The organism is Bordetella sputigena, from assembly GCF_965137885.1.
GTDB classification, from domain to species: domain Bacteria; phylum Pseudomonadota; class Gammaproteobacteria; order Burkholderiales; family Burkholderiaceae_B; genus Bordetella_C; species Bordetella_C sputigena.
In genome coordinates this window covers 57,672-114,017 of sequence record NZ_CBCSCA010000006.1, presented here as the reverse complement: position 1 = coordinate 114,017, position 56,346 = coordinate 57,672, and the positions used below count along the sequence as shown (strand labels likewise).

The window sequence follows — 56,346 nt, the reverse complement described above, 5'->3', positions numbered from 1 at the left end:
TGAAAGCCTGACCGCCTGGCAGGCGCTGAACGTGCGCGGCGTCGACGCGCTGCCCCTGGAGCGGCGCGTTCGTATAGGCGAGGTGGAACTGGTCGAGCCGCGTATCCAGACGCGGCGCTATGCCGACCAGCGGATCAATTGGCTGGATGTCGTCGATAAGCTGCAGCGGCTGGGCGCGGGCGCCAAGACGGAAGGACCGGCCCCGGTCAGCACCGTAAAGACGGCGTCCGTGCCGCCAGTCACGACGGATAAGCCGGCGCCTGGATCCGCGCCGGCCACTGCGCCGGCGACGCCGTCGACGTCAGCGTCGGCATCGCCTCCTCCATCGCCATCGGCAGCGCCGTCGGCATCAGGTGCGCCGCCGGCCTCACCATCGCCATCGGCAGCGCCTTCGCCACCGGTGTCCTCGCCGGCACCGACCACCGCGCCGGCAACGGGACCGGCGGGTAATCCGCCCCCGGCGGCCGCCGTCGAGCCCGATCCGTGGCGGGTGGAAGTCGGCAAGGTAACCGTGAGCAACGGCCAGTTGCGCCTGCGCGATGCGCCCACCAACGTCGACTACACGTTCGACAAGCTCTCGCTGGCCGTCACCAACATCCAGTTGCCGCAGCCCAAGGACCAGCCCATCGCGATCGAGCTGGGCGCGGAGAACCCCGACGGCGCGACGCTGCAGGCCAGCGGCGGCGTGATCCTGCAGCCGCTGGCGCTGACCCTGGACGCGAAGGCCGCGCGCCTGCCCTTGCCACCCTTCGCGAACGCCGTACGGCGCGCGGCCCCCGTCACGCTGCTGGCCGGGACCGTGGGCGCCGCCGCCAAGGTCGACGTCAAGGACCACAACGGCACCTACGCCATCCAGGCTTCCGACATCAAGCTGGACCTGGCCAACGTATCCGCGCGCGACGAAACGCTGAAACCGCCGGTCACCGTCGGCCTCAAAACCCTCTCGCTGGGCGTCGACAAATTCGTTCTTGGGTCCGGCTCGTCCCGTTTCGACCTGCGCGTCGCGGGCCTGCTGGGCGAAGGGAGCCTGGCTTCGCAAGGCAGCATTACGCTGCAGCCCCTGGCCGTGAAGGCCAGCGTCGACCTCTCCAACCTTAACGTGGCGGAACTCGCCCCCTATGCGGCGTCGCGCCTGAACGCCACGGTGCGTTCCATCCGGCTGGGCGCCAAGGGCGACGTCGAATTCACTGCCGCCTCCGCGCCTGCTTCGGGGCGCGCGGACCCCATGAAGGTCTCGTGGAAGGGCGGGGTGGACGTCAGCGACCTCAATCTGCAGGATCGCGTGAACCGCGCGGACTTCCTCGCGTGGAAGCTGCTGAGCCTGCGCAATATGGCGGTCTCCATGGCCGGGGACAAACCCAGGATCGACCTGGGCGATGTGACGCTGGATAACTTCTACGGCAATGTGCTGCTGAACTCCCAGGGCCAGCTCAACGTGATGAACCTGGTGGCCGAACCGGGCCAGGCCGGCGGCTCGATTACGCAGGATACGGCGGCCCCCGGCCCCCGGGAGGCGGCGCCACGGCCGGCGGCGGACAGCGCCAGACCGGGCAGGAGCCCCGCCGGCGCGGAACAATCCGGCAAGGCGGCGTCGTCCGGGAAGGGCGCCGGCGGCAACAGCGCCATGCCCGACATCGCCGTGCGCAGCATCACCTTGAAAAACGGCCGGGCCACCTTCAACGACCGCTTCGTGCGGCCCAACTACACCGCCGAACTGTCGGCCATCGAGGGTTCGGTATCGGCGGTATCGTCCACCGACCCCAAGCCCGCAAGGGTCAGCGTCAAGGGCCGCGTCTATCGGACGGCGCCGCTGACGATCAGCGGGATCGTGCAGCCGTTCGCCAAGTTCCTGACGCTGGACATCCAGGCCTCCGCGCGCGGGGTCGATCTGCCGCGCTTCACGACCTACTCCGCGAAGTATGTCGGCTATCCCATCGAACGCGGCAAGCTGTCGATGAATGTGGAATACAGCATCAAGAACCGCCAGCTGCAGGCCAGCAACCATGTACGCCTGGATCAGCTGACCTTCGGCGCCAAGACGGATAGTCCGCAGGCCACCACGCTGCCCGTCATGCTGGCCGTCGCATTGCTGAAAGACAGTTCGGGCAATATCGATATCAACCTGCCCATATCCGGCTCGCTGGACGATCCCAATTTCTCCGTGGGCGGCATCATCCTGCGGGTCATCGGCAATCTGGTCGTCAAGGCGGTCACCTCGCCCTTCAGCCTGCTGGCGTCGGCCTTCGGCGGCGGCGGCGACGAACTTTCCTATATCGCCTTCGAGCCCGGCAGCGCGACACTGTCGGACGACGGCAAGGAAAAGCTGAAGAAGCTGGCCACCGCGCTGGCCGACCGGCCCTCCCTGAAGATGGATATCGCCGGCCGGGCCGATCCGGTGTCCGATGAAGCCGGGCTGCGCCAGAGCTGGGTGGAGACGCGCATCCGCATCGCCCGCTCGCGCGCGACAGGGAAGAGCGGCCGCCTGGACGGCACGGCGCCCTTGTCCGCCGCGGAACGCGCCAAGTATCTGGAGGCCGCCTACGATAATGCCAAGATCGACAACAAGCCGCGCAACTTCATCGGTATTGCGAAATCCCTGCCGCCGGACCAGATGGAAGAATTGCTGCGGCAGGCGGCGCCGGCCGGAGAGGACCAGTTGCGCAAGCTGGCCGACGACCGCGCGCAGGCCGCGTATGAACAGCTGCAGCAGGACGGCGCCCCCATGGACCGCATATTCATGGTGGCGCCCAACCTGTCGGCGGAAGGCGTCAAGGACGGGCCGCCCAATCGTGTGGAGTTCGCCTTGAAGCGTTGACGTGCGCCTGCCGGGGCGTTCCCGGCATCCTATCGAGAACGGAGTCACCAGCATGGACGACAAGCACCTGGATAGCCTTTTGCCGCCGCTGCGCCTGGACCGTCGCGGGTTTCTCGCGACCGCCGCGGCAGCCACGGGCTACTGCCTGGCCGCCGGCCCGGTGATGGCGCAGACGGCCATCAAGACCGACGCCAAGGGTTTGACCGCGGGATGGGTCGAGGTGCCGGCGGCCGGCGGCAACATGCGCGCCTACCGCGCGCAGCCGGAAAAGAGCGCCCCCGCCGGTCTGCCCACGGTGCTGGTCGTGGCGGAAATCTTCGGCATCCACGAATACATCCAGGACATCTGCCGGCGCCTGGCGCATCAAGGCTATCTGGCCATCGCGCCCGACCTGTTCGCGCGGCAGGGCGATCCCACCAAATACACTGAAATCGCCAAGCTGCAGGCCGACATCATCAGCAAGATACCGGATGCCCAGGTCATCGGCGACCTGGACGCCACCGCCAAATGGGCCGCCGGCCACAATGGCGACGCCAACAAGCTCGGCATCGTCGGTTTCTGCTGGGGCGGCCGCTTCGTGTGGCTGTATTCCGCCCACAATCCCAGGCTGAAGGCGGGGGCGGCGTTCTATGGCCCCCTGCGCGGCAAACGGGACGACACGCTGCGCCCCAAATTCCCCGTCGACATCGCCGCCGACCTCCACGCGCCGGTCCGCGGCGCCTACGGGGCCGAGGACACGGGCATTACGCAAGACGACGTCGCCGCCATGCGGGAGGCGCTGGCCAAGGGATCGCCGGCGGCCAAGGCGTCCGTCATCGATGTCTATCAGGGCGCGGGCCACGCTTTTCACGCGGATTATCGCCCCAGTTACCGCAAGGAACAGGCAGAGCAGGCATGGGAACGGATGCTGCAATGGTTTTCGCAGCATAATCTGGGGGCGTCGAAGCGCGGGTGACCGCGCGGCCGCCCGCGCGCGGCGCCTGGCGCGGCCGTAGCCAGGCCCGGCCATTGCCGGCCATGCCTGGTTTCCCGGCGCCAACACATGGAAAACTTTTTCCGTCGTTTCACTGGAGATATCAATGACCATCAAAGTCGGCGACAAGGTGCCGGACGGCACCCTGACCGAATTCATCGAGACCGAGACCGAAGCCTGCGCGCTGGGGCCCAACAATTTCCAGGTCGCGGATCTGGTGAAAGGCAAGAAGATCGTGGTCTTCGCCGTGCCGGGCGCCTTCACGCCGACCTGCTCGAACAAGCATCTGCCGGGCTACATACAGAACGCCGATGCTTTCAAGGGCAAGGGCGTGGATGAAATCTGGTGCCTGTCCGTCAACGACGCCTTCGTCATGGGCGCCTGGGGCCGCGAGCAGAAATCGGACGGCAAGGTCCGCATGCTGGCCGACGGTTCCGCCACCTGGACCAAGGCCCTGGGCCTGGAACTGGACTTGAACGCGCGCGGCATGGGCGTGCGCTCGCAGCGCTATGCCATGGTGCTGGAGGACGGCGTGGTCAAGGCCCTGAATGTCGAAGCCCCCGGCAAGTTCGAAGTCAGCGACGCGGCGACGATGCTGGCGCAGTGCTGACGCGGCCACCCGCCTGTTGAGTATCGCCAACCCGAGAGCCGCCCCGCGCGGCTCTCGCCGTTAAGAGCATTATGTTCGCCACGATTTCCTCTTTTTCTTCCCTGTACGCGGCGGCGCTGCTGATGCTGTGCGGCACGGGGCTCTTCAATACGTTCATGGGGCTGCGGCTGACGGCACAGTCGGTCAGCCCGTTCTGGGTGGGCACGCTGATCGCGGGCTATTACCTGGGCCTGGTGTGCGGTGCGCGCCTGGGACATAAGCTGTTGATACGCGTGGGCCATATCCGCGCCTTCGTCGCCTGCGCGGCGATCGCCGCGGTCATGGTGCTGGCGCAGGCTTCGCTGGAGCTGCTGTGGCTGTGGCTGATATTTCGCCTGGTGGCCGGCATTGCGATGGTCACGCAGTTCATGGTGCTGGAAAGCTGGCTGAATGAGCAGACCGAAAACCGTCTGCGCGGGCGCGTGTTTTCGGTTTATATGCTGATGTCGGGGCTGGGTACGGTGCTGGGCCAGTTTTCCCTGACGCTGTTTCCAACGCTGGACTTGCGGCCGTTGACGCTGGTCGCCGTGTTCCAGATTCTCTGCCTGGTGCCCGTGGCGCTGACCGCGCGTTCGCACCCGGCCACGCCGGTTCCCGCGCCGCTGGATCTGAAGTTTTTCGCGAGCCGCGTGCCGCTTTCGCTGACGGTGCTGTTCGTGGCCGGCCTGCTGTCCGGCGGCTTTTACGGCCTGGCGCCGGTGTATGCCGCGCGGCATGGCTTTTCCACGCCGCAGGTGGCGCTGTACGTGGCGGCGACGGTTACGGCGGGCCTGCTGTCGCAGTTTCCCATGGGATGGGTATCGGACCGCGTCAACCGCGCGGGGTTGATCCGTTTCAATGCGGTGCTGCTGGCGGCGCTGCCGGTATTGATGTGGGGATGGCTGTCGCTGCCTTTCGTCCTGATGCTGCTGTTGTCCTGCGTGTTCGGCGTGCTGCAGTTCACCCTGTACCCCCTGGGGGCCGCGTTCGCCAATGATCACGTGGAGCCGGAGCGGCGGGTCGGGCTGAGCGCGATTCTTTTGATGGCCTATGGCATCGGCGCGTGTGTCGGTCCGCTGATCGCCGGCGCGCTGATGTCGCTGGCGGGACCCAACATGTACTACGTGTTCATCTCCGGGTGCGCGCTGGCGCTGGTGCTGACCGTGCGTCCCATCCGCGTGACCAATCAGCACCAGGTGGACGAAGCGCCGGTGCATTTCCAGGCCATGCCGGACGCGCTGCAAAGCTCGCCGGCGGCGGCCGCGACACTGGATCCGCGCGTCGATCCGGAAGTGGACAAGGAGCTGGTCATGGTCGAGCCGCAAGCCGACGTCGTCGAGGCGCCCCGCGGCGCGGCGGCGGCCGCCGAGGAAGCCGCCGTCAGGCAGGCGACGGCCGAGGACGAGACGCGCGTGTAGCGCCGGCCGGTATTCGCGCGCTGCCGTATTGCCCGCATGGCCTTCCGGGATTGCAGGGGCGCGGGACCGGACGCTGGCGGTCAGAGCGGTACCTGTCCGGCTGTGGCATCTGCTATTGGCGCGATAGACAGATCCTAAGACGGCGCATTGTTGGTGATTTCGGAAATATCATTTTCGGTTTTACGGGTTTATCCCTAGGTCGTGGCGGCGCAGAATGCAGTCCATCGGGAACAGCAACGGACATCGCGGAACCCCTCCCCTCCCACTCCGCGGTGTCCGTCCCGAGCCAACTTAACAGGACTAGGAGTACTGCCATGAAAGCCAAGACCATCGTTTCCGCTCTGATTCTTTCCTTTGCCGCGATCGGCGCCGCCCAGGCCGCCAACAGCGAGCCGAACAACGTGCCGTTCCAAGGCGTGTACGGCCAGGCCGCCAACGGCGTCAGCCGCGCCCAAGTCGTTGCCGAGCTGCAGCAAGCCCGCGGCGCCGGCCTGACCGGCAATCGCGAATCGAACAATGCGCCTTTCGTCGCGCAAGCCGACAGCGGCGTAACGCGTGCGCAAGTCGTCGCCGATATTGACAGCGGCAATACGACGACCAGCATCGCGTTCGGCGATCTGAACAACCAGCCTTTCCAAGGTGCGTAAGCATCCGCGGGATACGGCGCCCGCAACCCGCGGTCGCGGCAGTCGTCGCGACGACAGTCAGCCCCGCCTCGCGCGGGGCTGATTTTTTTTGCGCGCACCCTTCCTATTGAAAAGTGTGCGATATCGCGGCGTTGTTGTCGGCGCCGACGGTCAGGATCTGATGCACGTCAGGCCCCATGTTGTTGCGGATCGTGATGTCGTAGGTGCCGGCCGCCAACGTCAATCTGCGCATCGGCGGGCTGATGCCGCGCGATTGGCCGTCCACCAGGATTTCGCCCCAGGGGCGGACCGCGATGGCGACGGGGATGGACGGCCGGGTCTTCGCCGCCGCGGCGGGGCGCGATTGCGTATTGGCCGACGCCTGCAAGGAAGGCTGCGCGGTGGCCGCCGCGCCCGGTTTCGCGGCGGGCCGGGCAGGCGGTTTCGTCGCGAGCTTCACGGCGGGGCGCGCCGGCGTCGCGGTGGCCGCGCGAGCCTGGGGGACCGAGGGGACGGGGATCTCGGCGGGCCTGGCAGCCTCGGCGGCTGGCGTCGCCTTCGCCAGTGCTTCATCCGGCAACACGATATCCGCCGTGACGACGTCGATGATCGAAGAAGTACGGCGTGGCGGGGGCAGGGCCGTCGCTGCGTCGCCGACATGGCCGGGCGCCGTCAATTCCAGCGTCGCGCTGGCTGCCGGCAGTGGGTCGGTGGCCGAGGCCGCCGGTATCGGTTGGGCGACTGGCGCCGGCCGCGATGCCGCGGGAGTCGCCGCATGGCGCGATGCCGCGGCGGCGATATGTGTTCCGGACGTCGCTTGCGGCGTCACCCCTGCTTGAAGCACGACGCCGCCGATGGCGGTGATCGCGGCAATCCCGGCAAGCTTCCAAAGCCACGCCGATCGCCGCGGCAAGGCTCGCGCCTTCTTCATGCCCGATCGGCCGCGTATCCTTTCGCGTACGTAGGCGTACACATAGATGGGCGGAACCGGCGCGATGACGGGCGCGGTGTCGCGCTGCGCAGGAAGCAGGACCAGCTCGTTCGATGGGGCGGTAGCCGGGGCGTTGCGCGACGCATCATCATCGTCCTGCGAAGGACATGCGGGAACGTTGGGCATGGGCGGCTCCTGAAACTCGCGTCATCGTCGCCGGTAGCGGAAAACGACCGGATCAACAATCTTGCGTTGGGCGGAGCAGGGTGTACATCGGTCTAATGCGGGGCAGGCCGCTTGGCTGATCCGTCATTAGTGGGTATGAGATGGCGGCCGACGAGCGGCCGCAAGGCTTGCGGGCGCCTGGATCCGTCCGGACCCAGGCCTTGCATGCGCGCAGGCGGATCAGCGCACGCCGCCGCTGGCGATCATGAGTTCGCCGGTGATCCAGGCGGCATCATCCGACGCCAGGAAGGCGGCCACGGTGGCGATGTCGCGCGGTTGGCCGATGCGGCCCAGCGGCGTCATGGCGATCGTGTCGCGCTCCAGGTCCGAACCGGCGATACCCGCGCTCGCCGTGCCTTCTGTGACGACCATGCCCGGGTTGATCGCGTTGACACGGATTTTGCGGGGGCCCAGCTCGCGCGCCAATACGCCCGTGATGGCATCCACCGCGCCCTTGGTGCCGCTGTAGACGGCGGTTTGGGGCAGGGTAAGGCGGCTGACCACCGAGCTGATGTTGATGATGCTGGCGCCTTCGCCCAGATGCTTGACCGCCGCCTGGCTCATCAGCAGCACGCCCAGCACATTGACGTCGAATTGTTTGCGGTAGTGTTCTTCGGTGATCTCTTCGATTGAACCGAATTCGTAGATGCCGGAGTTGTTCACCAGGATATCCAGCCGGCCGTAGTTCGACAGCGCCGCGTCGATGATGGCCTTGGCGTCCGCTGCCTTGGAGACATCGCCGCCGACGGCGACCGCCTTGCCGTCGGCGGCGGTGATCGCCTGCACGACCGCATCGGCGCCGGCCTTGCTGGAGGCGTAGTTGACGACGACGGAGGCGCCGTGCGCCGCCAGTTCCTTGGCGATGGCGGCGCCTATGCCTTTGGACGCGCCGGTAACGACGGCGACCTTGCCTGCTAGCTTGCTCATGATCGGATTCCTATCAAAGAATGAGGGGTGAAACGGCTCGCGCGCCGGCAGGCGCGGCATGGCGTTTCATGCGTGCGATCACGATAAACGGGCAGGCGCGGTTCGATAAACTGTGCAACGCGGAATTGATACGGCGAGATTCCGGAACAGTGGCCGAGCCCGGGACGGGACGGCGGAGCCGGCGCCGGAACAGGCGGTCCCGGCGATCGAAGGCGGTTCAGGCGGGCTTCAGGGTGATCCAGGTGGGCGCGTGGTCGCTGGCTTTTTCCCAGCCCCGCACGTCGCGGTCCACGCCGGCGTCCAGCAAACGCGGCGCCAGCGTGCGATTCAGCAGCAGATGGTCGATGCGTATGCCAGCGTTGCGCGCATAGGCATTGCGGAAATAATCCCAGAAGGTGTAGATGCGGGCATCGGGATGGCAGGCGCGCAGCGAGTCGGTCCAGCCTTGGGCGATCAGCTTTTCGAAGGCCGCGCGCGACTCGGGGCGGAACAGGGCGTCGTCGACCCAGCGCTCGGGTTTGTAGACGTCCAGGTCGGTGGGTATGACGTTGTAGTCGCCCGCCAGCACCGTGGGCTGGCCGCTGTCGACCATGCCGGCGGCATGGGTCATCAGGCGCTCCATCCATTTCAGCTTGTAGTCGAACTTGGGTCCCGGCGCGGGATTGCCGTTGGGCAGGTACAGGCAGCCGACGACGATGCCTTGCACCGTGGCCTCGATGTAGCGGCTCTGCAGGTCTTCATCGTCCCCCGGCAGGATGCGGCGCGATTCGACCGGGTCGCAGCCGCGGGTCAGGATGGCGACGCCGTTCCAGCTTTTCTGGCCATGCCAGATGACGCCATAGCCGGCGTCGCGGATGGCGGCTTCGGGGAACTTCTCCTGCGGCGCCTTCAGTTCCTGCAGGCAGGCCACGTCGGGCCGGGTTTCTTCGAGCCAGCGCAGCAGGTTGGGCAGGCGCGCGCCGATGCCATTGATGTTGAAGGTGGCGATTTTCATGGGCGTATGGATGCTGTGTGTGCTTTGAAGGTCAATGATAGCGGCCCTGGCCGGCCAGCCCGCGCCGGCGTCCGTGTGTCACGCGGTGCGCGGCGGCTTGGCGGCGTCAGGGCCTCGCGCCGCTCAGCGAATGCGTGGCCAGTACTTCCAGCACCCGCTTGCCCGCCTCGGTGGCGATGGCGACGCGCGTCACGGCGGTGGTGCGGCCCTGGTGGACGATATCGGCCTCCGCTTTCAGTTCGCGGCCTTCGCCGGGGCTGACGTAGGTGGCGGTGATGCTGCTCATTGCCCAGCCTTCACCCAGCGCGGCCTGCGCGGTGGTTTGCGCGAAGCCCAGCAGTACGCCTCCTTGCACATGTCCCACCCGATTGCCGATATGGGGCCCGTTGCCCAGCGTGCCCGATGCGCCGCCCTCGCGCTGGCGAGCGCGGTAGCCCCATAGCCGGTCGGCGAAACCGTCGCCGGCCCGGCTGTCGCGCAGCGCCATCCTGACGTGCTCGTAGACGGCGCGCTCGTCCGGATTCAGGTCCGCATCCGGGTCGAGCAGCGGAGCCTCGTCCTGCGCCGGATCGACCGGCGTCAGGAAGGGGATGGGCGTGCCGGCGGGCAGGTCCAGCACCATGAAAGTGGCGGTGCCCAGGCCGATTTCCCGGCCGGCGCCGTGCAGGGTGACGCGGCTGATGGCCTGGCGGCCGGCGGCGCCATGGACGTAGCCGTGAAAGCTGCTGCTGGCGGTGACGGGGGCGTGGCAGGGAGCGCCGGTCAGCTGCAGCTGCATATTGACCGTGGCCAGCCGGGTGTCGGCGGGCAGGGCCGCGCGCACGGGCGCGGCCAGGGCCAGGTCGGCCAGCACGCCCAGCGCGGTGCCGTCGATCGCGCCGTCCCGGGCGTGGCAGTCCGCCTTCATGCTGACCAGGCTGTCTTCCACGGTAACGCGGTCGAAGGATACCGCCAGGAAGTTGCCGGCGAAATGGAAGCCGTGTTCGCGGCGGCGACGGATGGCGCGCAGCGTGCGTTGCAGGATGGGGTCGAGCGCGGATGGGCTGGCGCCCGGCGTATGCGTATGCGTCATGGGTAAAGGGACTGGATGCGCGCGCAAGGGGCCGGCGCGCGACGGGCGATCCCGATAGTATCCCGGCGGCGCGACACATGCCCGCGGAGGTGCGCGCGAAGCTGGAGCGGGCTTTCGTGGAGGCCGTCCATGACAAGACCGTGGCGGCCAAGCTGGAAGACAGCGGCACGCGGCCCATCGGCGGTTCGGCCGCGGAGCCGGTCTTTCTCACCCATGCGGGCGCGGTTCTATTTCGCTATCCATGTGTTCGCGCATCATCGCCGCGAGCCGGTCCGCCAGCGGCTGGCTTTCGCCGGGATGCTTCAACAGCAGCAGGGGAATGGCGGGCAGCGCCGGCAAGCCCGCTGCCTTGGCGTCCAGCGGGCGCACCGACGCCGGGAGGCCGTAAGGCGTACGCACGTTGATGCCCAGGCCGGCGGCCGCCGCGGCCCACAGGCCACTCAGGCTGGGGCTGGTGAAGACCAGCCGCCAGGGGATGCGCGCGCGATCCAGCGCCGTGGTGGCGGCCTGCGTGAACTGGCAAGGCCGGTCGAAGGCGATCAGGGGCACCGGCTCGCCGGACTCCGGCCGCCACGGCAGCGCGGCTGATCCTATCCAGCACATGCGCGGACGGGCGAGCCGCTCGACCGGGCCATGTCCCGCGCCGGTGTCCGCGCGCCGCGCGCGGGCGCGCGCGCCTTCAGTTCCCGTCGTGCTGTTCCACAGCAGGGCCAGATCCAGCTGCCCGGCATCGAAGCGCTCCCGCAGTTCGGTGTTGCGTGCCACGCGGGCCTCGATGCGGACCTTGGGGTGGGCGCGGGCGAAGCGCCCCAGCAGCTGCGGCAGAAGCGCCTCGCCGAAGTCTTCCTGCAGGCCCAGGCGGATCCAGCCTTCCATGTCCAGGCCGCGCGTGGCCACCGCGGCTTCATCGTTCAGGCCGACCAGGCGGCGCGCATAGTCCAGCATGACTTCGCCGGCGTCGGTCAAGGCGAGGCCGCGGCCGGCTTTCTTGAATAGCGGGGCGCCGGCCTGATCCTCCAGCTTCTTGATTTGCGCGCTGACGGCGGAGGTCGAGCGGCCCACCCGGTCCGCCGCCTTGGCGAAACTGCCCAGGTCCATGCCGATGACCAGCGTGCGCAGCGCCGCGATGTCCAGGTTCACTTGCATGTGAGCATCCTGTTTTATCGAACTGTTCGATGAATATTATGTGATTTTCAGAATGGTTGGAAGCCGCCAGACTAATGCCATCCGCACTATCCCGGAGGGCATCGAGATGAGCTCCACCACCGCAAGTACCCCGGCGCGGCCGATGGCCAGGGCCGCCTCGACGCGCGTCGCGCTGGGTCCCGAACATCGCTGGAAGGTCTTGGCCGCCGGCGTCGCCGCCAACGTCAGCTTTTCCGCGGCCGCCGCCGGCATACCGACCACCGCGATCTGGCTGCGCTCCGGATACCGGCTGGACGATGCCTCGCTGGGCGTCGCACTGGGCGCCATAGGCTTGGGCGTGGCGCTCACCGAATTGCCTTGGGGCATGGCGACCGATCGCTGGGGTGACCGGCCCGTACTGCTCGTGGGGCTGGGCGCGACGACGCTGGCCCTGTTGGCCATGGCGGTGCTGATGGTGCCGTCCGACGGTGTCATCCCGGCGTTCCACTGGCTGTTGGCCTTGATGTGCCTGGTCGGCCTGGCCGGCGGCAGCGTCAACGGCTCCAGCGGCCGCGCCATCATGCGGTGGTTCAGGGAAGGCGAGCGTGGCCTGGCCATGAGCATCCGCCAGACCGCCGTGCCGCTGGGCGGCGGCCTGGGCGCGCTGCTGCTGCCGTGGCTGGCGTCGGCGAACGGCTTTCGCGCGGTGTATGGCGTGCTGGTGGCGATGTGCGCCGCCGCGCTGCTGCTGGCATGGCGGTGGCTGTACGACCCTCGCGAGGACGCGGAGCCGGTGCGCGCGCCGCACGCGGCCCGCGTGGGCGCGGAGACGCCGCGCTCCCCGGGCGGCCCGGCAATCCCGGATACCGGTGCGCCCTCCCGTGCTCGCCGAACGGGGACGACCGTCGCGGCGTCGCGAAAGAGCCCGCTCCGCGATCCGGCGATCCGGCGCATCGTCCTGGCGATAGGCGTGCTGTGTCTTTCGCAGTTCGCGGTGCTCAGCTTCGCGACCGTCTATCTGCACGACTTCGGTGGCGTGGGCATCGCCGGCACGACCTTCGCCATGGTGGCGGTGCAACTGGGGGCGATGGTCCTGCGCGTATGGAGCGGCCATTACACCGACGTGCATCACAACCGGCGCGCCTACGTGCGCACCGTCGTGCTGATCGCGGCCGCCGCCTTTGCCGTGCTCGCGCTGGCAACCGCCGCGAACGCACCCGCGCCGCTGCTCATCGCCGCCATCATCGCGGCGGGCGTCGCGGTCTCGGCATGGCACGGCGTCGCCTACACGGAACTGGCCACGCTGGCGGGCTCGGCGCGCGCCGGCACCGCGCTGGGCATGTGCAATACCCTGGTCTACCTGAGCCTGTTCCTGGCCCCCGTGTCCATTCCCTACGTGCTGGCGGCGACGTCATGGGCGGGTGTCTGGACGCTGGCCGGCCTCATCGCATTGGCGACACGGCCCTTGTTTCCGCGCCCGCCGGTTCGGCCGGAGACCGGGCGATCCACCCTGGCTTGATGTCGCGAAAATTGCCGGTATGCCCCGCGGCTGGTATATTGGTTGCGAAACGCAACTTATAGCGGGCGTCATCCAGCGGCGCCGGGTTGGGGCACCATGGACGTCATCGAAGAGTTGGGGCAGTCGCGCGAGCAGACCATCAGGCAGGTGCGCGAACTGTCGCGCAGGCTGGTGCGGGAATTGGGCTTTATGCGTCCGCACCTGGCCGACAGCGGCTTGGCGCCTTCCGCGGTGCACGCCATCATTGAAGTCGGTTTGACGCCCGGCATACAGGCGCGCGACCTGGCCGCCTTGCTGCGGTTGGACAAATCCAATGCCAGCCGGCAGGTCGCCAAGCTGGAAGCCGCCGGCCTGCTGCGGCGGGAGAGCGATCCGGACGACGCCCGGGCGGCGCGGCTGTACCTGACGCGCCAGGGCGCGGCCTTGCGTGCGCGCATCGATCGCTTCGCGACCGATCAGGTGTCCAAGGCGCTGCGGCAGTTGGCGCCGGGCGATCAGCAGGCGCTGCTGCGCCTGCTGGCGCTGTATGGCGAGGCTTTGTCCCGCGACAATCCGAATATGGCTGGGGTAGCGGACTGCGACGATGGCGTCCCCGGGCCGTCCGTGGGGCGGGCGGGCGCCGAAGCCGGCGCCAATGTCCGCCCATGGGAAACCGGAATGGAAGCCGCCGGTAATGGCGAAGGCCGCATCGTCGAAGGCTACCTGCCCGGCTGTATCGGCGATGTCGCCGCCTTGCATGCCCGCTATTACGCCGCAACCGTAGGCTTCGGCGTGTTTTTCGAGCGCAAGGTCGCAACGGAGCTGGCGGCCTTCGCGGAATCGCTTCCCGCGCAAGGCAAGGGTATGTGGCTCTACGTCGAACAGGGCCGCGTGCTGGGATCCGTAGCGATCGACGGCGACATGGCCACGCGAGAGGCCCATCTGCGCTGGTTCATCGTGGACGGCGGCTTGCAGGGCCGGGGCGTCGGCCGCGGCTTGCTGGCGCGGGCCATGGCGTTCGCCGACGCATGGTACGACGAGACTTATCTATGGACCTTCCGCGGCCTGGATGCCGCGCGGCATCTGTACGAATCCGCCGGCTTCCAGCTGGCGGAAGAAGCAGCCGGCTCGCAATGGGGCGAGCCGGTCACGGAACAGCGCTTCGTCCGGCGCAGGCCGGGGAACGGCACGGTGCGCTAAGCGCCCTGCGTTGATATGTCGAGCCTGCGCCCCGGCGCATCGGCGCGCAGGCGGCGCGCATCGTCGTCCTGCCGCCGCGCGCCGGGCAGCGACGCCACGTGCAGCGTGCGCATGGGGTGAGCGAAGCGCACGCCCAGCTCTTCGAAAGCCTGCATCATTTCGAGATTGATGGCCTGCTGGATATCCATGTATTGGTTGTAGCCCGGGTCCAGCACGATATAGACCGTCTCGAAATCCAGCGAGCTTTCGCCGAAGCCCTTGAAATGCGAACGGTCGAAGCGCGTCTTGTCCTGCGCGCGGATGATGCGCTCGACAATGTTGGGCACCTCGCGCGTCTGCTCCGCCGTGCATTCGTAGCTGAGGCCGAATTGGAAAACGACCCGGCGTTCGCGCAGGCGCTTGTAGTTCTGGATGGTGGCGGTCAGCATGCTGGCGTTGGACATCACGATCTGTTCGCCGCCCAGGCTGCGGATGCGCGTGGTCTTCAGGCCCACGTGTTCGACCGTACCGGCCAGCGTGCCCACCACGATGAAGTCGTTCACCTCGAAAGGCTTGTCGATGGCGATCGACATCGACGCGAACAGGTCGCCCAGTATGTTCTGCACGGCCAGCGCCACCGCGATGCCGCCCACGCCCAGGCTGGCGACGAAGGCGGTGATATTGACGCCCATGTTCGACAGCATCGCCAGCAGTACGACGGCCCACAGCAGTACCTTGGCGCCCCAGATCGACAGCGCCGCCAGGGCCGTGATCTGGCCGCCTTGCGGCGCCGCATGCCGGTGGAAATAATGGCGCATGCCCAGCACCATGCCGCGATGCGCCCATAGCGCGATCTGCAGGATGGCGACGACGAACCACAAGCCGTCGATGCGGCCGGCCCAGCGGGCGGGCATATCCAGCACACTCGCGCCGATCAGCAGGGCGGCCAGGGCGAGCAGCATATTGCTGGTGCCCGCGACGACTTCGGCGGCGATCGCGCTGAAATGGGCGCCCTCCAGCTGCGAGCGGGCGTACAACCTGCGTTGCACGAAGCCGACGGCGAAGCGCGCGACGCCGAACGCCACGCAGGCCGTCGCAAGCGCGACGATCCAGTTCAGAAGGGGAATTCCCAGGAAAAGCGTATCAGTGAAAAAAGCGCCGAAGACGTTATCGGTCATGCGGATCCTCCTCATAGGTCAGGGCTGCGATACCGTTTTAGGGTAACAGCCTCTGGCGATCGATTCCGTCGATGAGCATCCGCGCGCCGCATCAGTCCCGGTCGGGCGCGCCCAGGGGAAACCACGCGCGGTAGGGCCGTGCTTCCTCGACCGCGCGCGCGAAGGGTGGGTACTGCAGCAGGCGTTGGCGGTAGGCGCGCACATTGCCGCAATGCGCCGGTATCGGATGCGTCCAATCGGCGTAGAACAGGAAGGGCGCTGCGCCGCAATCCGCGAGGGTGAAGCGGTCGCCGGCCGCCCACGCGCGTCCCGCCAGTTTCTGGTCCAGCCAGGCGTAGGAGGTGTCCAGCATCGCGCGGGACTGCTGAACGCCGTGGGGATCGCGCGAGCCTTCCGGGCGCAGCGCGTTGAAGACGATCTGCATCTGCGGCGTGGCGACGTAGTTGTCGAAGAACCGGTCCATGAAGCGCGTTTCCAGCGCGGCCTTGGGATCGTGCGGGATCATCCGCGACGCGCCGGCGTGATACAGGTCCAGGTATTCGATGATGCAGCTCGACTCGATCACCGTGCGGTCGCCGTCCACCAGCACGGGAAAGCGCTGCATCGGCCACAGCGCCGCCAGGCGCCGGCCCGCCGGACTGTCGGCGCCTTCGATCACATTGCGCTCGAAGCCGAGCCCCAGGTCATACAGGGCGACGAGGACTTTCTGGCAATAGGACGAGAACGGATGGAAATACAGCTGCAGTGCCATGGCGACTCCTCATGTGGCGCGGCACGAGCAAGGTATCGCGCCGTCCTGCCACGACGAATGAGAGTGGGCGGAATCGACATGTTGCGCAGTAATGACGGTTTGCCATTATCCGGGGCAGCGCGTTGCGCATGCCAGGCGATCGCACGCAGCGGCCGATGGCCTATTACAGTCGGCATTCAGCCTGGCTGATGGGTCCGCAGCCAGTCCTTGAGTGCGTCATTGACGCGAGTTTGCCAACCGCGACCTGTGGCTTTGAAGGCGCCGAGGGTGTTGAAGCACTTGCGGGGAAGTGCGCCTACCGCGGCGAGCGGCCGGACGTCATCGGCGGAGCAGGCAACGGGAGCGCCGTCGTCACTGATCCTGCTCGTCGCCCGTCCATTCGGCGACGAATTCGTCGCGGAAGCGGCGCAGGCGGGCGGCGCGGGTTTCGGCGATGCGGCGGGCGGCGGCGGTGTGCAGGGTGGCGGGCAGGCGCAGCAGCTTGGCCTCGATGTGGTCGAGGGCGTATTGGGTGTCGTCGAGCGGGCGACCGACCGCCAGCGGGTCGGTGCCGTGGGCCAGGGGACGGCCCAGTTGACCGCCGACGTGGAACATGCGGGCCAGGCCGATGGCGCCCAGGGCGTCCATGCGATCGGCGTCCTGGACGATGCGGGCTTCCAGGGTGCGCGGCGGGATGCCGGCGGAGAAGCTGTGCGCTTCGATGGCGTGGGCCACGCCGGGCAGCTTGTCGGCGGGGAAACCGGCGTCCGCCAGCGCGCGGGTTGCCTGGGCGGCGGCCATGGCGGATGCCTTGGAACGTTCGGGGTGGTTCTTGGGCAGGTTGACCAGGTCGTGCAGGAAGCACGCGGCCAGGACGACGAGCCCGTCGGCTTCAGGGTGGTCGTCCAGGATGCGCCGTGCCACCGACCATACGCGTTGCAGGTGATTCAGGTCATGCGCGCCATCGTCCGCCGCCGCGGGGGCGGCGATTTCCGCCAGGCGTGGTTTCCAATAGGCAAGCAGGTCTTCGTCCATACACATCTTCATCAACATCGGCATGCGTGGCGCGGTGGCTCGCGGTGGCGGCCGCGCTATCGCGCGATTGCAGCGCCACGGCCATGCCCGCGTTTACCACCCCGCGGCATAGGCCGGCCGCCGCGGATCGGCGCCGCCCCAGCGGATGCCGGTTTGCACGTCATGCCGCACCGCGCACATCGCGCCGGCGCGCCAGTTGCGGTCCTGCCACCATTTTACGGAATGGCCCATGGCCGCCAGCCGGTCGCCGACTTCCCTGGGTATCAGGTCCTCGATCATCAAGCGCCCCGGCACGGCGGTATGCGGCTCGAAGGATGAGGGAAAACTGAAGCTGGCGAAGCGCGGCGCTTCGATCGCCTGCTGCAGCTCCATCCCGAACACCTCGATATTCAGGAAGGTCTGCAACATCGCCTGCACCTGCACGTCGCCGCCCGGCGTACCGAAGGGCATCACATAGCCATCCGGCCGGATCGCCATGGCAGGATTGGGCGTCAGGCGCGGACGCCGGCCCGGACCCACGGCGCAGGGATGGCCCGCCTCGGCCCACGACTGGCTGCCTCGGCCGGAAGCGATCAGCCCGGTGCCCGGAATGACCGGCGAGTTGTAGGAACCATCGCTGGGCGTGGCGGAGAAGGCGTTGCCATGCTTGTCCACCACCGCCACATACGAGGTATCCAGGCGCGGATCCGTGCGCGCCGTATCGCCAGGTCGGGCTTCGCGCAACTCGATATCGCGCGCGCTGGGCAGGCGCCCGGCGGGCGGCATATCGGGGCCGGCGCGCTCGGGATCTATCATCGCCAGCCGCTGCCGCGCGTATTCCTTGGACAGCAGCGCCTGCTGCGGCACATCGGTATGGCGCGGGTCCGCGTAGTGCGCCTCGCGGTCCGCGAATGCCAGCTTGATGGTCTCGGTCAGCAGATGCACGTAGGCGGCGGAGTTGTGGCCCAGCGCCTTCAGGTCGCGCGGCTCCAGGATGTTCAGCATCTGCAGCAGCGACGGCCCCTGGCACCAGAAGCCGCAGCTATGCACGCGCGTGCCGTGGAAATCCGTGACCAGCGCCGGATCCACTTCGACACGGAAATCGCGCAGGTCCTCGTGCGTGACCAGGCCGCCTTCTTCCTTGTGGTACTTGACGATGGCGGCGGCGATATCGCCTTCGTAAAAGGCCCGGCGCGCGGCGGCCAGGCCGGCCAGGCGATCCTCGCCCTGATGCGCGCGCTCTTCGTCGGCCAGGTACTGCAGGGTGGAAGCCAGATCGGTCTGGCGGAAGATGGCGCCGGCGGGCGGCGGCTTGCCGCCTGGCAGATAGACCGCGGCGCTGGACGGCCAGCGCGCGTAGTTTTTGGCGTTCTCTTCCAGCACCTCCGCCATCAGCGAGTACATCACGAAGCCCTCGCGCGCCAGGCGGATGGCGCCCGCCGCGACGTCGCCGAAGCTCATGGTGCCGAAGCGCTCCAGCGCGGTGATCCAGGCGTCCGGCGCCGCGGGAATCACGGTACGCAATACGCCGGCCGGGATGGTGCCGTTGTGCTTCTTCAGGAAGTCTTCCAGCCGCGTGGCCTTGGGCCAGTATCCCAGTCCGGAAATGCTCCACACCTTGCGGGTTTCCGCCTGGTAAACCAGGATGGGCGCGACGCCGCCGAAGTTGACGATGTCGCTTTGCACCACGCCCAGCGCGATGCCCGCCGCGACACCCGCATCGACGGCATTGCCGCCGGCCTGCAGCACATCCATGCCCGCCTGCGTGGCCAGGTAATGGCCCGCCGCGATCATGTGATTCAGCCCGGTCAGCGTCGGCCGCATCGACAGCGGCGCGCTGCCGGCGGTCAGGTCGGGGACATAAGAGGTGGTCGCCATGCTGTTCTCCTGCACTTGCATTGCGCGCGCGTCACGCTACGCCGCGATGTTGTCCGGTGGATCACTGCGGCTTGATGCCCAGCCTGTCGGTGACCGTCTTCCACTTCGTATATTCGGCCTGGATGTAGTCCTTGAACTCCGCCGGCGTGCTGCCCTGGATGATGACGTCGCGCGCCTCCATGGCGCGGCGCACTTCGTCGCCTGTCAGCGCTTCCTTGGTCGCCTTGTACAGCGCGTCGACGATGGCGGGCGGCGTGCCCTTGGGCACCAGCAGTCCATACCAGGAGCCCCCGACCAGTTGCGGGTATCCCGCTTCTACGGTGGTGGGAATATCAGGGGCCCGGTCGAGCCGCTTCTTGCTGAAGATGGCCAAGGCCTTCAGCTTGCCCGCATGGATCAAGGGCAGGGTGGTGCCCGGTGTATCGAGCGTGTACTGCACCTGCCCGGCAATCGTGTCGTTGATCAGCGCCGAGCTGCCCTTGTACGGCACATGCACCGTCTTGATATTGGCGTCCTGGTTCAGCACCTCGGCAAAGAAGTAGTTCGCCGTGCTGATCCCGGGCGAGGCGTAGTTGACCTGTCCGGGATGGGCGCGCGCGTAGTCGACCAGCTCGGGCAGGGTATTCGGCGGGAACGCGGGATTGGCGACCAGGATGAAAGGCCCGCCGCCGATCAGCGTGACGGGGACCAGGTCCTTCAAGGGGTCGTATGTGAGGCCCTTGATCGTCAGCGGCGCGCCGGTCAGCGGCGAGCCGGTGGCGAACAGCACGGTGTAGCCGTCGGGTTCCGCGCGCGCCACCTGTTGCGCGGCGATGGTGCTGCTGGCGCCGGCGCGGTTTTCGATGATGACGGATTGATGCAGCACCTTGGACAGCTGCTGCGCCAGCACGCGGGCCACCGTATCGGTGCCGCCGCCGGGCGGATAGCCCACCATCAGGCGTATGGGGCGGTCGGGCCAGTCGGCGGCCTGGGCCGATGCGGTGTGGGCCGCGCCCAACACGAGCAGGCCGGCGGCCAGCAGCGCGGGCAGGCGTCGCCGCGTCGGCACGCGCTGCCGGATGGTGAAAGAAGCGCGCCGTGCCGCCGTGCGCCAGATCGAAAGTACCGGACTAATCATCGAACAACCCCTTGCAGCGTTATGCGTTATCGCTTTGCGTTGTACGGCCTGTCCCTGCAACCCGCCTGCTTGATGCGGCTACTTGTTCTGCGCCAGCCCCAGCTTGCGCACGATGTCCGCTTCCAGCTCGTACTGCTTGGCCGCGTAGGCGGCGTAGTCCTTGCCGTCCATATACACCAGCTCCTGTCCGTACTGCGTCAGCACCTGTTTGAACGGCTCGGACTCGGCAACCTGCTTGAATACCGTCCGCAGCCTGGTCACCACCTGCGGCGGCATGCCCTTGGGGCCGGCGATGCCGAAGGGCGCGTTGGCCGGCGGCGTGCCGTCCAATTCCTTCAGCGTGGGGACTTCCGGATACTGCGCGCTGCGGTTCCCGCCCCACGTTACCAGCATGCGCATTTTTTTCGCCTGAACGAGCGGCTGGACCGTGGTGGATCCGGCGTAGGCCGTGACCTGGCCGCCCATCACCGCCGTCAGCACATCCGATTCGCCCTTGTAGGGGATGTGGCGCCAGGTCACGCCGTTGCGCGTGGCGATGTCTTCCATCATCACATTGGAGGCGCTGCCCACGCTGGCGGTCCCGTAGGTCACCTCGTTGGGATGCGCCTTGGCGTAGCCGATGAAATCCGCCCAGGTCTTGAAGGGTGAATCGGTCGGCACGGCCACGCCCAGCGTGTAGCCGCTAAGCATCATGATGTAGGTGAAGTCATGTACCGGGTCGTAGCCCATGTCCTGGATGTGCGGCATGCGGAACACCGGACTGGGCAGGATGGCCAGCATATAACCGTCCGGCTTGGCCGTCTTGATGGCGCGCGCGCCCAGCGTCGCGCCGGCGCCGCCGCGGTTTTCGATGATGATGGACTGGCCCAGCCTGGGCGCCGCGAGTTCGGCGAACTTGCGGATGACGATGTCCGTGGATCCGCCGGCCTGATAGGGCACGACGATGTGCACGGGATAGGCGGGATAGGCGTCGGCGGATTGCGCCGCCGCCGGTCGCGACACCAGCGACGCGGCGCTCATGGCAATGAACGCCGCGCAACCGAGACTGCGTGAGAGGGTCTTCGATAATGCGGTCATCTGGATTCCCCTGTGAATTTATTCGATCGTCCGTGCTCGGCCGCCGGCGCGTCAGGCGGGATTCCAGCTCTGCGCGAACGCGCGCTGGAAGTTGCCGCCCAGCACGCCCATGATCTGCGTGTCGGTCAAACCGGCCTTGTGCAGCGCGTGGGTAAACTCGGGAAACTGCACCGGCGTGGGCGTTTCCACCGGATAGCGCGCCTCCATGACATCGCCGAAAGCGTTCGAGAAATCGCCGCCCGACGCCGCATACTTGGTGCGCGACATCACCATCACATGGCGTACGGCCTCGTAGGTATCCACCGACGGAAAATCCGTGCCGATGCCGACGTGTTCGTAGCCCACCAGTTGCCCGATATGGCGCACATTGGCGACGAAGTCCTGCAGCGTCGGCTGCTGCTTGGGATCGCCGCGCCAGTTCAGATAGGCATGGATGCTGCAGCCGATCACACCGCCGGTTTCGGCGACCGCCTTGATGACCTCATCGGACTTGTTGCGCGGGCGCGGGATCACCGCATTGGCATTGGCGTGCGTCAGCAATACCGGCTTGCTGGAAAGCCGTGCCGCGTCCAGGCAGGTCTGCGGCGCGCAATGGCTGAGGTCGATGGCGATGCCCACCCGGTTCATCTCCTTGACCATCTTGATGCCCAGGTCGCTCAGGCCGGCGTTGCGCTTTTCCAGGCAGCCGTCGCCCAGCAGATTGGCTTCGTTATAGGTCAGCTGGATGACACGGATGCCCAGGGTATGGAACAGGGCCACGCGATCGATCTGGTCGCCCAGCGGACGGCCGTTCTGCCAGCCCATGATCAGGCCGAGCTTGCCGGCTTGCTTCGCGCGGGCGATGTCCTCGGCGCGTTCCACCAGCAGCCAGGGCGAGTCGGGCGCGGCGCAGCGTTCGCGCCAGGTCATGGCGTCCCTCAGCGCCTGCTCGAAATCCGAGCCCATGTCGGTCACCGTCAGGTTGATGGCGCTGACCCCGCCGGCCAGCATGTCGCGCGCGCTGCCATCGCTGAAGAAAACCAGGCCGTCGATGATGGTGGATCGTCGGTGCAGGTCGCTAGTGTCGGTCATGAGTGGATTCCGTGATCTGGATGGTGGTTTGTTGGTTCGTCGTTCTGGCCGCGCTTGGGCACATGGGGGAGGGCGCGTACTGCGCCACGCCGATCGTTTCGTCGTGGCTACTCCGTATAGCGGCCAAAGCGGAACGGCTTCAGGTCGACCGCGGGCTGCGTGCCCTGGATCAACTGCGCCATGGCCTCTCCGACCGCCGGACCGATGCCGAATCCATGCCCGGAAAACCCGGACGCCAGATACAGGCCGGGAAGTCCCGGGACGGCGTCCATCACCGGCATCGCGTCAGGTGTCACGTCGATATAGCCCGCCCACGATTGCGCGATCCTGGCCTGCCTGAAGATCGGAAAGGCATCCGACAACCGCTGCCAGGCCTGCTGCACGCCGCTGCGCGAAGGCAACGGATCCAGCACCCGATGGCGCTCGAAGGGCGACACGTCTTCCGCCGCGAACCGCCGCGGCGTCGCCAGCTCTTCGAAGAAACGCTTGCCGAACCGCAGCCGTACGAAAGTATTGTTCGCCAGCCATGGGCGGATGAAGTGCCGCATCAGCCGGAAGCTGTCCGGCACCAGATCGGCCATCGAGGCGCCGAACTGCGACACGGTGTAGCCGCCGTCGGCGCGCTTGCGGCAGGTGAAGTCCTTGCCGTTGATGGCCGCCGTCAGGCCCGCGTCGAAGGGCTGCGTGCGTATCACCGACCCGCGCACCTTGAGTTGCGGAAAATCCGCGCCCAGGTTGCCGCAGAACAGCCGCGACCATGCGCCCGCCGCGACCAGGACGGCCTGCGCGGATACGCGGCCTTGTTCGGTGATGACGGCTGAAACCTGTCCGGCGGCGCGTTCGATGCCGCGCACCGCGCAGTGTTCACGAAGGACAGCGCCTTCCCGACGTGCCAGTTGTGCGATGCCCTGCACCGCCATCTGCGGCTCGGCCACGCCATCGGTGGCGCTATACATCGCGCCTGTCCACGCGCGGCCGGACTCCGGCATATGCTTGAGCGTCGCGCGCCGGTCCAACTGGACGGCATCGACACCGTAGATGCCGGCCTGGTCCATCCACGCCTGATGGCCGGCGGCGTCGGCGTCGGTTTCCTGCAGGTACAGCATGCCGGTGCGCCGGAAGCCGACGTCGATACGGGTCTGGATATCGCCCCACAACTGATTGGAGCGGATCGCCAAGGGGACTTCCGGCAAGTCCCGCCTCAGGGTGCGCACCCAGCCCCAATTGCGCGACGACTGCTCGCAAGCCAGCGTGGCCTTTTCAAACAGGACGACGCGCACGCCGGCGCGCGCCAGCGCATAGGCGGTGCTCACGCCGATCACCCCGCCGCCGATGATGGCGACGTCGAACATCTCTTTCGAATCCAAGCTGGACCCTCGCCGCGGTGTAGCCTGTTGTTTTGTTTTATCGCTATGCGATAATGAAATCCGTATAGCGATACTTATAACGCGGGGTATCCCGCGCAACAACGTAAGGGTTTCCCTAATTTTTTCAGGAGACGCCGTGCCCGAAGCATCCGCCTTGTTGATCCAGTCCCTGGAAAAAGGCCTGGCCGTACTGGCATCGTTTCGACCCCATGCGTCGATGAGCCTGCAGGAAATCGCCAAGGAAAACGGCATCACCATGGGCTCCGCGCAACGGGTCGCCCATACGTTGGAGCAGACCGGCTACCTGACCCGCGATCCACGCAGCAAGCGCTACAGCACCACCGTGAAGGCCGTGGGCCTGGGCTACAGCTACCTGTACCGCCAGCCGCTCTTTCAGCATGCGCATGCCGTCATGCATCAGTTGAACCAGGAGTGCGGCGAGATCGTCAACCTTTCGGTGCCGGACGACCAGGACAATATGGTCTTCGTCATGCGCGTCGCGCCGGCCAAGCACATTCCCGTCTATATGCCCGTTGGCACGCGCATACCCTGCGTCGCTTCGGCATCAGGCCGCGCGCTATGGGCGCACCTGCCGCCGGCGGAGCTGGACAAAAAGCTGCGCGCCATCGCCCGCATCAAGCACACGCCCCGTACCACCACCGACCCCGCCGCACTGCGCGCGCTGATAGACGAAGCGCGGCGTGATCATTACGCCTATGCGGATGAAGAGTTCTATTCCGGGGATGTGAATGTCGCCGCGACGATATTGGACGACGCCGGCGAACCGGTGGCGGCGGTGAATATCTCGGTCCCCAAGCCGCAATGGTCGCTGGAGCGCGCGCGGGGCGAGTTGGGACCGCTGGTGATCCGCGCCGCGCGGGCGATCGGCAAGCATACATAGAAGCGGTTGTAATCGGCTGTAGCGCTAATGGTCATCGAGCATGACCGCACGACGCCAAGGAGCGAAAGGAATGACGCGGGTGGCAAAAGCGAACGGCCTGTCACGCGAACAGCGCTGCCGTTCTTTCAGCGAAGAAGGCAACCAAAAAATGCTGACCGTCATTCACCTCAACGGCCCGATCAACAGCGGAAAGTCCTCGGTCGGCCGAGCCTTGGCGGATCTTCTGCCAGAGGCTGCTTTCATCGACGGCGATGATCACGATGCGCCCGATGACGCGAGTCTTCCTGTGAGGATCCAGGCCGCCTTGTGCCGGATCGAAATCCAGATCGCCAAGGCTACGGGGGCTTATCTGATCGTCGCTTATCCTCTCGACCAAGCGCACTACGACCGGCTCCGTGTCGCCGCCGGGAGGCGGAGAGCACGCTTTATCGTGCTCACGCTCGCGCCTCCGCTGGAGGTCGCGCTCAGTGATCGCGGGACGCGGAAGCTCACAGATGGCGAGCGAGAGCGCATCATCGAGATGTATAGGGAAGGCTATCAAGCACGCGCTTTCAGCGACGCTGTCCTTGACACCGCCGGCCTGGCTCCGGAACAGAGCGCGCAGCTGGCTGCCAAAATTGTTCTCGTCTCCTGAGCGAACGGCTCAAGCCTGGCTACGAGGCTTCGCTTCGTACGCGACACTGCCTGCGATGACTCGACGCGTTCGAGTGTCGGTGTTGGGCGTGGTGTAGTGCATCAGATAGCGCGGGAAGATAATCATGTCGCCTTCCTGCGGCTCGATAAACTTGATCAAGCTATGGCGCGGAACCGCGAACCCGCCACGGCCGATCGGGCCGCGCGGGTCCATCAAGGCGATCTGCCCGCTGCCATCCTTGGGCGTCGTCAGGTAGTAGACGAACGCCAGGTCGGACCCCTCGTGGTAGTGCGCATGCACCGCGTCCTTCGCATGGCCGTTGCGCTGGACCACGAACCACATCGTGACGCGTTGCTCGTACTCTCGCATCGCCTCGCCATATACCTCGGCCGCGTAGGCGTCGCATTGCGACAGAATGATAGAGCGTATCGCGTCTAGGTTGTCGTTGCGAGTGCGCTCGAAAACCTGGGTGTCGTAGCGCGTGTACTTGGTAGTCGCCGTCGCGGACCGCCGCTCGTCGTTCGCCAGCTCGTCTTCGTGCTCCGCGGCGAAGTCTTGAAGTGCTTGATGCACGGATGGATCGACGACGCCGGAGTCGAGCAGGTTTACGTGAGATACGGGCGTCGCCCAAAGCCATTGGATCGCGGAGTCGGACATGTCGGTGCGGATATGCGGGTTAGCGCCGTCTCACGCCAACGTGGCGACAGCACCTTTGCTTATCCGAAGAGCTTTTAAAAAGTTTAGCCGCCGAGCGTCAACGCTTGGGCCTTGGCAGCGCGCACTGCCTTGGCGGCCAGTTGCTTCGCGAGTTCGTAGACTCGTTTTCGCCAAGTGTAATTGATATACATTGCTGTCGCCTTAGTTCAACGGCACGAAGTCCAGCAGGTTTGCGCTGAAGATGTCCAATGCACAACCCTTCCCGAGCTGGGTCTTCCGGGCCCATCGCTGATGTTCATAACGCCCGTGGCCTCAACCTTGAAGCGAGCGTTCGCTCAATTTTCGTTCGCCAGCACCTCTTGCTTGCACCCGTGCGTCCGCGCAGGCCTGCAAGTACCACGTCAAAATTCAACCCGATGGGGTGGGGCGTAGATGCGGTGATCGTGCGGACTAGACGGCCTTCCGCCGTGCAATTGCTACTACTGATTCGCCTTGCCCAGCCGCTCAAAGTGTCCACCGAAGTCAACGGACGCGTCCTTGTTGATCGTCGTCTTGTACTCCAGCGGGAACATCGCCTCGACCGATATATCCGTCATGCCGGGCTGCGTTTTGAGAAAGGCTTCCAACTGCTTTCTGGAGAGAGCGACCAGACTCATGTTCACGTGAAATGTGCGCTCGCCGCCAAATAGGCCGAAGGAAAACACGCGCTTGATTCCTACGACGTAGCCGTCGAACGACTTCCCATGTGGCTCTGGTCGACAGTGCTCGCTCCGATTCCGGAAGCTCTTCTCCAGTCATCACCGGGTGGTAGAGATCGTCCTCATTGTCATAGCGCCAAATCGGGCAAGCCACAAAATCTGCAGCAGTCGCAACCTTCTTCGCCTCAATGGGCAAGTTGAACTCCCTTAATCAGGCCGGCGTCCCGAATAATCAATTGCGCCGGTGTCCGACCAGAAGTCGGCGTTATGACGATGTTCTGACCAATACCGCCAATCGGGTCGAATCGGTCAAAGTAGCGTGCGGCGACAACCGGGTCTTCCAGGTCCATGATTTGGATCGGAACGTCCTTGACACCCGCTAAGTTGAACGCGACGAGACGACGATTGTCGATCGAGAGCGGCAGCCAGTCGTGCATGACGACTTGTAGCAGATCGCCGACTTGGTCCGCCGTGACCCTCCCGGCTCTGAGGTCGGATACGAGACTGTCGACCGTGCCGCCCTTAGAGAAAAACGGGCTCGCATCGGACTGTGTAAAGCGGAGTTGAGCAGGGTCCGCACGATAGAAGCCCGGCGGTATGTCTCCGCCTGCGCTGAAGTCGATCAGCCCCGTTCGACCGGTGCCCCATGCACCTCCGGTATTGCCAAGCTACGCCGGTCTTGTATGCCGCGATTCAATCGAAGACGACACTCAGCCCCTGAAATTCGCAAGCACGCCGAAAGTTGTCGGCAATGCGCTTCTGAACATCTTCTGGAAGCGTCGATGAATCACCCTGCCACGCCTTGAAGGCTTCGCGAGATACGTTGACGGCGGGTTTTCCATTGAGGAAGCCATCTTCAATTTCCACCTCCATTACCTTGGAGCCCTCCCGATACTCGGCGGAGAAGCGCTCAACGAATTGGAGCGCAAAGCCTTCGTCGCTCTGCACACCTTGCTTGTTCAGCCAAGTAAACATAATTCAGTTCCCAAAGGTGTATCGCGGTTTGAGATAGATGGCATCGAGGCCCGTGACGTTCGGGTTCGTCGAGAGCGCTGGTAACTCTATCGTCCGAAAAACGCTCGTGGGACGGACAGAACCAAGCACGGCGCGCACTTGGCCGCTGGCTTGTTCCGCTGCGGCTTGAGAAACCTTACCCCAGATTTCAGTTGCTTCAGCACGAGTAAACGGCGAGTTCACCCCGAAGAGCTGTTGACTATCGAGCCACTGCCCGCCCGGCGTCATCTCAAGCGTCATGCCGCCTGCGCGTTGTGCGAACGCCGTCGACTGGCTTACCCCATCCTTTCCAAGTCCAGACCAGAGCACGAACGAGTCGCGCGGGGTGGTGAGTCCGAGGCGGTTGGCCTCTGCCACTACCTGCGCAGGAGTCCAGCCCTCCAGGGCATGGGTGACAGTTCCACCGACAGTAGGCGCGGTATTGCCAACGTTACCTGCAAACGAATCCCCGAGGCGTCTTGTGGCCTCACCCGCAATGCCGCCAATACCTTCGCCTATTGTAGCTAAACCTTTCCCAATGACCAAGCCTGTACCTGCGCCAAACCCTAGCGCAACACCCTCGCGCGCCACGGTATCCCAATCCCCAAAGTAGGCCGCAACACCATCTCCGCAACAGGAGCCAAAGGATTAGGTATGAGGTCCTGAATGGTCAGGCTGCCATTCTGTGCAGCGACTCCGGCTTGGCTCCACGGTTGAAATGTTGCTGACCCAGAGCGTGGGCCGGCAGATGTGTCTGCCATAAAGGCAGGCCCCCCTGACAAGGCGTTCGACCCCATTCGGAAAAGGTCGGCCCATTCAAGTGCGACCTCTTTAACCCCGTTCAAGACCTTTCCGATACCGTCGTGAACGATGTATCCCGCGTGTTGCGCGTCCGATGGAGGCGGATCCATTACTGACCGATCATCGCTGCTGCGCAGCAGGCCGGTGGCAAAATCGCGCCCGGCGCGACCGGAAGCCATAGCCTCGTCGATACCAGACCAACCGGAGTCAGTTGTTCCCCCATATCCGGCGGCTACCATTACCGGTGGGGTGGTGCTACGCGGATAGTCGGACGCAATTGCGGCGGGCTCACTCAAGAGCTGGGTCGGAAGCTTCGCGCTGTTCGTGTCGAATCCATAGGATACATACGACGAGTCCGTGTTGGCACCGTAACGTAGGCTTTGAGGCTCGACGGTTTCGAGATCGGCCTGCGTGACGCGCAAGCCGAGACCATGACCTGCGGCCAATCCTGAACCAGCGCTGTAATCTTGACCGCTGAGGTCACCGCCTAGGGACAGTTGGTCAACAACAGAATTTCCCAATGCATTCCCGAAAGCGTCTGTTGCCACCTGTATGGCGTTCACCTTGCCCCCAGATAGAACGGACACCGTCGTACCCGCTGCCACGGCAGAAGCGAAACGGGAGGTAAGGTTGTCGCCAAACCGACTTCCCAGATCCGTACGGACGTTGCTTCCCACGCCCGCGCCGACAGCCGCTGCCGCAACGCCGGCCCAACTGAATCTGGATTGCGCGCCGACTGCCATCGCGACGCCTTGGCTCAGGGTATTGGAGATCGCGACACGTGCGATAGCCGACCCGGTGCTTGGTGAGGTAAGCGCTTTGCCGATGTTACTTAGGGGTGGAATTGGAAGATTCGGCTGCAGCGCCGAGACCTTCGCCCACACCATAGGTGACGCCTGCAGCAAGCGCGCTGGTGCCGACCGCGCTCCAGCTAAATTTGTCCTGGACCCCAAGCGCCATGCCTACGCCTTGGCTGACGACGCTGCCCACGGCGGCTGCAACCGCAGCCGTAGCGACACCCGCCGCGACCGTGCCAATCGATGTGGCTAGTGCCGCGGTAACAGGGGCGAGTGCGCCCATGGTGAAAACCGTCGCAACGACAGCCACCACCGCGACGATAATGGTGCCTATCCCGCCGCAGCCGCCACCGCCCCCAGAGTCTTCGGGTTCTGGCACGGGCATGGTCGGCGTGGTGTCGCCGATAATCTTTCCCGCGTCGTAAGGCTTGAAGGTCTTGTAGTCGTTTCTATTGCCAGCTACGCGGTTGGGGATGTTGATCGCCTGACCCACACGCATATCGCGATCGCCGCTCAATCCGTTCGCATCCGCGATCAGATACCACAACTTGCTATCGCCATACGCCGTTTGTGCGATGGATTGAAGCGTGTCCCCGGCTTGCACGGTGTACAAGCCCGGTGCAGCCTAGTGATTGGCGCCGTCGATTGGTCGATAGGTTGGCGTGAAATCTCCTTGGCCAGCCGTCGGACCGACCGTCCCCATCAGTTCACCATTAACCACCAAGGATCTGATCGTTGTGCCATTCTGCGTCCTTTCCAGGATCTTGCCATCAACGTCATTGATTAAGGTTTGGTTCTTCGTGCTGTCCTTCTGATCGACGACGGACGTTAGATTGCCATTGACGTCATAGCCGTAGGTCGTCGTACCCGGCTCGTACACCGTGCTGGTCCCCGACAACGACGCTTGCACATACCCCTCGAACCGCTGCATCGTATACGTGTACGTGTTCACGTAATGCTGCTGGTCGAAGTTCTCCACCACATACTGCAGGACGTTCCCGGCGTTGTCGTAGCTGGTGTAGGTGGTGTTCGACTTCTGCGTCAAGGCGCCGTTGGACTTGAGCATCATGACGTGCTGGTCTATCAGCCGGCCCGCTGCGTCGTACTGGTTGTGTTGGTAGGTGTTGTCTAGCCCGTTCGCCGCAAGGAAGGCGCCGCCGACTGCGGTGTCGATACCGGACTGCACGACGCGGCTGGCGCTGTCGTAGAAGCGGACGTCGGTGGTGTAGCCATCGCGCGTGGTCTTGACCAGACGGTTCATGCCGTCGTACTGATAGCGCTCCGTGGTGTAGCCCGCCGTGCTGCCGTTGGCGCCCAGTGTTTTGGCCCAGTATGTATCGCTGATACGGTTGCCGTTGTAGTCGAACGTCAGCTTGTGGCCTTGGGCCGAGTTGATGTTCAGGCTCGCGTCCATGCCGTCGACCGTGGTCTGGCGGTTCATACTGTCATAGCCGTACCACAGGTTCTTGGACTGCATGTTGGACGCGCTGTCCAGATACGTGGTCTGGACGTGAATCCGGTTGCCGTTGGCGTCGTAGTCGATGCTCTCGTGGACGTGGCCGCCGTCAGTGATGTCGCGCAGCAGGCCCAGGGCGTCGTAGGCCAGGTAGTTGTCCTGGTAGACAACCCCGCCTTGCGTGGTTTTCTCACGGATCTTGTTGCCGGCGTTGTCGTACTGGTATTGCGTGACCTGGCCCAGTGCCTGGTCGACGACCTGGGGCAGCTGGCCGGACTGTCGTAGCTGTACGTAAAGTGCTGGCCGCGGGTGTTGGCTTCGTCGACGAGTTGCCAGGCGGAGTTGTAGGTATAGAAGTACTGGGCGCCGCCGATGTCCTTGTGGCCGATCAGGTGGCCGAAGTAATCGTAGGTCCAGGTCGCGCCATTGCTGTTGGCGTCAGATTCGAAGATCTTGTTGCCCTGGGCGTCGTAGGCGCTGCGCACTTCGACACCTATGCCGGGTTGCCGTACGCCGACGACATTGCCGCGCATGTCGTAGCGGTAGTAGGTGGTGGCGCCCGCGCCGTCGGTAGTGGTCAGGCGGTGGCCCATCTGGTCGTAGGTGTTGCTCTCGACCAGGGAGGAGACCGCGGTGTTTACCAGTCGGAAGGCGCTGTTTACCGTGTAGCTGGCGACGACGGCATGGCTGGTGGTCAGCAGGCGATCCAGCTTGTCGTAGGTGTAGCCGGTGCGGTTGCCCATGGCTTCCACCCAGGCCACCTTGTCGCCGAAGGCGTTGTAGTCGTAGTGCTCGATGCCGCCGTCGGCGTCGTAGACGCTGCCGTTGACGTTGCCGTTGGCGAGCGCGGGTCCGTGATGCTAAGGACATTGCCCCAGCGGTCGTAGAAGCGCACCAGGTCTTGATCATGGTGACCTAGCCGGCCGTGTCGGAGACGCAGGGTGTAGATCAGGACGGCGGTGAGGTCCTGTAGCCGCAGTGGTCGCCGGGGTACGCGCGGGCTGAGTTGGGGCCGTAGGTGACTCGCGCGGTGCCAGCGGCCGGTAAGGATGCGTGATCTGTCGGCGTACGTTACGGTCCAAAAAAACCAGACCGTCCCGGCATACCAGAACTGGGGATGGTTCAACCCCCCGTGCCAAACTTTAGGAGGCCATTTCAATCGTGGCTAGCGTGGTGCCATATTGGCCCTTGCACTGGCGTCTAATTACTGGAGTCCTACATGCCCCTACGCCATTACTCCCGCAGTATCCTGCATGCTGGGGACGTGCCGTCTTTTGATGTATATATGCCACGTATATACAGCGCTATAATGCGACGAGGGTTGCACCGGAGACGCCTCATGTCCATTACCAGGCAGACACGAGTATTCAAATCAGGGAATAGTTGGGCAGTCCGTCTGCCAGCTGGATTCCGATTCAACTCCGATATCGTCTACATCACGCGCGACGACTCCACCGGCACAATAATGATTTCTGAGCGGCCTATTTCCCCCGCCTGGGACGCTTTTTTTAAGCTTAGAGATGAGACTGTCGTTCCGGCCGATTTTCTCAAGGAGCGTCCGCTGAACAGCACGGGAAATAGCGATGGAATCTTTGACGACTGGAAAGAATGAGGACTGTCGTGGATTCCCGGTTATTTATGTTGGACACGGACGTATGCAGTTATCTGGTGCGGGGCGGCAGCCCGCGTTTGGAAGCTCGACTACGTAGCGCTAATCCAGACCAGCTCTGCATCTCAGTGATTACTCGTGGCGAACTGCTTTACGGCCTGGAGCGCAGGCCCGATGCCACTCGATTGGCGCGCTTGGTTCATGCCTTGCTCGACACCATTCGCGTCCTTCCTTGGGAGGCGGGCGCTGCCGGATGGTATGCGCGTGTTCGGGCACAGTTGGATAAGGAGGGTACGCCGATTGGTTGCGCTGACACCTTGATCGCGGCGCATGCAATAGATGTGGATGCGGTACTGGTCACGAACAATGTCAGACACTACGACCGCATAAAGGTGCGGCGTTTCAGGCATGAAAACTGGGCTGAAGATGGGGCCGTGTCCCGTGGCTCAGTTCGGCGGGAATCGAACAAGCCATAAAACTGTACCGAGGGGCTGCCACGCGAAAGCCGAGCCGCGAGAAGGGCGTTCATCCGCTCGTTGCGACCACGTCACCCTATCGCCCCCACGAACCGATCCACACCAATATTCCGTCCGCACAGCACCACAGCGACTTTCTTGCCGCGCCATTCGTCTTTACGCTGCATCAGCCCCGCCATTGCGACACCCGCCGCGCCTTCGACGATCCAATGCTCGGCCTCGGCCACGGCGCGCATGGCGGTGGCGATTTCCTTTTCCGAGACGGTGACCCGGTCATCGATGACCTGCTGGCAGATCGGGAAGGTGATGGAGCCTTCTTCCACGGCGCCGGCCGTGGCGTCCGACAAGGTGGGACGTTCCTCGACGTCGATGATGCGGCCGGCCTCCAAAGCGCGCAGCATGCAGACGGAGTTCTCCGGCCAGACGCCGACCACGCGGGTCTTGGGCGATAGATGCTTGATCGCGGTCCCCAGTCCGCCGGCCAGCCCGCCGCCACCCACGCATACGAATACCGCGTCCAGCGTGTCGGCGCCGGCCTGTTCGGCGATTTCGACGCCTATGGTGCCCTGGCCGGCGACGACATGGAAATCGTTGTACGGCGAGATGTACGGCACGCCATGTTCGGCGCCGTAGCGGCGCGCTTCCAATTCAGCATTGATGGGCGGCGCGTCCAGGACGACGAGCCTGGCGCCCAATCGTTCGATGGCGTCGAGCTTGCCGCGGACCGCCGATGCCGGCACGTACACGGTAACCGGCACGCCGGCCCGTGCGCCGGCCCACGCGACCGCCATGCCATGATTGCCGGTCGATGCGGTGACCACGCCGGTCTGCCGCGCCGCCGCGCCCAGCACGCTGATCTTGTTGGTCGCGCCCCGCACTTTGAAGGCGCCGATAGGCAGCAGATGGTCGCACTTGAAGCTGAGTTCGCAGTCGAGCGCGTCCGACAGTTGTCCGCTGTATTCCAGCGGGGAGACGGGCACGTGCGGGCGGATGGCCGCATGGGCCGCCATGATGGCGGCGGGCAGGTCGTTCATGGGATGCTCCTGGTTCGCGGTCCGCGGGACTCGGCTCGGGTATCGCCGGATATTAGACGATAAAATCCAGATTGGAAAAATATACCAGGAGCCTGTATGGCGAAGAGGGATAAGGCGGGCGTCAAGGCATCGGGCGCCAAAACAGCCCGGACCCATGCGTCGCACGACGGGAAGGCGCAATCGTCCGCCGGCGCGTTGCGGCCTTACTACGTCATTGCGGATGCGCTCGCCGCGCTATTCAGTCCTTTCGTGGAGGCGGTCGTGCACGATATGCGGACGAACAGCGTCGCCTATGTCGCCCATCCGTTTTCGCCGCGCGCGGCCGGCGACCCATCCGATCTGGAGGAGGTCGACTTCGCCCCCGACGCATCGGTCATCGGCCCTTACGAGAAAATCAATTGGGACGGACGTCGCATCAAATCGGTGACCGCGGTGCTGCGCGATGAGCAAGGCCGTTCGATAGGGTTGCTGTGCGTGAACGCCGACGTGACGGAATTCGATACGGTCCGTCGCATGCTGGACGGTTTCCTGCGTGTACCGGATAACGGTCCAAGTCCGGACGATCTGTTCCGCAACGACTGGCACGAGCGCATCAACCGCTATATCGCGGACTGGATCGCGGCGCGCGGCACTACCGTGGCGCGGCTGGATCGTGAGCAGCGCCGCGGCCTGATCGAGGATCTGTATCGCACCGGGGCCTTCGATGGCAAGCGGGCGCCAGCCTACGTGGCGGGCGTGCTGGGCATCAGCCGCGCCACGGTTTATGCCCAGCTGGCTGATATCAGGAGCGCCGCGGGCGGATAGTCTTCGCGGCACTCATCGCGCTATTCGCGCTGCAAGGCAGGGGTCTGCCCCGAACCCATATCCCAATACAGGCCCGTCATCAGCCGCAAGCCCTCGCGCAGCAGCTCCGGCGGCAGGTGTTCGTTCGGCGCATGCTGGGCGCATGACGGATATGAATGCGGGACCCAGATCGTCCGCAAGCCCAGCACTTCCGTGAAGATGTCGTTCGGCAGCGAACCGCCCAGGTTGGGCAGGATGGCGGGTTTCTTGCCGCTGGTCTTTTCCAGCGACGCGACGGTCCAGCGCACCCAGGGATCGTCGGGATCCAGGCGGGTGGCCTTGAACATGTTTTCACGCGACAGCGACAGCCGCACCATGGGGAAGCCATGCCGATCCAGATGCCGGCGCAGGGCGGGCAGCAGGTCATCGGTATCGACCCCCACGACGAAGCGCAGCTGGCAGCGCGCCCAGGCCCGCGGCGGGATCGCGTTGACGGGTGTCTCCGGATTGCCGGTCTTGAAAGCCAGCACTTCGAAAGAGCACCAGCCGTAGACCTGCTCCGCGGGTGTCAGCCCCGGTTCGCCCCAATCCGGATCGATGGCCGGCCCATCCGCGCCGCCATCCACGTCGCAATCGGCCAGGACGCGCCGTACCGACGCCGGCAGTTCCTTCGGTACCCAGGCGGGAATGCGGATCTGGCCGGTCGGGGAGACGATGCTGGCGATCGCATGCGCCAGCTGGATGCCGGGATTCGACAGCAGGCCGCCCCAGTTGCCGGAATGGTGGCCGCCTTCGCGGGCCTCGATGGTCATGTCGAAGTTCAGCCCGCCGCGCGCGCCCAGGAAGACCGTCGGTCGTTCCGCCCGCAGCCGCGGGCCGTCGGAAGCGACCAGCAAGTCCGCCGCCAAGAGTTCGCGGTTGTCCTCGCAAACCTGGCGCAGTCCCGGCGAGCCGTTTTCTTCTCCCATCTCCACCAGGAACTTGGCATTGAAGCCGAGCGCGCCGCGGGTTTCCAGCACGGTGCGCAGCGCTTCCATATTGACGGTGTGCTGGCCCTTGTTGTCGGCGATGCCGCGCCCGTACCAGCGGCCCTGCGATTCCGTCAGGGACCAGGGCGACAGGCCTTCGCGCCATTCGGCATCGAGGCCGCGGATGACGTCGCCATGGCCATAGCCCAGTACCGTGGGCGCCGCGGGGTCTTCGATCCGCTCCGCATACAGGAAGGGTGCGAGTGCCTTGGGGTGAGTCAGCGTGCGGCAGTTGAAGCCCATGGCCTGGAAGGCGGGCTGCAGTTCCGTGTGCAGGTAAGCCGCCAGCTCCGCGGCGCGGTCCGGATTCTGGCTTTCCGTGGGCATGGCGATACGGCGGGCCAGGCGTTCACGAAATCCGCCGGACTGGAAGTAGTCGTCGGCACGGGCGAGGGCCGCATCGCGGGTCATGGGCTGTCCTTCGGTGGTTTCGGGCAAATGTTTGTACCAGAGCGCGGCGGTGCGCGCGATTGGCGTAAGTCTCTATTCCAGGACCGGCGGGAGAGCGGGCGCAAGCAGGCAACCCGCGGCGCGCCGGAACCGTGGGCCTGCATCGCTTACGTAAGCGCTTCGAAAGCTTGCCGGGATCTCCCGGCCGCACCGCAAACCAGACCGGAGACGCCGCATGGATTTTCCCCAACTCTTAAGCTCCGCACCCGATGTCTATGGAATTGCGCCGGATGACGATGCGCTGGACCGCAGCAACTTCAATGCGACGTCGGGACGCAGCCGTGCACAGGCGGCGCCCAGGTGGCATGACGGGCAGCCATCCGCGCGCGGCCTGTTGAACAGGGCCGCGCTCGCGGCCGGCCGTGCGGCGGACCGTCGCGCGGCCGGGTCCGAGCCCATGGACCAGTCCGGTCCGCCGCCGGGCGTACGCGGCGGGCAGGGCGCTTCCGTCGCCGCGGCCGCGGCGCCTTCGGCAACTTCGGCGACCGCCGGCTTTTCGGACTATCACGCTTTCGGCGGCGTCATCCCGCATTCGTTTCCGATGGGCCGCGCGCCTTTCAGGGATTTGAACGGGCAAATGCAGCAGCCCACCGGACGCATTTGCGATACCGAAACCGTATGGATGACGGGGCAGGTATTGAAATCCGCGCTGCAGTACGCCGCGCCGGCGGCGCGCGACCTGCCCATCGCCGCCTATCTGGACCTGGACGTGGACGTGATGCTTGCGACAGGCCTGTTCCGGCCGCTGTCCATGGATGCGGCCGTCGTGCGTGAACAGCGCATCAAGTGCGAGGTGGTGCAGGCATTGACGCGCCTGGATGCGTCGCCGACCTTCCGCCTGCTGGTACGCATGGCCGCCGCCAAAGACCGCCTTCCGGTGTCCGGGCCGGGTCGCTGGACCGCCAGGCTGATATTGCCGTTGGGTTTCGATCACAGTCCGTACGCCAGCGACTGCAACGGCAAGCAGGCCGTCTATGGCGGCGATTTCCGCGCCGACCACGGCAAGCGCATCCTGACTTTGCCGGCGTCGACCCGCGAACCTGTCGCGGGTCGCTACTACCTTGCCACCGACGGCGTGCTGCAGCCCATGAGCGCGCAGGCCTGCATGATACGGTCCTTGGTAAGCGCGCTGACGAATGCCGTGCCGATCGCCCATCAGCCCTGGACGTGCGCCGATGGCGCCATCGACCCGCGGCGCATCGTGCAGCTCGGGATGGGCGAACGCGGCGTCGTGGATGCCTTGACCCAGCGCATCGTCCGGGAACTCGACCCGTCTGCCGCCCCGTGGCTGTCGCCGCTGCCCTTTCGGGACCAGGACCTGATCCCACCGCGCAGCCAGGTTGTGCAGAGCGCTCGCTTTCAGCCTGCCCTGCGTCAGGCCTTGGCGGAAATCGGTGGCCTGTCCAGCCTACAAGCCTATGTGATGGCGCAGGACGATTATCTGGACGCGCGCTACCCGGTAGCGCGTGGCTGAAGGAGCCCACATGTTTCCCAATCCGATCCCGCCCGTCGGTTCGTCGCTAGCTCCGACACCGCCCAGGGCCCCCGGCGCCGCCTCGTTCTCGTCGGGGCAGGGCCGTGCCGCGCGCGTGGACCTGCCGCCCAGGTGGTGCACCGGCGTGCTCCCGGCCAAGCTCGTGGCTTGCCTGCCGTCCGAAACGCGGCGCGCGGCAGGCCTGGCCATGCCGCCCGCCGCGGGCGGCAGCGCCGACGTGGCTTGCACCTCTCATGCGGCGGCCGCTATCCCCGACGATCCATCCGCTTCGCCGCCCCGAACGCACGCGGGCGCCATGGGCGATGGAGCCCAGTACACGTGTTCGAATGCCGAGTTCCTGCAACTGTTCCGCACCGCGCATCCGGGCGTTCAGCCCTGTATCGGCCTGGTCCCGCATGAATTGCGCATGGGCCGGTCGCGCTACCTGGATCTGAATCAGGTGGAGCGGACGCCGACGGGCAATATTTCCGAAACCGAGACCGTGTGGGATAGCTGCCTTGTGCTGTCGGATGCGCAGGGCCGCACGACTCCCGCCGGGCAGGATCTGTCGTCGTCCTTGTATTTCGATTCGATCCTGCTGCAGGCCGAGCCCGCGCCGGGCCAGATAGCGGCGTTTCTCGCGCAGAAACAGGCGGAACGGCAGACGCTGGTGACGCTGCTGTCGCGCCTGGACATGTCGGCCACGTATCGCCTGCTGCTGCGGCGGGCCGTCGACCAAGGGCTCCTCAACCTGTCCGGCCCGCAACGCTGGTTCGTCGCCCTGGTGCCGCCCAGCGCCCAGCGTGACGGAATGGCCTTCTATGGCGCGGCGGATTCCACCCTCGGCGTCGACCGCGCCAGGCGGCTGATCACCCTGCCATTGCGCGACGACAGGCCGGTAGGCAACTTCCTGCATCTGTTCGCGGGCGGGAGGCTGATGCCGATGGATCCCGTGTGCCACGCGATACGGGCCATGGTATCCGTGCTCAGCGAAGCGAACCCGCACAGCCCATTGGCATGGACGGGCGCGGACGGCCGCGTCGACCCGCAGCGCATTGTCCAGCTGGGCGCGGGCGAGCGCGGCGCGGTGGACTACCTGTCGCAGCGCATCCTGGCGGAATTGGGCCTGGACTACCTATGGCTGTCGCCCCTGACGTTCGCCCAGGGCGGACCGGACATCGTCGCCACCGACGTTCCCCTGGTCTGGCGCCTTGGCGAGACCGCGCGGCGCGCGTTCGACGCCATCGGCGGCATCGACGCGGTGGAGCAATACGTGGCCTGGCAGAACGCTTATCTGGAAGAGCTGTTTCCGCTGCAACGCTAGGCCGCGAAACTTGTCGCGGCGAGGCGGAACCGCCGCCGCCCCTCGCTTACGTAAGCGCTTCGATAGTGGGCGGGGCCGCCGGGCCTGGGCGCATGTCCGCCACGCCCCGCGCTCATATAACCGGAGACGCCGCATGCAGGTTGGTACTTCTTTATTTTCTTCACAGGACGCAATCCATACCGCCGCGGGCGGCAACGCGCCGCGGCAAAGGATGGCACGCGTCAGGTCCTTCAATGTCGCGCCCGGGCAGGGCCGCGCGACGATGACGCAGAGCCGGAGTCATGTGTCCACCCATGCGCGGCACGGGCTCATGCGAGCCACCTCGGTGGATTCAGGTGTCCTGCTGAATCCGCTGGAATGGCCGGCCCTGCCATCGAAGGGGCCGCAGGCGACGGGCGGCACGATCGCCACGTCCATCAAGCCGGCGCGCTCGGCCGACCGCAGGCTGGCGGACATCGTGCCGCACGGATTTCCCATGGGCCGTACGTCCTTCCACGACCTGAACGGCGATCTTCGGCATCCCACCGGCCGCGTGGGCGCGACGGAAACCGTTTGGACCACGGGCCAGATACTGACCGCCGCGGCGAAGGCGCCGGTTCCTCCCGAAGGCGATCTGCCGCTGTTCGCCTATTTCGACGTAGCGGTGGATATGGGCGCCGACGCGGTCGTCCCGGAGCATGGCGATCGGGCCATGGTTTACCGGCAGGTGCTCACTCAGTACGTGGTGCACGCGATGAACCATCTGGAAAAGTCGCCGACCATGCGGAAGCTCATACGCATGGCCGTCGCGCAGGGGCGCCTGTCCATCGCGCCGCAAGGCCGCTGGGTCGCGAAGGTCGCCCAGCCGGACGTCCTCCGTAGTCCCTATAGCCTGCATGGCTTCGAAAGCACCCACGCGACTTATGTGATTCCCTTCCAATCCGATCCGGCGCAACGCGTGCTGACGCTGCCGCCGCCGATCAGCGAGCCCATCGGCGGCCGCTACTATCTTGCCCCGCCGGAAACCGGCACGCAGCCGGCGGCGCCGTGCCGGGCAACGCTGCGGCCGCGCAGCGTGCAGGCTTGCATGATACGGGCAATGGTCAGCTCGCTGACGGGCGTGGCGCCCAGCCTGCATATGTCGTGGATGGACGCTCAAGGGGAGGTGGATCCGCGGCGCATAGGTGAACTCGGGGTGGGTGAACGCGGCGCCGTGGATGCCCTGACCCAACGGATCGGCCGCGAACTGAATCTGCCTGATTGCGCATGGCTGTCGCCTTTGCCTTTCGGCGACGGCAGCCTGGTGACACCGCCCGGACGCCAGTGGCCGGAGCCGCGCCTGAACGACGCGGTCGAGCGGGCGCTGGACGCCATCGGCGGCGTCGACGCCGTCCGGCGGTATGTGGCGGCCCAGGATGAATACCTGGAGTCCCGTTATCCGCTCCGGCTGGCGACGGCTTCCCTGAATTGATCCTGGAGGTCGCCCATGCAACCCGTTTCTTCGAGCGGTCAGTCCGCGCCCGGTACGCCGCCCGCCATCGCCCCCCGGGGCTTGCTGGGGGCCCTGGGCTTCAGGGTCTCGTCCGCTGTTGCCCGGCTGGACCTGCCGCCCAGCTGGCTGGGGGAGCTTCCGCGTCAGGTGAAGCTGGTGACGTTCGCTGTTTGCGAGACGCCGCGGGCGCAGGCTGCCGCGGGACGCTCCATCCAGCTTATGACATCGACCCTGCTGCCGGTGGTGTCCATGGCGCCGCGGCCGCCCGCGGTATCCACGCCCGAGGCCGCGCCGGCGGATCCGGCGGCATCGCGTTCCGCGGGTTCGCCATCACCGGCGGCCCTGGAGGCGCCGGCCATAGCGCCTGCCGGCGCATCGGCGGCAGGCCCATCGACCTCCGCCGCACCATCCGCCGCATCGACCGCCGCCGATGACTTCATACGATCGTTCCGAGCCCTTTACCCCGGCATGCCTGCCCACCCCGCCCTGGTTCCCGAAAGCCTGCGCATGGGCCGGCTGCCCTATCTGGACCTGAGAGGTATCGCGCGCAGCCCGACAGGCTTGATCTCCGAAACACAGACGGTATGGGACGCCTCGCAGCTGCTGTGGAGTGCGGCCCGGGCTCCCGTCCCGCCGGAAGGGGATCTGGCGTCCATCTCGTATTTCGACGTGAACGTCGCCGCCGAGGCCATCGACGCCATCATGCGCGACGATTTCGAGCCCGGGCCTACATTCCGGCAATGGGAGACCGACAAGCTGGCCGTGCGGACGTTCCTGACCGAGATGGACAAGTCGCCCACGTTTCGGAAACTGGTCCGCCTGGCCGTCGAACTGAAGCGCCTGCCCCTGACGGCCCCGGGCCGGTGGGGCGTGTCGGGCACGAGTCCGCTGCCGGGCTCCGGCCCGGACGCCGCGCTGTACGGCCAGATGGGCCCGGATCTGGGAACGCGCCGCATTGTTGTCCCGCTGCGCGATTCGCGGCCGCTAGGCAATGAGTACTACCTGTTCAAGGGCGGCGTACTGCTGCCGATGAACGCGGCCAGCCAGACCGCGCGCTATTTCGTCAGCGCCTTGACGGGCGCCATGCTGCCCTATAGCGGCTCATGGCTGGGCGCCGACCAGCGCGTCGATCCGATGCGCGTCGGCGTGCTGGGCGCGGGCGAGCGTGGCGCGGTGGACTATCTGGTCCAGCGCATCTTCAAGGAATTGGAGCTGGATTACTGCTGGATATCGCCATTGCCTTTCACGCGCAGCCAGCCCCTGATGCTGCCCGATGGATCGTGGGCGGCGGTGCCCGATGCCGCCATGGAGAGTGCTTTCGATGCGCTGGGCGGGATTGCCGCGGTACAAGGCTATGTGGAGTGGCAGGACCAGTACCTGGGGCTGCTCTTCCCGTTGGGCTAGCATAGAGCGCTGCGCCGCCGCCCGGCGGCATCCCGGTCCGGAGCCAGCAAGCATGAACGACACTTCCCCCGCCGCGGCGGCCGATCCCGTCGCGCTCGACGATACCGCCATCGAAGCCCTGCGCGCCCGTACGCCGGGCACGCGCACCACGGTGCACTTCAATCACGCGGGTTCGTCGCTGCCTTCCGTCGATACGCTGGAAACGATGCGCAAACAGCTGTGGCGCGAGGCCGAGATGGGGCCGATAGAAGCCGGCGCGGCGGCGCGCGACCTGGGCGAGCAGGCCCGCCTACTCGCCGCGACGCTGTTGAACGCGCGGCCGGCCGAAATTGCTTTGACGACCGGCAATTCCATAGGCTGGGGCAGCGCCTTTGCCGCCCTGGGGAATTGGCAAACCGGTGACCGCATACTGGTCGCGCGCCACGAGTGGGGCGGCAATATCGCCGCGATGCACGTGGCCGCCGTGCGCCACGGCGCGCGTATCGAAGCCATCCCGTCCGACGACACCGGCATGGCGGATCCGCGCGCGCTGGAAGCCATGATCGACGAGCGCGTGCGCCTGGTCTGCGTGACCTGGCTGCCCGCCAATGGCGGCCTGATCAATCCCGCGGCCGCCATCGGCGCGGTGGCGCGCCGGCACGGCATTCCGTATTTCGTCGACGCCGCGCAGGCCGTGGGGCAGCTACCCATCGACGTCAATGAAGTCGGCTGCGACGTGTTGACCGGCGTGGGCCGCAAGGCGCTGCGGGGACCGCGCGAAACTGGCCTGTTGTACATCCGCCAGGATTTCCTGCCGCGCCTGACGCCCGCGCTGGCCGATACGAACACCGCGCCCCTGGATGAGCACGGCGTGCCGGTGATGCGCACGGACGCGGCGCGCTTCGAACCTTCCGAAAGGTCGTACGTGCTGCGCTGCGGCCTGGCCAATGCCTTGCGCGAAGCCCTGGATATCGGCATCGGCAACATACGGACGCGAGTCGACCGCAATGCGCGCTCCTTGCGCGGCCTGTTGGCGGACATCCCGGGCGTGGAGGTGCTGGACCAGGGGCGGGAGCGCTCGGGGCTGGTGTCGTTCACTCTCGCGGGACGGGACGCCGGTACCCTGATGCGCGAGCTGGCCGGCAAGGGGATTTCGATCAGCGCCAATGGACCGGCATACACGCCGCTGGATATGCGGGCTCGCGGGCTGGCCGAGATCGCCCGCGCCTCGGTCAGCTACCTGACCACGGACGATGAAATGGACAGGCTGGCCGAGACCATCCGCGCGCTGGGGCGGGCGGCCTGAGGCGTCAGGCGGCGTCCAAGTCCTGCGGGGACGGGCGTGCCTGCACGCGAAAGGCCATGGGACTGAGTCCGGTCCAGCGCTTGAACGCCCGCTGCAAAGTCCGGGCGTCGCTGAATCCGCATTCCAGCGCGATCTGCTGTATGGACCGGGTGGAATGCGCCACCAGCGACAAGGCGCGTGAGCGCCGCTCCTGGCATAGCAGGTCGGCATAACTGCTTCCGCGTTCGGCGAGCCGCCGGCGCAGGGTGCGTTCGCTGATATGCAGCGATTCGGCGATCGCGCTCAGCGCCGGCGGGGCGGCCAGGTCGCGCCGTATGGCCTGCACCACGCAGGCCTGCATGGCGCAGACCGTGGCGGGCGCTTCGGCCCGCGCCAGCTCGCGCCGGACCTGGCGCAGCACGACCGGGTCGGCGCTGCGCACGGCATAGGGTTCGACGGGAAAGTAGATGCGGTTCTCCGGGCTGCCGAAGCGGACCGGGCAGCGGAAGACCCGTTCGTAGGCCGCGCCATACGGCGGCCGCTCCATGACCAGGTCCACCCGGCTGGGATTGAAATGCGCGCCCACCACCTGGCGGCCCAATTGCGTCAGCGACGCCAGCACCTTGTCGATCAGGAAGATGGCCACGTCGCGCTCGGCGAACGGCGCGCGCGCCACCAGGCGGAAAGCCTGGCTGGTTTCCTCGCCATGCAGGCTGGGCAGGCAGCCCGCATGGTGCTGGTGCTCGATGATGAAGTCCAGCAATTGGCGCGATGACGCGCATGCCATCAGGCCCAGCGCAATCAGTCCCCATGACACGATGTTGACGCCCGCGCCCATTTCCAGGCCCAGCACGGGATCGCCCAGCACGGGCAGGGCGCGCCGTATCAATTGGGTGGCTTGCCTGCCGGACACGAAAAAACCGTCCTGGTTGAGGTCGTCCGGCGAAAAGCCCAGGCCGTCGCACAAGGGCCGCGGATCCCGGCCGCGCCGCGCGACTTCGTTGAGCAGCTGGCGCAAGGTAATCGGGCGGATATTGGCCACGGCAGGATTCGCCGTCACGCCCGATGAGGGCGGGAGCGGGGCGGGTACGCCGGGCGCGCCGGCTTGTGGCGGGCCCGGTCGGGGTTCAGTGCTACTGAGCATCGTCATCGCAACAAGAATGCGGCCGTGGGCGGCGGGCCGCTTATCAGTACGCCACTGAAGGTACCCCAGGGGGGCGCTGTTCAATTGTTCACATATTCCAACAAAAAGACAATGTTGGCCGGCGCAGTGCCCTATCTTGTCCGGCCGCGCCCTTAGGCGCGGGCCCCTGCATGCCGTTGTTCCGATACAACCGCCAAGCCCGGCGGCCATGTCGACGGACTGCCTACATGAATATCGCCGGATTCTCGTCCTCCTCCGCCGCCCCCGTGCTGGGGATCGCGGGCGGGGCCGCCACCGCCTGGGCCGGGGCATGGGCGACGCTGCCGCTGGCCATTGCCGCGCTGCTGGCTTGCGCCGGCCTGCTGGCGGGCTACGCCGCGCGCCGTTCGGCGGTCCGCCAGGACGTCGACGTAGAGGCCCACGTGCTCAGCCTGAAGTCCTTTTGCGGCGACGTGGCGCCGGTGTGGGCGCGCCAGATCGAGTCTTCCCGCACCCAGATGGAAACCGCCATCACGGCCTTGAGCATGCGCTTCGGCGAGATTTCGACACGGCTGGATCAGACCCTGCGCCTGTCCACGCGCGACAGCAGCGGCCATGGGGAGTCCGCCGCCGGCGTGTCGGCGCGCAGCGCCGAGCAGCTGCACACCGTGGTCGAGCAGTTGAGCGCGAGCATGAAGACCAAGGTCGAACTGCTGGCCAAGGTGCAGGGCTTGAAGGGCTTCGTGGATGAGCTGCAGGGCATGGTGCAGGCCATCGGGCAGATCACGCAGCAGACCAACCTGCTGGCCATCAACGCCACGATCGAAGCCGCGCACGCCGGCAGCCTGGGCCGCGGCTTCGCCACGGTGGCGCAGGAAGTTCGTGCCCTGTCCAAGCAGTCCGGCGAGACCGGCGCGCGCATCGCCGAGAAAATCGCCTTCATCGGCGACGCCATCGTCGCGACCTGCGCGGCGGCGGAGGAGTCCACCCGCAGCGAACAGGCCGCGATCACCGCGTCCGAGGGGACCATACAGGAGGTGCTGGAGCGCTTCCGCGCCTTCGCCGACGGCCTGGGCCGCACCACCGATCTGCTGCGCGAGGAAAGCCAGGGCATCCAGGAAGAGGTCAGCCAGGCGCTGGTGCAACTGCAGTTCCAGGACCGCGTCGGCCAGGTAATGGCGCACGTCGGCGCCAATATCGAGCGGCTGCCGGCCGTCATCCATGACTATGGCGAGGCCTGCGCCGCCGCCGGCGAGTTGCGGCCGCTGGATGCGGCGCCGCTGCTGGGCGAGCTGGAGCGCACCTACGCCATGGCCGACGAGCGCGACATCCATAAGGGCGCGCCGGCGCCGGCCCATGCGCCGGCCGCGGCAGCCTCCACCGACATCACCTTTTTCTGAATCCAGGGCCACCCGCCCGCAGACATACAACCAGGAGCCTCGGCATGGCAAAGACCATACTCATCGTCGACGATTCGGCATCGGTACGCCAGGTCGTCGGTATCGCGCTGCGCGGCGCGGGCTACGACGTGATCGAGGGGCGTGACGGCCAGGACGCCCTGTCCAAGCTGACGGGCCAGAAGGTGCACCTGATCATCAGCGACGTGAATATGCCGCAGATGGACGGCATCACCTTCCTGAAAGAGGTCAAGCAACTGCCCGCCTACCGTTTCACGCCGGTGATCATGCTGACCACGGAAAGCCAGGAGGCCAAGAAGCGCGAAGGCCAGCTGGCCGGCGCCAAGGCCTGGGTGGTCAAACCGTTCCAGCCCGCGCAGCTGCTGGGCGCCGTCGAAAAACTGATCCTGCCCTGACCGGCGGACATAGAGCCTGCCTGGAGACCTGCCGTGACCGACGTCCATCTGCGCCTGGAAGGCGAACTGACCATCTACACCGCCCAGGACATGCGGCAGCGCCTGTTGCAGGCGCTGTCCGCCGCTGATGCCCCCGACGCGCTACGGCTGGACCTGCGCGCCGTCACGGAGGCCGATACGGCGGGTCTGCAGCTGCTGCTGGCGGCGCGCGCGCATGCGCGGGCCCGCGGGCGCGACGTGCGCTTTGCCGGCATGGCGCCCAGCGTGGAGTCCGCCATCCAGCTGCTGGGCCTGGAACAAGCATTCGCCGACGCGCGCGACGATCTGGCGCCCGACGGCATCGGCGCCGACCTGTACGCGGCGGCCCGCGCCGGCGCCACGGCCTCGGCGGCCTGACGGCCATCGCCCGGAGTATCACCATGAATATGGATCAGGCACTGCAGACCTTCATCACCGAAAGCCGCGAGCTGCTGGCGGAAATGGAGTCGGCGCTATTGACCGTCGAGGATGTCGAGGATCCCGGCGACGCCATCAATGCGATTTTTCGCGCGGCGCACACGATCAAAGGCTCGGCCGGCCTGTTCGGCATCGACGACATCGTCGCCTTCACCCACCAGGTCGAAAGCGTGCTGGATCGTGTACGCGACGGCGGCATCCCCATCGACAGCGATCTGGTGGCCTTGATGCTGGCCTGCGGCGACCATATCGGCGGGCTGGTGGACTGTGTCGCGGACCGTGGCGGCGAGGTCGATCCGGACCTCGGCAGCGAAGGCGCGGCCTTGTTGCCGCGTCTGGCGGCCTATCTGGAGCTGGGTGGCGCGGGGGCAAACCCCGCATGTCCGCCGCGCGCGGATACGGCCGGCGACCAGGCGGCCGCTGGGGCGGGCCCTGGGCTTGCCGCGGCCGGCGCCCCGGCGCGCGAGGCACCCCAAGCAGGGACGCCAGGCGCCGGCGTCCAGGCCGCCGTGGTGGCCGACCATTGGCATATCTCCCTGCGCTTCCACGAAGGCGTGCTGCGCAACGGCATGGACCCGCTGTCCTTCGTGCGCTATCTGCACAAGCTGGGCCGGGTCACCGGCGTCGCCTGCCAGACCGGCCGCCTGCCGACGCTGGAGGCCATGGACCCGGAGGCTTGCTACCTGGGTCTGGAGATCGGCCTGGACAGCCCGGCCGACAAGGCCACCATCGAAAGCACCTTCGAATTCGTGCTGGACGATTGCGACATTCGCATTATTCCGCCGCGCAGCCGCACGATGGACTACATGCTGATGATCGAGGAGCTGGGCGAAGAACCCTCCCTGCTCGGCGAAATGCTGGTGCGTTGCGGCACCCTGACACCGCGCGAACTCGATGAGGCCCTGCGCGCGCAACGCAGCGGCGCGGTCGATGGCCCGCTCGGCGAGATCCTGGTGCGCCAGCAGACGGTGGCGGAACCGGTGGTGGACCGCGCCCTGGCCAAGCAGCGCCAGGCCAAGGACCTGAAGTCGCAGGAAAGCCGGTCGATGCGCATCGACGCCGACAAGCTGGATCACCTGATATCGCTGGTGGGCGAGCTGATCACCGCATCGTCGGGGGCCAGCGTGGCGGCGGCGCGCGCCGGCAACGCCGAGTTGCAGGCTTGCAATTCCCAGGTGGCCGATCTGGTCGAGGCCGTGCGCGACAGTACGCTGCAGCTGCGGATGGTCAAGATAGGCGCCACCTTCAATCGTTTCCGGCGCGTGGTGCACGACGTTTCGCGCAGTCTGGGCAAGCACATCGAATTGGTGGTGCGCGGCGAGGATACCGAGCTGGACAAGACGGTGGTCGAACGCATCGGCGATCCGCTCACCCATCTGGTGCGCAACGCCATGGACCACGGCATCGAGTCGCCGGAGGCCCGGCTGGCGCTGGGCAAGCCGGCCCACGGCACCATTACCCTGGACGCGCACCACGAATCCGGCCACATCGTGATCGAGGTCGGCGACGATGGCGCGGGCCTGAACCGCGAGCGCATCGTGGCGAAGGCCGTGGAGCGCGGGCTTATCGAGGATGGCCGCGCCATGCGCGACGAGGACGTCTACCGGCTGATTTTCGAACCCGGATTTTCCACCGCGCCCGCGGTGACCGACCTGTCCGGCCGGGGCGTCGGCATGGACGTGGTCAAGCGCAACATCCAGGCCTTGCGCGGCAGCGTGGAAGTATCCAGCCGCGCCGGGCAGGGCAGCACCGTGGCCGTGCGGCTGCCGCTGACGCTGGCCATTATCGATGGCTTCCAGGTGGCCGTAGGGCGTTCGCTGTTCGTGCTGCCCCTGGACATGGTCGACGAGTGCATCGCCTATACGCCGGTGCAGGGCCGCGACTACACCGATCTGCGCGGCCAGGTGCTGCCCTTCATCCGCCTGCGCGGCATGTTCGACCTGCCGGGGCAGGCGGCGACGCGCGAGAACATCGTCGTGGTGCGCCACGGCGGCGAGCGCATCGGCCTGGTGGTCGACACCCTGCTGGGCGAGACGCAGGCGGTGATCAAGCCCTTGTCGCGCCTGTTCGCGCAAGCGCGCGGCATCAGCGGCTCCAGCATCCTGGGCAGTGGTGAAGTCGCATTGATTCTTGACGTCCCGGCCCTGATGGCCGAGGCGCGCAATTCCGCGACGGCGGGCCATGCCCGCATGTCTGTTTGACGTGGCACCAGCGCGGCCGGGATCGGCCGTCACGCAGTTTATTTGGGAGAAAGGCATGTTCGGGAATATGAAGGTGGCCACGCGACTGGCATGGGGGTTCGGCATCGTGATTGCGCTGCTGGCCGCGATATCGGCGCTCAGCATCACGCGGCTGGCGAAGATCAATGACGCGTTGACGGAAGTGACCCAGGACCGTTACCCCAAGACGGCGCACCTGAACGAAGTGATGCTGCGGTCTCTGGACGACGGAAGGCAGGTGCGCACTCTGTTGCTGGTCGCCGACGACAACGAAGCGAACCGTCTGCGCAAGCGTCTGGCCGACAACGCCGCCGCGCGGGCGCAGGCGCTCGCCAAACTGGACAAGATCGTCACCGCCGACATTCCCCGCGCCATGTTGAAGAAGGTCGAGGAGAGCCGCGCGGCGTTGGAACAGCGCATAGACGGATTCTTCGCGCTGGCGTCAGCCGCCGACAAGTCCAATGCGATCGCCTACCTGCGCAGCGACATCCTGCCAGCCAATACCGCCTTGGAAAGCGCGGTGCGCGAGCTGCTGAACTACCAGGTGCAGCAGATGGAAGCCGCCGATGCCGAAGGCGATGCCATGTACGCCGAGACCCGCATGCTGGTGATGGGCCTGTCCGGCGGCGCCGTGGTGCTGGCGCTGTTGATAGGCCTGTTCATCACCCGTGGTCTGCTGAAACTGCTGGGCGGCGAGCCGGCCTATGCGGCGCAAGTCCTGCAACAGGTCGCCGGCGGCGATCTGTCGGTGGACGTGAAAACCCGCAAGGGCGATACCACCAGCATGATGGCCAACGTCAAGAACATGGTCGGCCGCCTGGCCCAGGTCGTGTCCGAAGTGAACAGCAGCGCCGAAGCGCTGGCCGGGGCATCCGAAGAAGTCAGCGCCACCGCGCAGACGCTCAGCCAGGCTTCCAGCGAACAGGCGGCTGGCGTGGAGGAAACCAGTGCCTCCATCGAGCAGATGACGGCCTCCATCGCGCAGAATACCGAGAACGCCAAGGTCACGGACAGTATGGCGACCAAGGCTTCCACGGAAGCGGCTGAAGGCGGCGAGGCCGTGACGTCGACGGTGGCGGCGATGAAGCAGATCGCGCAGAAGATCGGCATCATCGACGACATCGCCTACCAGACCAACCTGCTGGCCCTGAACGCGGCCATCGAAGCCGCCCGCGCCGGCGAGCACGGCAAGGGCTTCGCGGTGGTGGCCGCCGAAGTGCGCAAGCTGGCCGAGCGCAGCCAGGTGGCGGCACAGGAAATCGGCGACGTGGCCGGCTCCAGCGTGGACCTGGCCGAACGCGCCGGCCGCCTGCTGGAGCAGATGGTGCCGAACATCCGCAAGACCTCGGATCTGGTGCAGGAAATCACGGCGGCGTCGGAAGAGCAGTCGTCCGGCGTCGGGCAGATCAATGCCGCCGTCGCGCAACTGAGCCAGACCACCCAGCAGAATGCCTCCAGTTCCGAAGAACTGGCCGCCACGGCGGAGGAAATGAGCGCGCAGGCCGAGCAATTGCAGCAGGCGATGAGTTTCTTCAAGCTGTCCGATAGCGTGGCACGGGCGGCGGGCACCGCCGCGGCCGCCCGCAAGCGTTCCCTGCCGCCGCGCCGGCCGACCGCGCCGCTCGCCAGGGACGCCGCCGATGCGGAGCCGGCGGGCAAGCTGGCATACGCGGCGGCCGGCGCCGACGGCGTCGATGAATCGCAGTTCGTGCGTTATTGAGGGGTAAGGCGATGAGCGCGATGCCGCAGCCATATGGCGCCGGCGGCCAGGCGGGAGCCGAGCCGTCGCAGTACCTGACCTTCATGCTGGGTGGCGATACCTTCGCCATCGGCATCCTGGCCATCAAGGAGATCATCGAATACCACGACCTGACGCCGGTGCCCATGATGCCGGCCTGCATACGCGGCGTCATCAATCTGCGCGGCGCGGTGGTGCCGGTCATCGATCTGCAGGCGCGCTTCGGCCGCGAGCCGTCGCCGGTCACCAAGCGGACCTGCATCGTGATCGTCGAGCTGGACGCCGACGATGGCGGACGCCAGGTCGCCGGCGTGGTGGTGGACGGCGTCAACGAAGTGCTGGAGATCGCCCAGGCTGACATCGAGCCGCCGCCCGCCTTCGGCGCGGGCCTGCGCAGCGATTTCATCGCCGGCGTGGGCAAGGTGCGCGGCCGCTTCGTCATCCTGCTGGCGGTCGGTCCAGTCATGGCGCTGGACGGGCTGGAGGCGGCGTCAGACGCGGTTGTCCGCCCGCCGGCCCCGATGGACGGGGCGAGCGGCATATGAACGAACAGGACCGGGCCGGGGGCTTGGCGGTGGCGCCGCTTGGCGTGGCCTCGGTCCTGATCGTCGACGACAGCGCGGTGCATCGCATGCACATCGCTTTGCTGTGCCGCGCGCTGGGCATCGACCCCGTGCATGAAGCGTCCGGCGGCGCGGCGGCGCTGCTCCTGCTGGAGCAGCTGTCGCCGCCGCCATCGGTGATGGTGGTCGACATCCAGATGCCCGGCATGGACTGTATCGAACTGCTGGAACAACTGCTGATCCGCGATGTCATGCCCGATCTGGTGATCGCCTCCGGCCGCGAGAGCGCCATGATCGACTCCGTGGTGTCGGTCGCCGCCGGCATGGGTTTCCATGTGCTGGCGGGATTGGAAAAGCCGCTGACGCTGGCCGGCTTGTCCGATGCGCTGGACATGCGCGGCGTGCGCGGTCCCGGCGCGCGGCCGGCGGGCGGCGCGGCGGCGGATGAAAGGGATGGCGGGGCGCATATTCCGCCCAGCATGCTGGAAGCCGCGCTGCGCGACGGCCAGATACGCGTGCACTACCAGCCCAAGGCCGATATGCGGACCGGCTTGATCCGCGGCGTGGAGGGACTGGCGCGATGGTCCCATCCCGAGCTAGGCGATATCGCGCCGAGGCGCTTCGTGCCGCTGGCTGAACGCTACGGCCTGATCCATCCGCTGACCTTCACTGTGATGGAACACGCGCTGGCCCAGGTATCGCGCTGGAGCCGGCGCGGGCTACGGCTCTCGCTGGCGGTCAACCTGTCGCCGCTGCTGCTGGACTGGCCGGGATTGGCGAACGCCATCCTGGAGGTAGTGGAGCGCTTCCAGGTGCCGCCCGGGCAACTGGTGTTCGAAATCACGGAAAGCTCGCTGGTCGATGCCGACAGCGGCGCGCGCGGGCTGCTGGCGCGGCTGCGCCTGCGTGGATTCGGCCTGTCCATCGATGACTACGGCACCGGGTTTTCGTCCATGCAGCAACTGACGCGCGTGCCCTTTACCGAGTTGAAGATCGACCGCAGCTTCGTGCATGGCGCCAACGGCCGCAAGCAATTGCGCACCATCCTGGGCGCGGCCATCGATATGGCGTCGGAAATGGGCATGACCACCACCGCCGAAGGTATCGAAACCCTGGAGGACTGGCGCCTGGTGCAGCGATTGGGCTGCGCGCTGGGCCAGGGTTATTTCATCGCCCGCGCCATGCCGGGCGAACATATTCCATCGTGGCTGAAAACGCATAGGGCGCGGCTGCCGCTGCTGCGCGCGCCAACCGAAGTTTCCAGCGAGGACTGAACGCTCGCGTCCGCTTATCGCCATGCAACCTATCACCGACAAGGAATTCGCCCAGTTCCAGCGCTTCATCTACGAAGCGGCGGGCATCACGCTGACGCCGGCCAAGAAGGCGCTGGTCTCAGGACGGCTGTCCAAGCGCGTGCATGCGCGCGGCGCGGACAGCTATGGCGATTACTTCGCGCTGCTGCAAGGGGCGCAAGGCGCGGCGGAAATGCAGATCGCCATCGATCTGCTGACGACCAACGAAACCTATTTCTTTCGCGAGCCGCGGCATTTCGACGTGCTGCGGCGGCTGGCGACGGTGTCGACGGCCGGACCGGCGGCTGCCGCGCGCGGCCAGGCGCGGGCCGGCGCCCAGGCGCCTTTCCGCGTGTGGAGCGCGGCCAGTTCGACGGGCGAAGAGGCCTACACCGCCGCGATGGTATTGCGCGACTGCCTGGCCGGCACCCGCCCCTTCGAAATCGTCGGCACCGACATCAGCACGCGGGTGCTGGAACGCGCGCGCACCGGACACTACTCCGAGCAGCGCGCGCGCCAGATGCCGGACGATTACCGCAAGCGCTTCTGCCTGAAGGGCACGGGCCCGCAGGCGGGCACCTTGCTGGTCGATCGGGCCGTGCGCGCCCACGTGCGCTTTGTGCATGCGAACCTGAACGCGCCCTTGCCGGACCTGGGACGCTTCGACGTGATCTTCCTGCGCAACGTCATGATTTACTTCAACGGCGATACCAAGCGGCAGGTGGTCGAGCGTGTGCTGGGCCTGCTCAAGCCGGGCGGGCATCTGTTCATCGGCCATTCGGAAAGCCTGCACGGCGTGACGGAAGCGATGCGCAGCGTGATGCCGTCCGTGTACCGCAAGCCCTGAAGACCAACCAGGAAACCTATGTCATCCATCAAAGTCATGGTCGTCGACGATTCCGCGGTGGCGCGGCAAGTCCTGGCCGGACTGTTGTCCGAGGCGCCCGGCATCGAGGTCCTGCACGCCGCGGCCGATCCGATCCTGGCCGCGGAACGCATGAAACAGGCATGGCCCGATGTGATCGTGCTGGACATCGAAATGCCCCGCATGGACGGCCTGACCTTCCTGCGCAAGATCATGCAGGAGCGGCCGACGCCCGTGGTGATCTGTTCGACGCTGACCGAAAAAGGCGCGCGGGTCACGGTGGACGCACTGGCGGCCGGGGCGGTGTCCGTGGTCACCAAACCGAAGCTGGGATTGAAGCAGTTCCTGACCGATAGCGCGGCGGAATTGATCGCCACGGTGCGCGCGGCGGCCAAGGCGCGGGTGCGGCATATGTCCGCCGGCAATGCGGCGAACGCCCCGCCGGCGCCGGCGCCGACGCCGAAGCACAGCGCCGATGCCGTGCTGCCGCCGCCCGATCATCGCCCTGGGGCCGGTCACACGATGCTGCAGACCACCGAGCGGCTGGTCGCCATCGGTACGTCCACCGGCGGCACGCAGGCCCTGGAAGAAGTGCTGACGGGCTTGCCGCGCGTATGTCCGGGCCTGGTGATCGTGCAGCACATGCCGGAGAAGTTCACCGCGGCCTTCGCCGCACGCCTGGACGGGATCTGCCGGATTTCCGTCAAGGAAGCGCAGAACAACGATCGCGTCATCCCGGGCCGCGCGCTGGTCGCGCCCGGCGGCAAGCACATGATGCTGAAACGCAGCGGCGCGCAGTATTTCGTCGAGGTGCGCGACGGCCCGCTGGTCAACCGCCATCGCCCCTCGGTGGATGTATTGTTCCGCTCCGTGGCGCGGCATGCGGGTGGCAATGCGCTGGGCATCATCATGACCGGCATGGGCGACGACGGCGCCGCCGGCCTGCTGGAGATGCGCCAGGCCGGCGCGCGCACGCTGGCGCAGGACGAGGACAGCTGCGTGGTCTTCGGCATGCCCAAGGAGGCCATCAAGCGCGGCGGCGTGGAGCGCACCGTGCCGCTCTCGGCGATCGCGCGCGAGATCCAGGCCGCGGCGTCGCGCTGAGGACTGGTATCCGCGAAGTCAGCGCACCGACAGCTGGCACGTGCATCATGGCGGCAATTCCGTGAACCCGCAGGAGACTGCAATGCGTTTGCGATGGCCCGTCGTTTATTCCGGTGCTTCGGCGGTTGCCGCGGGCACGCGCGTCGTATTGGCGGGTTATGCGGTCTTCCCGTCGCCCGACGCGGCTTCCGATACCCTGGTCCTGGTGGCGGACAAGCCCTGCTGCGGAGGCCATGGCGGCCTCAGGGCCGATATGGCGGTGGAAGTGCACGCGCCGATGGCCATCGCGGCCTGCGCCGGGCCCGTGCGCGTCGAAGGCCTGTGGGAGCCGCTGCACGCCGACCCCGCGGGATGGCGGTTCAGGATACGCGAGGCAAGCGTTACGCCGATCAGCGATCCCTGGGAGGCGGCCGGCCTGAACCGGCGGCGCTTCCTGTCGGCCGGGGTATTGGGAATGGTCTCGGGACTGGCGGCCTGCGCGGCGCCGGCGTCGTCATCGGGGCCGGCCGCGGAATCGGCGTCGGCCGCGGGATCGCCGACCGCGCGCGTGGCGTCTGCGGCGACGGACTCATCACGCACGCATCCCGATCCGGATCCCCTGGACTGGATGCGCGAGCAGGTGACCGTCGACATCCATAGCCATGCCGGCCATATCAACCTGGGCCGCGCCCCGGTTCCGCCGGCCTTTACGCCGGTTGCCGCGCCCATGCGCGCCGGCGGGCTCAACGTGGTCTGCCTGGCCGCCGTCAGCGATTCCAGCGTCAACCATATCGTCGATACGGCATCGGGACGCCGCCGCATCGTGGCCTACCGCGACCCGGCGCCCGGCGAAATGGCGTCGCGGGGCGAAGCGGCGTTCCTGCGGCTGCATGACTTGATGTCGCGCCAGGGCCTGCGACCGGTGGTCGACGCGGCAACGCTGGCGGCGGCGCGGGAAAGCGGTGGCGGCGCCATCGTGGCGGCCGAAGGCGCCGATTTCCTGGAAGGCGATCTCGGCCGTCTGGAAGATGCCTGGCGGCGCCACGCGCTACGCCATCTGCAGCTGACCCATTACCGCGTCAACGAGCTGGGCGACATCCAGACGGCGCCGCCCGTGCATGGCGGCCTGACCGATTTCGGCGCCGAGGTCATCCGCGCATGCAATCGCCTGCGCATCGTGGTCGACGTCGCGCATGGCACGCAGGCGCTGGTGGAGCGCGCCGCGCAGGTCAGCACGCGGCCGCTGGTACTGTCGCATACCGCGCTCAGTGCGCGGCCGTCGCGCTACAGCCGCGCGATCTCCGCCGATCACGCGCGGCTGATCGCGCAGACCGACGGCGTCATCGGCATCTGGCCGGTGGCGGCCACCTTTCCGACGCTGGCGGCGATGGCCGGCGGCATACGCGCCATGGCCGACGTGGTCGGCGTCCGCCACGTGGGCGTGGGCACCGATATGCTGGGCCTGCTCGGGCCGTCCGCGCTGGACTCCTATCGCAAGCTGCCCCGATTGGCGCAAGCCTTGATCGATGCCGGCTTCACGCGCGAAGAAGCCGGCATGGTGCTCGGCGGCAACTACGCGCGCGTCTGGGCGGCGACGATGGCCTGAGGCCTGCCTAGAAACCGAAGCCGATCGCAAGACCGGCCGCGACCAGCCCGGTGGCCACGACACCGATGAATACGGTCGCCAGTTCGACCGGCCGGAAGGACCGCGCCAGCATGGCCAGCGACGGCAGGCTGATCGGCGGCAAGGTCATCAGCAGCGCGGCGGCGGGGCCGGCCGCCATGCCCAGCGACAGCATCGCCTGGATGATGGGGACTTCGCCCGCGGTGGGAATGACGAACAGCGCGCCCGCCACGGCCAGCGCGGCGATCCACCACAGGTGGTTGTCGATGTCGGCGCCGATGTGCGGGAACAGCCAGGCGCGCGCCGCGCCCAGCAGCAGCACCAGCACGATGTACTCCGGCACCAGGCGCAGCGCCATGCGAGTGAAAATGGATGCCCAGCGCTTGAAGGGATTCGCCTCCTGGCTATCGGTGGCCTGTGCCTGCAGCCCCTGCACCGCGTCGGCGTCCACCGTGCGTTGCGACGGCGCGCTC

At 66.5% G+C, this 56,346-nt stretch carries 53 protein-coding genes and 1 pseudogene (2 of these 54 running past the window's edge); 27 read left to right on the top strand and 27 right to left on the bottom strand.

The window, feature by feature from the left end; all coding sequences use genetic code 11:
- The 5 genes from ACNA0R_RS13415 to ACNA0R_RS13395 form a co-directional block, all read left to right on the top strand.
- Positions 1–2,815: the 3' portion of a DUF748 domain-containing protein gene (locus tag ACNA0R_RS13415; RefSeq protein ID WP_415826509.1), read on the top strand. 1,043 nt of this gene lie to the left of the window's left edge; 2,815 of the gene's 3,858 nt are visible here — the last part of the coding sequence; its start codon lies off the left edge, out of view; its stop codon occupies positions 2,813–2,815.
- A 52-nt stretch (positions 2,816–2,867) separates the two neighbouring features.
- The gene (locus tag ACNA0R_RS13410; protein ID WP_415826508.1) at positions 2,868–3,770 is read left to right on the top strand and encodes a dienelactone hydrolase family protein; all 903 of its coding nucleotides are present in this window, start codon (positions 2,868–2,870) and stop codon (positions 3,768–3,770) included.
- A gap of 124 nt (positions 3,771–3,894) precedes the next feature.
- Entirely contained in the window at positions 3,895–4,398 is a 504-nt protein-coding gene (locus ACNA0R_RS13405) for a peroxiredoxin (protein WP_415826507.1), read from the top strand.
- Positions 4,399–4,469: 71 nt separating this feature from the next.
- Entirely contained in the window at positions 4,470–5,834 is a 1,365-nt protein-coding gene (locus tag ACNA0R_RS13400; RefSeq protein ID WP_415826506.1) for an MFS transporter, read from the top strand.
- 314 nt (positions 5,835–6,148) lie between these two features.
- Positions 6,149–6,481 (top strand): DUF4148 domain-containing protein, encoded by a 333-nt coding sequence (locus tag ACNA0R_RS13395; RefSeq protein WP_415826505.1) that lies wholly within the window; start codon positions 6,149–6,151, stop codon positions 6,479–6,481.
- 103 nt (positions 6,482–6,584) lie between these two features.
- On the opposite strand, the gene ACNA0R_RS13390 is transcribed toward ACNA0R_RS13395, so the two are convergent.
- From ACNA0R_RS13390 to ACNA0R_RS13370, 5 genes are all read right to left on the bottom strand, one after another.
- Entirely contained in the window at positions 6,585–7,577 is a 993-nt protein-coding gene (locus tag ACNA0R_RS13390; protein WP_415826504.1) for a hypothetical protein, read from the bottom strand.
- A gap of 219 nt (positions 7,578–7,796) precedes the next feature.
- Positions 7,797–8,543: a glucose 1-dehydrogenase gene (locus ACNA0R_RS13385; protein WP_415826503.1), complete on the bottom strand. Its 747-nt coding sequence runs from the start codon at positions 8,541–8,543 to the stop codon at positions 7,797–7,799.
- 217 nt (positions 8,544–8,760) lie between these two features.
- On the bottom strand, positions 8,761–9,537 hold the full coding sequence (gene xth, locus ACNA0R_RS13380) for an exodeoxyribonuclease III (RefSeq protein ID WP_415826502.1): 777 nt from the start codon (positions 9,535–9,537) through the stop codon (positions 8,761–8,763).
- A 106-nt stretch (positions 9,538–9,643) separates the two neighbouring features.
- Positions 9,644–10,609: a PaaI family thioesterase gene (locus ACNA0R_RS13375; RefSeq protein WP_415826501.1), complete on the bottom strand. Its 966-nt coding sequence runs from the start codon at positions 10,607–10,609 to the stop codon at positions 9,644–9,646.
- Between the two features lie 207 nt (positions 10,610–10,816).
- A complete protein-coding gene (locus tag ACNA0R_RS13370) occupies positions 10,817–11,755 on the bottom strand; it encodes a LysR substrate-binding domain-containing protein (protein ID WP_415826500.1) in 939 nt (312 codons plus the stop codon).
- 106 nt (positions 11,756–11,861) lie between these two features.
- On the opposite strand from ACNA0R_RS13370, the gene ACNA0R_RS13365 reads away from it, so the two are divergent.
- Together ACNA0R_RS13365 and ACNA0R_RS13360 are read left to right on the top strand one after the other, a co-directional pair.
- A complete protein-coding gene (locus ACNA0R_RS13365) occupies positions 11,862–13,253 on the top strand; it encodes an MFS transporter (RefSeq protein WP_415826499.1) in 1,392 nt (463 codons plus the stop codon).
- Between the two features lie 96 nt (positions 13,254–13,349).
- Positions 13,350–14,432, top strand: a complete 1,083-nt coding sequence (locus ACNA0R_RS13360) for a bifunctional helix-turn-helix transcriptional regulator/GNAT family N-acetyltransferase (protein WP_415826498.1) — start codon at positions 13,350–13,352, stop codon at positions 14,430–14,432.
- Here the strand turns inward: ACNA0R_RS13360 and ACNA0R_RS13355 are convergent.
- From ACNA0R_RS13355 to ACNA0R_RS13315, 9 genes and pseudogenes are all read right to left on the bottom strand, one after another.
- Complete coding sequence (locus ACNA0R_RS13355; RefSeq protein WP_415826497.1) at positions 14,429–15,589, bottom strand: mechanosensitive ion channel family protein; 1,161 nt, start codon at positions 15,587–15,589, stop codon at positions 14,429–14,431. The two genes, ACNA0R_RS13360 and ACNA0R_RS13355, sit on opposite strands and share 4 nt — an antisense overlap.
- 91 nt (positions 15,590–15,680) lie before the next feature.
- On the bottom strand, positions 15,681–16,340 hold the full coding sequence (locus tag ACNA0R_RS13350) for a glutathione S-transferase family protein (RefSeq protein ID WP_415826496.1): 660 nt from the start codon (positions 16,338–16,340) through the stop codon (positions 15,681–15,683).
- A gap of 176 nt (positions 16,341–16,516) precedes the next feature.
- Positions 16,517–16,600: pseudogene (locus ACNA0R_RS13345) on the bottom strand (BrnA antitoxin family protein); the annotation flags it as partial.
- A gap of 91 nt (positions 16,601–16,691) precedes the next feature.
- Entirely contained in the window at positions 16,692–17,360 is a 669-nt protein-coding gene (locus ACNA0R_RS13340; RefSeq protein WP_415826751.1) for an HD domain-containing protein, read from the bottom strand.
- 87 nt (positions 17,361–17,447) lie between these two features.
- Positions 17,448–19,211 carry a gamma-glutamyltransferase family protein gene (locus tag ACNA0R_RS13335; protein WP_415826495.1) on the bottom strand — a complete coding sequence of 588 codons (1,764 nt, stop codon included), beginning with the start codon at positions 19,209–19,211 and terminating at the stop codon, positions 17,448–17,450.
- Between the two features lie 61 nt (positions 19,212–19,272).
- Complete coding sequence (locus ACNA0R_RS13330; protein WP_415826494.1) at positions 19,273–20,328, bottom strand: Bug family tripartite tricarboxylate transporter substrate binding protein; 1,056 nt, start codon at positions 20,326–20,328, stop codon at positions 19,273–19,275.
- Positions 20,329–20,406: 78 nt separating this feature from the next.
- Positions 20,407–21,405 (bottom strand): tripartite tricarboxylate transporter substrate binding protein, encoded by a 999-nt coding sequence (locus tag ACNA0R_RS13325; RefSeq protein WP_415826493.1) that lies wholly within the window; start codon positions 21,403–21,405, stop codon positions 20,407–20,409.
- A gap of 51 nt (positions 21,406–21,456) precedes the next feature.
- A complete protein-coding gene (locus ACNA0R_RS13320) occupies positions 21,457–22,476 on the bottom strand; it encodes a dipeptidase (protein ID WP_415826492.1) in 1,020 nt (339 codons plus the stop codon).
- Positions 22,477–22,583: 107 nt separating this feature from the next.
- A complete protein-coding gene (locus ACNA0R_RS13315) occupies positions 22,584–23,843 on the bottom strand; it encodes an NAD(P)/FAD-dependent oxidoreductase (protein WP_415826491.1) in 1,260 nt (419 codons plus the stop codon).
- Between the two features lie 136 nt (positions 23,844–23,979).
- Here ACNA0R_RS13315 and ACNA0R_RS13310 point away from each other — a divergent pair, with 136 nt between their 5' ends.
- Both ACNA0R_RS13310 and ACNA0R_RS13305 read left to right on the top strand, forming a co-directional pair.
- Positions 23,980–24,744 (top strand): IclR family transcriptional regulator, encoded by a 765-nt coding sequence (locus ACNA0R_RS13310; RefSeq protein WP_415826490.1) that lies wholly within the window; start codon positions 23,980–23,982, stop codon positions 24,742–24,744.
- Between the two features lie 70 nt (positions 24,745–24,814).
- The gene (locus tag ACNA0R_RS13305) at positions 24,815–25,378 is read left to right on the top strand and encodes a helix-turn-helix domain-containing protein (RefSeq protein ID WP_415826489.1); all 564 of its coding nucleotides are present in this window, start codon (positions 24,815–24,817) and stop codon (positions 25,376–25,378) included.
- A 9-nt stretch (positions 25,379–25,387) separates the two neighbouring features.
- Here ACNA0R_RS13305 and ACNA0R_RS13300 read toward each other — a convergent pair whose 3' ends face one another.
- The 9 genes from ACNA0R_RS13300 to ACNA0R_RS13260 form a co-directional block, all read right to left on the bottom strand.
- Complete coding sequence (locus ACNA0R_RS13300; protein ID WP_415826488.1) at positions 25,388–26,035, bottom strand: putative 2OG-Fe(II) oxygenase; 648 nt, start codon at positions 26,033–26,035, stop codon at positions 25,388–25,390.
- 479 nt (positions 26,036–26,514) lie between these two features.
- Complete coding sequence (locus ACNA0R_RS13295; RefSeq protein ID WP_415826487.1) at positions 26,515–26,739, bottom strand: hypothetical protein; 225 nt, start codon at positions 26,737–26,739, stop codon at positions 26,515–26,517.
- A 179-nt stretch (positions 26,740–26,918) separates the two neighbouring features.
- Complete coding sequence (locus ACNA0R_RS13290; protein WP_415826486.1) at positions 26,919–27,170, bottom strand: hypothetical protein; 252 nt, start codon at positions 27,168–27,170, stop codon at positions 26,919–26,921.
- 256 nt (positions 27,171–27,426) lie between these two features.
- A complete protein-coding gene (locus tag ACNA0R_RS13285; protein WP_415826485.1) occupies positions 27,427–27,708 on the bottom strand; it encodes a hypothetical protein in 282 nt (93 codons plus the stop codon).
- Positions 27,709–27,711: 3 nt separating this feature from the next.
- Entirely contained in the window at positions 27,712–28,272 is a 561-nt protein-coding gene (locus tag ACNA0R_RS13280) for a hypothetical protein (RefSeq protein ID WP_415826484.1), read from the bottom strand.
- A 20-nt stretch (positions 28,273–28,292) separates the two neighbouring features.
- Positions 28,293–29,414, bottom strand: coding sequence for a hypothetical protein (locus tag ACNA0R_RS13275; protein WP_415826483.1), 1,122 nt, complete (start codon positions 29,412–29,414; stop codon positions 28,293–28,295).
- On the bottom strand, positions 29,356–29,937 hold the full coding sequence (locus tag ACNA0R_RS13270; protein ID WP_415826482.1) for a LysM peptidoglycan-binding domain-containing protein: 582 nt from the start codon (positions 29,935–29,937) through the stop codon (positions 29,356–29,358). Before ACNA0R_RS13270 ends, ACNA0R_RS13275 begins: the two co-directional genes overlap by 59 nt.
- 12 nt (positions 29,938–29,949) lie before the next feature.
- On the bottom strand, positions 29,950–30,801 hold the full coding sequence (locus ACNA0R_RS13265; RefSeq protein WP_415826481.1) for a hypothetical protein: 852 nt from the start codon (positions 30,799–30,801) through the stop codon (positions 29,950–29,952).
- Complete coding sequence (locus ACNA0R_RS13260) at positions 30,762–31,541, bottom strand: hypothetical protein (protein ID WP_415826480.1); 780 nt, start codon at positions 31,539–31,541, stop codon at positions 30,762–30,764. The genes ACNA0R_RS13265 and ACNA0R_RS13260 overlap by 40 nt, the downstream gene beginning before the upstream one ends.
- A 578-nt stretch (positions 31,542–32,119) precedes the next feature.
- On the opposite strand from ACNA0R_RS13260, the gene ACNA0R_RS13255 reads away from it, so the two are divergent.
- Both ACNA0R_RS13255 and ACNA0R_RS13250 read left to right on the top strand, forming a co-directional pair.
- On the top strand, positions 32,120–32,392 hold the full coding sequence (locus ACNA0R_RS13255; protein WP_415826479.1) for an antitoxin: 273 nt from the start codon (positions 32,120–32,122) through the stop codon (positions 32,390–32,392).
- Complete coding sequence (locus tag ACNA0R_RS13250) at positions 32,389–32,865, top strand: type II toxin-antitoxin system VapC family toxin (protein WP_415826478.1); 477 nt, start codon at positions 32,389–32,391, stop codon at positions 32,863–32,865. The genes ACNA0R_RS13255 and ACNA0R_RS13250 overlap by 4 nt, the downstream gene beginning before the upstream one ends.
- Before the next feature lie 71 nt (positions 32,866–32,936).
- Here the strand turns inward: ACNA0R_RS13250 and ACNA0R_RS13245 are convergent, their stop codons facing one another.
- The gene (locus tag ACNA0R_RS13245) at positions 32,937–33,899 is read right to left on the bottom strand and encodes a threonine/serine dehydratase (RefSeq protein ID WP_415826477.1); all 963 of its coding nucleotides are present in this window, start codon (positions 33,897–33,899) and stop codon (positions 32,937–32,939) included.
- 96 nt (positions 33,900–33,995) lie between these two features.
- On the opposite strand from ACNA0R_RS13245, the gene ACNA0R_RS13240 reads away from it, so the two are divergent.
- Positions 33,996–34,703 (top strand): helix-turn-helix transcriptional regulator, encoded by a 708-nt coding sequence (locus tag ACNA0R_RS13240; RefSeq protein WP_415826476.1) that lies wholly within the window; start codon positions 33,996–33,998, stop codon positions 34,701–34,703.
- Positions 34,704–34,723: 20 nt separating this feature from the next.
- Here ACNA0R_RS13240 and ACNA0R_RS13235 read toward each other — a convergent pair whose 3' ends face one another.
- A complete protein-coding gene (locus tag ACNA0R_RS13235; RefSeq protein WP_415826475.1) occupies positions 34,724–36,121 on the bottom strand; it encodes a M20 family metallopeptidase in 1,398 nt (465 codons plus the stop codon).
- A gap of 214 nt (positions 36,122–36,335) precedes the next feature.
- Between ACNA0R_RS13235 and ACNA0R_RS13230 the strand changes: the two genes are divergently transcribed.
- The 5 genes from ACNA0R_RS13230 to ACNA0R_RS13210 all read left to right on the top strand — a co-directional run bounded on the left by ACNA0R_RS13230 (position 36,336) and on the right by ACNA0R_RS13210 (position 43,118).
- Complete coding sequence (locus tag ACNA0R_RS13230; protein WP_415826474.1) at positions 36,336–37,634, top strand: hypothetical protein; 1,299 nt, start codon at positions 36,336–36,338, stop codon at positions 37,632–37,634.
- Between the two features lie 10 nt (positions 37,635–37,644).
- Positions 37,645–38,958 (top strand): hypothetical protein, encoded by a 1,314-nt coding sequence (locus ACNA0R_RS13225; RefSeq protein ID WP_415826473.1) that lies wholly within the window; start codon positions 37,645–37,647, stop codon positions 38,956–38,958.
- A 310-nt stretch (positions 38,959–39,268) separates the two neighbouring features.
- On the top strand, positions 39,269–40,408 hold the full coding sequence (locus ACNA0R_RS13220) for a hypothetical protein (RefSeq protein WP_415826472.1): 1,140 nt from the start codon (positions 39,269–39,271) through the stop codon (positions 40,406–40,408).
- Positions 40,409–40,423: 15 nt separating this feature from the next.
- On the top strand, positions 40,424–41,833 hold the full coding sequence (locus ACNA0R_RS13215; RefSeq protein ID WP_415826471.1) for a hypothetical protein: 1,410 nt from the start codon (positions 40,424–40,426) through the stop codon (positions 41,831–41,833).
- Positions 41,834–41,885: 52 nt separating this feature from the next.
- Positions 41,886–43,118, top strand: coding sequence for an aminotransferase class V-fold PLP-dependent enzyme (locus ACNA0R_RS13210; RefSeq protein WP_415826470.1), 1,233 nt, complete (start codon positions 41,886–41,888; stop codon positions 43,116–43,118).
- 4 nt (positions 43,119–43,122) lie between these two features.
- On the opposite strand, the gene ACNA0R_RS13205 is transcribed toward ACNA0R_RS13210, so the two are convergent.
- Positions 43,123–44,139: an AraC family transcriptional regulator gene (locus ACNA0R_RS13205; RefSeq protein ID WP_415826469.1), complete on the bottom strand. Its 1,017-nt coding sequence runs from the start codon at positions 44,137–44,139 to the stop codon at positions 43,123–43,125.
- A gap of 329 nt (positions 44,140–44,468) precedes the next feature.
- Between ACNA0R_RS13205 and ACNA0R_RS13200 the strand changes: the two genes are divergently transcribed.
- The 10 genes from ACNA0R_RS13200 (at position 44,469) to ACNA0R_RS13155 (ending at position 55,855) form a co-directional block, all read left to right on the top strand.
- On the top strand, positions 44,469–45,620 hold the full coding sequence (locus tag ACNA0R_RS13200; RefSeq protein ID WP_415826468.1) for a methyl-accepting chemotaxis protein: 1,152 nt from the start codon (positions 44,469–44,471) through the stop codon (positions 45,618–45,620).
- A gap of 44 nt (positions 45,621–45,664) precedes the next feature.
- Positions 45,665–46,033 carry a response regulator gene (locus tag ACNA0R_RS13195; protein ID WP_086066854.1) on the top strand — a complete coding sequence of 123 codons (369 nt, stop codon included), beginning with the start codon at positions 45,665–45,667 and terminating at the stop codon, positions 46,031–46,033.
- 33 nt (positions 46,034–46,066) lie between these two features.
- Positions 46,067–46,429 carry an STAS domain-containing protein gene (locus ACNA0R_RS13190; RefSeq protein ID WP_415826467.1) on the top strand — a complete coding sequence of 121 codons (363 nt, stop codon included), beginning with the start codon at positions 46,067–46,069 and terminating at the stop codon, positions 46,427–46,429.
- A gap of 23 nt (positions 46,430–46,452) precedes the next feature.
- Positions 46,453–48,690 (top strand): chemotaxis protein CheA, encoded by a 2,238-nt coding sequence (locus ACNA0R_RS13185; RefSeq protein WP_415826466.1) that lies wholly within the window; start codon positions 46,453–46,455, stop codon positions 48,688–48,690.
- A 55-nt stretch (positions 48,691–48,745) separates the two neighbouring features.
- On the top strand, positions 48,746–50,428 hold the full coding sequence (locus ACNA0R_RS13180) for a methyl-accepting chemotaxis protein (RefSeq protein WP_415826465.1): 1,683 nt from the start codon (positions 48,746–48,748) through the stop codon (positions 50,426–50,428).
- A gap of 11 nt (positions 50,429–50,439) precedes the next feature.
- Positions 50,440–50,991: a chemotaxis protein CheW gene (locus tag ACNA0R_RS13175; RefSeq protein ID WP_415826464.1), complete on the top strand. Its 552-nt coding sequence runs from the start codon at positions 50,440–50,442 to the stop codon at positions 50,989–50,991.
- A complete protein-coding gene (locus ACNA0R_RS13170; RefSeq protein WP_415826463.1) occupies positions 50,988–52,283 on the top strand; it encodes an EAL domain-containing response regulator in 1,296 nt (431 codons plus the stop codon). The genes ACNA0R_RS13175 and ACNA0R_RS13170 overlap by 4 nt, the downstream gene beginning before the upstream one ends.
- Positions 52,284–52,305: 22 nt before the next feature.
- Positions 52,306–53,148, top strand: a complete 843-nt coding sequence (locus ACNA0R_RS13165) for a CheR family methyltransferase (protein WP_415826462.1) — start codon at positions 52,306–52,308, stop codon at positions 53,146–53,148.
- A gap of 18 nt (positions 53,149–53,166) precedes the next feature.
- Complete coding sequence (locus ACNA0R_RS13160) at positions 53,167–54,270, top strand: protein-glutamate methylesterase/protein-glutamine glutaminase (RefSeq protein ID WP_415826461.1); 1,104 nt, start codon at positions 53,167–53,169, stop codon at positions 54,268–54,270.
- An 82-nt stretch (positions 54,271–54,352) separates the two neighbouring features.
- Positions 54,353–55,855, top strand: a complete 1,503-nt coding sequence (locus ACNA0R_RS13155; RefSeq protein WP_415826460.1) for a dipeptidase — start codon at positions 54,353–54,355, stop codon at positions 55,853–55,855.
- Positions 55,856–55,862: 7 nt separating this feature from the next.
- On the opposite strand, the gene ACNA0R_RS13150 is transcribed toward ACNA0R_RS13155, so the two are convergent.
- Positions 55,863–56,346, bottom strand: the 3' portion of a protein-coding gene (locus ACNA0R_RS13150) for a permease (RefSeq protein ID WP_415826459.1). It continues 590 nt past the right edge of the window; only the last 484 of its 1,074 coding nucleotides appear in the window; its start codon lies off the right edge, out of view; the stop codon is at positions 55,863–55,865.

What these genes read in the sequence shown, in the direction of transcription:
- ACNA0R_RS13395 (WP_415826505.1), top strand. Translation starts at nt 6,149, where the DNA reads ATGAAAGCCAAGACCATCGTTTCCGCTCTGATTCTTTCCTTTGCCGCG.
- ACNA0R_RS13240 (WP_415826476.1), top strand. Translation starts at nt 33,996, where the DNA reads ATGGCGAAGAGGGATAAGGCGGGCGTCAAGGCATCGGGCGCCAAAACA.
- ACNA0R_RS13210 (WP_415826470.1), top strand. Translation starts at nt 41,886, where the DNA reads ATGAACGACACTTCCCCCGCCGCGGCGGCCGATCCCGTCGCGCTCGAC.
- ACNA0R_RS13375 (WP_415826501.1), bottom strand. Translation starts at nt 10,609, where the DNA reads ATGACGCATACGCATACGCCGGGCGCCAGCCCATCCGCGCTCGACCCC.
- ACNA0R_RS13200 (WP_415826468.1), top strand. Translation starts at nt 44,469, where the DNA reads ATGAATATCGCCGGATTCTCGTCCTCCTCCGCCGCCCCCGTGCTGGGG.
- ACNA0R_RS13165 (WP_415826462.1), top strand. Translation starts at nt 52,306, where the DNA reads ATGCAACCTATCACCGACAAGGAATTCGCCCAGTTCCAGCGCTTCATC.
- ACNA0R_RS13330 (WP_415826494.1), bottom strand. Translation starts at nt 20,328, where the DNA reads ATGATTAGTCCGGTACTTTCGATCTGGCGCACGGCGGCACGGCGCGCT.
- ACNA0R_RS13290 (WP_415826486.1), bottom strand. Translation starts at nt 27,170, where the DNA reads ATGCACGACTGGCTGCCGCTCTCGATCGACAATCGTCGTCTCGTCGCG.
- ACNA0R_RS13300 (WP_415826488.1), bottom strand. Translation starts at nt 26,035, where the DNA reads ATGTCCGACTCCGCGATCCAATGGCTTTGGGCGACGCCCGTATCTCAC.
- ACNA0R_RS13155 (WP_415826460.1), top strand. Translation starts at nt 54,353, where the DNA reads ATGCGTTTGCGATGGCCCGTCGTTTATTCCGGTGCTTCGGCGGTTGCC.
- ACNA0R_RS13305 (WP_415826489.1), top strand. Translation starts at nt 24,815, where the DNA reads ATGACGCGGGTGGCAAAAGCGAACGGCCTGTCACGCGAACAGCGCTGC.
- ACNA0R_RS13225 (WP_415826473.1), top strand. Translation starts at nt 37,645, where the DNA reads ATGTTTCCCAATCCGATCCCGCCCGTCGGTTCGTCGCTAGCTCCGACA.
- ACNA0R_RS13215 (WP_415826471.1), top strand. Translation starts at nt 40,424, where the DNA reads ATGCAACCCGTTTCTTCGAGCGGTCAGTCCGCGCCCGGTACGCCGCCC.
- ACNA0R_RS13355 (WP_415826497.1), bottom strand. Translation starts at nt 15,589, where the DNA reads ATGACCGATAACGTCTTCGGCGCTTTTTTCACTGATACGCTTTTCCTG.
- ACNA0R_RS13410 (WP_415826508.1), top strand. Translation starts at nt 2,868, where the DNA reads ATGGACGACAAGCACCTGGATAGCCTTTTGCCGCCGCTGCGCCTGGAC.
- ACNA0R_RS13325 (WP_415826493.1), bottom strand. Translation starts at nt 21,405, where the DNA reads ATGACCGCATTATCGAAGACCCTCTCACGCAGTCTCGGTTGCGCGGCG.
- ACNA0R_RS13265 (WP_415826481.1), bottom strand. Translation starts at nt 30,801, where the DNA reads ATGCAGTCCAAGAACCTGTGGTACGGCTATGACAGTATGAACCGCCAG.
- ACNA0R_RS13235 (WP_415826475.1), bottom strand. Translation starts at nt 36,121, where the DNA reads ATGACCCGCGATGCGGCCCTCGCCCGTGCCGACGACTACTTCCAGTCC.
- ACNA0R_RS13175 (WP_415826464.1), top strand. Translation starts at nt 50,440, where the DNA reads ATGAGCGCGATGCCGCAGCCATATGGCGCCGGCGGCCAGGCGGGAGCC.
- ACNA0R_RS13340 (WP_415826751.1), bottom strand. Translation starts at nt 17,360, where the DNA reads ATGTGTATGGACGAAGACCTGCTTGCCTATTGGAAACCACGCCTGGCG.
- ACNA0R_RS13320 (WP_415826492.1), bottom strand. Translation starts at nt 22,476, where the DNA reads ATGACCGACACTAGCGACCTGCACCGACGATCCACCATCATCGACGGC.
- ACNA0R_RS13230 (WP_415826474.1), top strand. Translation starts at nt 36,336, where the DNA reads ATGGATTTTCCCCAACTCTTAAGCTCCGCACCCGATGTCTATGGAATT.
- ACNA0R_RS13385 (WP_415826503.1), bottom strand. Translation starts at nt 8,543, where the DNA reads ATGAGCAAGCTAGCAGGCAAGGTCGCCGTCGTTACCGGCGCGTCCAAA.
- ACNA0R_RS13400 (WP_415826506.1), top strand. Translation starts at nt 4,470, where the DNA reads ATGTTCGCCACGATTTCCTCTTTTTCTTCCCTGTACGCGGCGGCGCTG.
- ACNA0R_RS13360 (WP_415826498.1), top strand. Translation starts at nt 13,350, where the DNA reads ATGGACGTCATCGAAGAGTTGGGGCAGTCGCGCGAGCAGACCATCAGG.
- ACNA0R_RS13180 (WP_415826465.1), top strand. Translation starts at nt 48,746, where the DNA reads ATGTTCGGGAATATGAAGGTGGCCACGCGACTGGCATGGGGGTTCGGC.
- ACNA0R_RS13390 (WP_415826504.1), bottom strand. Translation starts at nt 7,577, where the DNA reads ATGCCCAACGTTCCCGCATGTCCTTCGCAGGACGATGATGATGCGTCG.
- ACNA0R_RS13195 (WP_086066854.1), top strand. Translation starts at nt 45,665, where the DNA reads ATGGCAAAGACCATACTCATCGTCGACGATTCGGCATCGGTACGCCAG.
- ACNA0R_RS13245 (WP_415826477.1), bottom strand. Translation starts at nt 33,899, where the DNA reads ATGAACGACCTGCCCGCCGCCATCATGGCGGCCCATGCGGCCATCCGC.
- ACNA0R_RS13160 (WP_415826461.1), top strand. Translation starts at nt 53,167, where the DNA reads ATGTCATCCATCAAAGTCATGGTCGTCGACGATTCCGCGGTGGCGCGG.
- xth (WP_415826502.1), bottom strand. Translation starts at nt 9,537, where the DNA reads ATGAAAATCGCCACCTTCAACATCAATGGCATCGGCGCGCGCCTGCCC.
- ACNA0R_RS13275 (WP_415826483.1), bottom strand. Translation starts at nt 29,414, where the DNA reads ATGGTGTGGGCGAAGGTCTCGGCGCTGCAGCCGAATCTTCCAATTCCA.
- ACNA0R_RS13370 (WP_415826500.1), bottom strand. Translation starts at nt 11,755, where the DNA reads ATGCAAGTGAACCTGGACATCGCGGCGCTGCGCACGCTGGTCATCGGC.
- ACNA0R_RS13365 (WP_415826499.1), top strand. Translation starts at nt 11,862, where the DNA reads ATGAGCTCCACCACCGCAAGTACCCCGGCGCGGCCGATGGCCAGGGCC.
- ACNA0R_RS13220 (WP_415826472.1), top strand. Translation starts at nt 39,269, where the DNA reads ATGCGAGCCACCTCGGTGGATTCAGGTGTCCTGCTGAATCCGCTGGAA.
- ACNA0R_RS13170 (WP_415826463.1), top strand. Translation starts at nt 50,988, where the DNA reads ATGAACGAACAGGACCGGGCCGGGGGCTTGGCGGTGGCGCCGCTTGGC.
- ACNA0R_RS13335 (WP_415826495.1), bottom strand. Translation starts at nt 19,211, where the DNA reads ATGGCGACCACCTCTTATGTCCCCGACCTGACCGCCGGCAGCGCGCCG.
- ACNA0R_RS13285 (WP_415826485.1), bottom strand. Translation starts at nt 27,708, where the DNA reads ATGTTTACTTGGCTGAACAAGCAAGGTGTGCAGAGCGACGAAGGCTTT.
- ACNA0R_RS13255 (WP_415826479.1), top strand. Translation starts at nt 32,120, where the DNA reads ATGTCCATTACCAGGCAGACACGAGTATTCAAATCAGGGAATAGTTGG.
- ACNA0R_RS13350 (WP_415826496.1), bottom strand. Translation starts at nt 16,340, where the DNA reads ATGGCACTGCAGCTGTATTTCCATCCGTTCTCGTCCTATTGCCAGAAA.
- ACNA0R_RS13405 (WP_415826507.1), top strand. Translation starts at nt 3,895, where the DNA reads ATGACCATCAAAGTCGGCGACAAGGTGCCGGACGGCACCCTGACCGAA.
- ACNA0R_RS13185 (WP_415826466.1), top strand. Translation starts at nt 46,453, where the DNA reads ATGAATATGGATCAGGCACTGCAGACCTTCATCACCGAAAGCCGCGAG.
- ACNA0R_RS13250 (WP_415826478.1), top strand. Translation starts at nt 32,389, where the DNA reads ATGAGGACTGTCGTGGATTCCCGGTTATTTATGTTGGACACGGACGTA.